Here is a 56,477-nt window from a genome sequence, read left to right as displayed (position 1 = left end):
GTGCAGATGCTCGCGGGCGATCTCACGCGCCTTGCCCGGGTCGGTCTCGAAGAGCACCGCGTGCTCGACGCCGAGGAACGGGCCGTCGCCCAGCACCTCCCGCGCCTGCGCGGTGTGCCCCACCGTCACGTGGTAGGTATGAGCGCCTTCGGACCGATCGCGGGCCAGCTCGAGCATCTTCGGTCCGTACGCGGCCAGCAGGCGTCGCATCGGCGCCTTCGGCAGAGGGTTGGCGCTCGTCGCCGCGTCCATCTCGTCCAGGTAGTCGCTCATCGCCTGAAGCGGCTTGGCCCCGGGCTGCCCGCCCCCGAAGCCGAGTCCGAGCAGGTGGCGATTCGGATAGGCGTCGGCCAGGAGCAGCGCCGCGCCCTGGGTCCATCGTGGCTCGCGGGACCAGATCCGCGCGATGCCGTTGATGACGTTGATGCGCTCGGTGCTGGCCAGCAGGAACCCGGCGTGCGTCATCGCCTCGCGCCCGTCCCGCTCCGGGATCCAGAACGCCGGCCAGCCGAGCTCCTCGAGCTCCTGGATGGACTCTCGCATCATGCTCGCCGGCTGGTCTTCGAAGTCGAACGTCCAGACCCCGAAGCGCCCCACATCCATGCCCTCGATCGCGCCCATGGCTCCTCCTCGCCTCGATCGGTACGAATCGAAGTATCGCAGAAAGTCGATATGAGAACAAATGCGAGGCTCGAAGTACCGCGTAGCGAACGCTAGAGCGAGCGGCCGAGCACGTCGACGAGCTGGGCGATGCGTTCCTCGTCGCGCCGGTAGTGCGTCCACTTCCCCACGCGAGTGGAGCGGACCAGCCCGGCACGCTGCAGCGAGGCCATGTAGGCGGAGACGGTCGACTGCGCGAGCCCGGTCTTGGCCTGAATGTGGCTCACGCACACGCCGACCTCATGCTGGTCCGCGATCGCCTGGTCCGGCGGGAAATGGAGGTCGGGATCGCGCAGCCACTGGAGCACCTGAAGCCGCACGGGATTGGCCAGCGCCTTGAACACGTCAAGTAGCTGCGCGGAGGCGTCCGGTGAGGATTTGGTGTGTGTTGTCATGGGCCGTCGAGACGAGTATAGGTTCATCCCGACGTCTGCCGGGGCTGTGGCAGGTGAAAGGATCGGAGCCTTGACGCCGGATGCCGCCGCTGGCCCGGCGCGGAAAGGTACGTGAGATGGCTCCGAGTGTCGCGACCGCCCGCCGTGTCGAACTGCCCGAACTCCTGGATTTCCTCCGTCCCAGGCATCACGGTCTGCTGTCGACCACCCGTGCCGACGGGCGGCCCCAGCTCTCGCCGGTCTCCTGCGGGGTCGACGAGGGCGGCCGGATCGTGGTGTCCACCTATCCCGATCGGGCCAAGACGCGCAACGCCCGCCGCGACGAGCGGGCGTCGATCTGCGTGCTGTCCGACGACTGGAACGGCCCGTACGTCCAGGTCGACGGACGTGCCGAAGTGCTGGACATGCCCGAGGCGCTCGACTCGCTCGTGGAGTACTACCGGTGCATCTCGGGCGAGCATCCCGATTGGGAGGAATATCGCGCGGCCATGCGGCGGCAGGGGAAGTCCCTCATCCGCCTGCGCATCGACCGCTGGAGCCCGATCGCGACCGGCGGGTTCCCCGCCCGGCTGGCGCAGTAGCGGCACGACCGGTTCGCGGGTAAATGACGTAAGGCCCGTCTGACCTGGGGCTTGTTCTTCGCGGCGCTTGATGGCATTCTGGCCCGACTGAAGGTGACACGTGTAGACCTCAGTCAGAAGGAGCTAGGGGATGAAGTTCTACAGGGTGATCGTCGCGGCAACCCTGGCCGGCGCCCTGGCCGCCTGCGGGTCAGGCGCGTCAGGCGGGTCAGACGGGTCGAGCGGATCAAGCGGCGCGAGCCGGGCCGCCGACGCGGCGGGCCCGATCCAGTTCGTCGGCCCGGAGGATCCCAAGACCTTCGCCCCGGTCATCGCCGGGTTCGAGGCCAAGAACCCGGGGCTCAAGGTGACGTACACCCAGGTCCCCTTCGACCAGCTCAACACCGTGCTCCAGCAGCGCCTCGCGGCCAAGGACGACTCGATCGACGTCTACACGGTGGACCAGCCGCGCGTCGCCGCGCTCGCCACCCGCGGCTTCCTCACCGACCTGACCGCCTTGACGGACAAGGTGAAGAGCGCCGCGCTCCCCGGCCAGTACGAGGTCAACGTCTTCAGGGACAAGCTGTGGGCGCTGCCCATCTGGACCTCCGACCAGTTCCTCTTCTACAACACCGAGCTGCTGGAGAAGGCGGGCGTCCAGCCGCCGTCGAGTGACCCGGCCAAGCGGTGGACGTGGGAGCAGACGGTCGAGGCCGGCAAGAAGGCGCAGGAGAAGGCCGGCGCCCAGTGGGCGGTCATCCCCGAGCAGATCGAGCAGTTCTACCAGTTGCAGAGCCTCGCCGAGTCGCTCGGCGGCGGATCCGGGATCACCGGCCCCGAGATGCTGACGCCCGCCATCACGACCGACGGCTGGCTCAAGGCGATGACCTGGTACCACGGCCTGTTCGCGAACAAGCTGGCCCCGCGCGGCGTCGGCTCCTTCCAGACCTCGCCGCTGTTCAGCGAGGGCAAGGTGGCCTTCTTCGCCGGCGGCCCGTGGGACGTGGGCACGTTCGCCGCGGCCAAGGGGCTGAAGTGGGGCGTCGCGCCGTACCCGTACTTCCAGGGCGGTAAGCCGGTGACCCCGACCGGCTCGTGGTCGTGGGGCGTCAACCCGGCCTCCAAGAAGCAGACGGCGGCGCAGAAGTTCATCGAGTACGCGGCGCTCGACCCCGAAGGCAACCTCCAGACCACGCAGAACACCACGATCATCCCGTCGAGCAAGGCGGCGTTCGAGAAGTACGTACCCCTGCTGGACGCCAAGGCGAAGGGCGTCGGCGAGATCATGACGTACGACGCCGAGCACACGGCGGTGGCGCGGCCCAGGTCGGTCGGCTACATCCAGTTCGAGGACATCATGACCAAGGCGTTCGCCGACATCCGCAACGGCGCCGACCCCAAGGCCCGGCTCGGCCAGGCGACGCAGGAGATCACCACCGCCTGGAAGCAGCTTCGATGAAGGTGGCGCTGGCCTTCCTGGCGCCCGCGCTGGTGGCCCTGCTGGCGCTCCGGCTGATCCCCGCGGCCATCGCCGTCGGCAGCAGCCTGCGGCACACCAGCCTGGTCACCGGCGAGACGTCCTTCGTCGGGCTCGGCAACTACGTGACGCTGTTCGACGATCCGACGTTCCTGCAGAGCGTCAAGGTCACGCTGGTGTTCAGCCTGATCGTGAACCCGCTGCAGATCGCGGTGGCGCTGGCGCTGGCGGTCCTGTACACGCAGAAGTTCGCCGGGGTGCGCTCCCTGCGCTCCCTGGTGATCCTGCCGATCGCGGTGCCGCCCGCGGTGTCGGCGGCCATCTGGAGCGTGGCCTACCGGCCCGACGGGATGCTCAACGCCGTGCTGCACGTGCTCGGCATCCCGCAGCAGCCGTTCCTGACCTCGCCGCAGCAGGCGCTGTGGTGCCTGATCGTGCTGCTGTCGTGGATCGGGGTCGGCTACTGGATGATGTTCCTGATCGCCGGCATGCAGGACATCCCGCGCGAGCTCTATGAGGCGGCGGGCATCGACGGCGCCTCCGCCTGGGCCAAATTCTGGCATGTGACGCTGCCGCTGCTGCGCAGGCCGCTGGCGTTCGTGCTGGTGGCCGACACGGTGTCGAACTTCCTGGTCTTCGCCCCGGTCCAGATGCTGACCAACGGCGGCCCGCAGGGATCCACGAACGTCACCATGTTCGACATCTTCACCCGCGCCTACAGCGTCGGCGACCTCAACCTGGCCCAGGCCGAGGTCATGCTGCTGGTGCTGGTCGTGCTCGCGGTGGTCATCGTCCAGTTCCGCCTGCTGCGCGCCAAGGACTGAGCATGCTCAGAAGGACACTCGCCGCACTCGTCGGCCTCGCTTTCGCGCTGCCCCTGCTCTGGGCGCTCAGCAGCTCGCTGCGCGGTACGGGCAACCTCGGCAACTCGCTGATCCCCGCCGACCCGACGCTCGCCAACTACCTGGCGCTGCTCACGGGCGGCTTCGGCCGGGCCATCGCCAACTCGCTGCTCGTCGCGCTGGCCACGGTCCTGATCGGGCTGGCCATCTCCGCGGCGGCGGCGTTCGGCCTGTCGGCCATCAGGTTCAAGGGCCAGGCCGTGGTCTTCGGCCTCGTCGTGCTGAGCTTCCTCATCCCGTTCGACGCGATCGCGATCCCGCTGGCCACGCTGTTTCGCGACTGGAACCTGCAGAACACCTACGCCGGCCTCATCCTGCCCGGCCTCGGCCACGGCCTGGCCATCTTCCTGCTGCGCCAGTTCTTCCTGGCCATCCCGGCCGAGCTGGTGGAGGCGGCGCGGATCGACGGGCTGGGCTGGTTCGGCGTGTTCGCCCGGCTCTACCTGCCGCTGTCGCGTCCCGCCCTCGTCAGCGCGGGCCTGACGCTGTTCATCTTCCAGTGGCAGGCGTACGTCTGGCCGCTGCTCATCGGCACCGACACCGCCCATCAACTCGGCCCGATCGCCTTGGCCAACATGCGCGGGCAGTTCACCATCGACTATGGGCAGTTGTTCGCCGGCTCGGTCGTGCTGACCGTGATCCCGCTGGCCATCATCCTGCGCTTCCAGCGCCAGTTCACCCAGTCCATCGCGACGACCGGGCTCAAGTAGCCGCATCAGAGAAAGGCCACCATGGCTGACCGTCAGATCATTCTCGACACCGACCTCGGCTCCGACGTGGACGACGCGCTCGCGCTGGCCGTCCTGCTCGGGTCGCCGGAGGTGGACCTGCTGGGCTGCGTCACCGTCTACGGTGACACGGCGCTGCGGGCGCGGCTGGCCAAGCGGCTGGTACGGCTGGCGGGCCGTACCCTGACCGTGGTGCCCGGCGCGGAGAAGACACTCACCGACCGCGAGGTCTGGTGGGCGGGCCACGAGGGCAAGCTCTTCGCCGACCTCGACACCGAGCAGGTCTCCCATGAGCCGGACGCCACCACCTACCTCACCGAGCGGGTGCGCCGGGCGCCGGGCGAGATCGACGTCGTCGCGATCGGCCCGCTGACCAACATCGCGAACGCCATCCAGGCCGACCCGTCGTTCGCGGCGAACGTCCGGCACCTGTGGATCATGGGCGGCCGCTTCGACTCCCCGGAGCCCGAGCACAACCTCAAGTGCGACCCCGAGGCCGCGAAGATCGTGTTCGACTCCGGCGCCCCCATCACCGTGACCGGGCTGGAGATCACCACGACCGTGCGGCTGGGGGCCGGCGACGTGGCCAGGATCGCCGAGGCGGGCGAGTTCGGGAAGGCGCTGAAGGCGGAGATCGAGCAGTGGTGGCGGTTCTGGAACGAGGAGTGGAACAGCCCGCACGACCCGATCACAGTGCTGACGCTGCTGGCGCCCGACCTGTTCGGGTTCACCGGGGAAGGCCACGTGGCGATCGACGCCGAAGGCGGCAGCGTGTTCACCGAGGGCGCGGGCCGTACCAGGATCACGGTGGCGGCCCGTGCGGACGAGGTGGCCGCGCAGATCGTCGCCAGAACCGTCGCGGGACCCCGCTAGGGAGTGCGCGGGTCCTGGCAGCCGCATGAGCCGCGGCGGACGAGCTCGGCGGGGAAGATCCGGGTGACCGGCTCGGTCTCGCCCTGCTCGATGGCGGCGATCAGGGTCTCGGCGGCGAAGCGGGCCATCTCGTCGATCGGCTGCCTGATCGTCGTCAGGCCCGGCACGGTGAACGCGGACTCGCGCGCCCCGTCGAACCCGATGATCGCCAGGTCGGCGGGCACCCGCAGGCCCAGGTCGGCGGCGGCGCGCATGGCGCCGATCGCCTGGTGGTCAGTGGTGGCGAACAGCGCCGTCGGGCGCTCGGCCAGCAGCTCGGTGGCGGCCGAGTAGCCGCCCTCCAGGCTGATCCCGGCGTGCGCGACCAGTGAGCTGTCGAGCCCCTTCTCGGCCAGCCCCTTGCGCCAGCCCGCCAGCCGCAGCTCGACCGCCGTGATGTTCAGCGGCCCGCCGACGAACGCGAGCCGGGTGTGCCCGTGCCCGGCCAGGTGCGCGGCGGCGAGATAACCGCCTTCCTCGTCGTCGACGGCCAGCCTGGAGAAGAACGGCGGCGCCTCGTGGTCGATCGTCACGACCGGGACGCGCCCCTCCAGCTCCTTGACCTGCTGGGCCGACGGGCGTACACGCATCAGCACCAGCCCGTCGACCTGCCGCTCCAGGAACGACCGCACGTAGCCCTCGGCGCGTACGGGCTGCTCGGCCGAGTTGCCGAGCAGGACGGAGTAGCCGCGCTCCCAGGCCACGTCCTCGCACGACCTGGTGAACTCGCCGAAGAACGGGCTCTTGCCACCCGCGCTGTCAGAGGCGATGACACCGATCGTCCACGTCCGCCGCGCACGCAAAGACCTGGCCACGGCGTTGGGACGGTAGCCCAGCTCCTCGACGGCGGCCAGCACCCGGCTCTTGGTCGCCGCGGACACCGGCTTGGGACCGTTGTTCATCACATAACTGACCACGGCGGGCGAGGTCCCGGCCAAGCGCGCCACGTCATTACGGGTTACCACGATCTCACCACTTTACCTGCGAATCAGCACCGTTGGACGGGCGGATACCGGTGCGCCCCCAGGAGGGGTGCCGCCTGCGACGATCGCGTCGCGGCGGCCGGGGGCACGTCCGTCAGGCGCGGTCGGCGGCGATGAGGAGGTACTGGAAGCTGCCGTTCTTGTAGGCGTCGAGGAAGGGTTGCTCGATGCCGGTGGCAAGGGAGCTCTTGGCACGCAGCTCCCAGTAGGGGATCGTCGCGGGCGTGAGGTCCACGACGCCGATGGGGACGAGGCGGTTGGCCGCCATCTCCTTGAAGTACGTGCTGCGCGGATGGATGTCGCAGATGTAGTGCGCGTTGATCTGGCTGATGGCCCGGGACGGCAGGCCGTAGGCGTCGTTGTAGCAGCCGGTGATGCACACGTATCGGCCACCGCGGTTCAGCAGCCGGGCGTGCTCGGCGAACAGCAGCGAGAGCTCGACGTACATCGTGCTCTCGTTGTTCCAGATCGCCTGGAACGATCCAGTTTCGAAGCGGGTGTCGAGCATGTTGCGGAAGTGGAAGCTGACCTTGCCGTCCACGCCGCGCTGCCTGGCCTGCTCGTTGGCGAAGGCGACCTGGGACTCGGAAATGGACACGCCGTCCACCTGACAGCCGAAGCGCAGGTTGGCGACGATGCTGGAGCCGCCTCTGCCCGAGCCCGCGTCCATGACCCTGTGGTGGGGTTCGAGCGGACCGAGCCAGCTCATGAGGAGGTCGGTCTGCGCGGATTCGAGCCGATGGAGCTCCCTGATCACGCGTTCGTCCCGGGTCTCCGCGGCGCCGTCCAGCACGGTCCAGTCGACGGCGCCGATGCCGTAGTGATGGTGGTAGATGCCGTCCACTTCGCCCAGGCGGAGGTTGACCGGGTTCTTCTCGGTGTTCCAGTAGTCGGCGACGGATCGCTGGTAGAGGCTGTTGAGGACGGTGGAGTCCTGCGTAGCGGTCACCTGAGGGATTCCCTTCTTCGCGAACTGGCGGGGAGCGGGGTCAAGACTGGTAGCGGCTGGTGGAGCCGTGCCATTCGAGGCATCCGGCCATCCACCCCTGGGCTCCGCGCAGGAACCGGTGGAGTTCCGCTGACGGGACGGCGGTGAGCTCGCGCCGGCTGGATTCGAAGCCCCTGACGAGATCGTTGTGGAGGGCGACCGCGCGTTCGGTCGCCTCGCGGATCGAACACTTCTCCTCGGCCGCGATGAGCAGGATCACGTTGGAGTCCGGGAGTTCGTCGGCGGCCTCCTTCTCGACGGAATACAGGTCGTTGACCAGGACGCTGGCGGTGCCTGCCTGCATGAGCGCGGTGTGGAAGCGCCGCTCGAAGAAGAGGTCGGCGGGGAGGTGGTAACCGCCCACGATGTCGATCAGCGTCATGGAGGTGTAGAAGCTGTCGTGCTGACGCGCTGCGAGGTAGCGCCAGACCGGCGGTGGCGTCTCCAGGTAGCGCCAAGCCGCGTAGGCGGCCCAGCTCACGTACATCTGGGAGGTGATGTTGCAGACGCGCCCGACCTGTGACGGGGTGGCGTGCCGGGAGATGTGGGTGATGCTCGACCTCAGCGAGACCAGGACGGGGTCGGCCTGGATCGCGTCCTCGAGCTGGCAGGTGTAGTCGCCCGCGGGCGGGGGCGGGTCCATGGCGGAGGTCACCAGGGCCAGCCGCGGCGGCAGTTCGGTCGGTGTCGCGCCCAGCGCGGTCTCGTCGGCGTAGTAGTCGTCGGCCGCCCACCAGGCGGCGTTCATCTGCGCCGCGACCAGCAGCATGTCGGGGTCGTCGGTGTCGGGGTGCGTGAGCATGGCCAGCCGGCCGTAGCCCGTGTCGCCGAACTCCTTCATCCGGCCCTCGTGGATCCCGACCCGCTCCGCCCACGCCACCAGCCGCCGGTTGACCTCGTCGGCCAGGTCCTCGTCGATGCGTACGGTGTCGGGGCAGTACAGCGGCGGATACGACCCGTCGCCCCACTCCCGCTCCTGGTAGGCGAGGGGTGCGAGGCTGTGCTTGCGTACGGCGCCCGGAAGGGTCGGGTGCGGCAGCGGAGGTTCGTGCCCGTCATGCTCACAGGGCCTGGCCGCGGGCCGTAGGTCGGAGAGCGGGACGCGCAGCGCCGAGGTGCCCAGGCCGGTGGGACCTGCCGGCATCCGGGCCAGGGCGTCCGGCTCCTCTGGTACGGCCTGGACCTGGGTGGTGGCGGCTCGGCGGACGGAGGGGCCGGTCGGCAGCGTAATGGCGGCGGGAGGTGCTGGGGTGTCGTCTGCGGACATGACGCCCTCTTCCTACGATGATGATCGGTCAGGATCGAGGGGCGGCGATGTTGACGTTCTCCAGGATCCCGATCGCGTCGGAGACCAGGATCGCCGTCGAGTAGTAGGCGCTGACCAAGTAGGACATCACGGCCTGGCTGCTGGTCTCCATGAAGCGGACGTTCAGGCCGGGCTCGTACTCCTCGGGGATGCCGACCTGGTGGAGGCCGACCACCCCCTGGTCCTCCTCGCCCGTGCGCATGGCCACGATCGAGCTGGTGTGCCCGTCGGTGATCGGGATCTTGCCGCAGGGGAAGATCGGGATGCCGCGCCAGGCCGGGATCTCGTGGCCGTTGACGTTGGCGCTGCCCACGGTCAGGCCGCGCTTGTTGCATTCGCGGAAGAACGCCGCGATCGCCTTGGGATGTGCGAGCAGCAGGCGGGTCTTGCGGCGCATGCTGATCAGGTCATCGAGGTCGTCCGGGGTCGGGGGGCCTGACCAGGTGTTGATCCGCTGTCCGTAATCCGCGTTGTGCAGCAGCCCGAACTCGCGGTTGTTGAGCATCTCCCATTCCTGGCGCTCGCGGATCTCGTGGATCGTCAGGCGGAGCTGCTCCTCGAACTGGTTCATCGGTTCGTTGTAGAGGTCCGCCACGCGGGTGTGGACCCGCAGGATGGTCTGCGAGACGCTCAGTTCGTACTCGCGAGGATGGAGCTCGTAGTCCACGAAGGTGCCGCCGAGGTGTGGCTCGCCGACGTGCCCGGCGGCCACCTCGACCGCCGCCTCGCCGCGTTTGTTGACGGGCTTGCGGGTGCCCTCCAGATAACGCTGGAGGTGCTCCCGCAGGGCGGGCGATCCGTCGATCAGCCGCTGAAGCTCCTGCCGCGGCGACACCATGACCGTCCCGGCGGTGTCGGCCCTGACCGAGTAGGGCCACCGGGGATCGTCCTGCGCGAAGACCTCGTCGCCGAACTGGTCACCGTCCGCGATGACCCCGAGGGTCACCGTGCCGCCGTATTGGCCGGTGGACAGCCGGTTGAGCCGGCCGTGGGCGATGACGAAGGTCTCGACGACCGGCGCCCCGGCCGCGACGATGACCTCCCCGGCCTGGAAGTGCCGGGTCGTGAACGTGGAGGCGATCGCGCTCAGCACGTCCAGGTCGTCGAACCCGCGCAGCGCGGGCAGCTCCGCGAGCGTCTCCGGGATGATCCACACATCGTCGGCTCCGTCCTGCACCACGCCGACCCGGCCGCGTCCCACCGCGTGGGTCAGCCTGCGGTTGACCCGATAGGTGCCCCCGGCCACGTCCACCCAGGGAAGCATGCGCAGCAGCCAGCGGGAGGTGATGGCTTGCATCTGCGGGCGGGTCTTGGTGGTGGTGGCCAGATTGCGCGCGGCCCGGGTGCCCAGGCTCAGCGGCTTTTCCCCTTGCTCGGTGGACATGTTTCCTCGCACTCTCTGATCGTGGAATGAAACCCGTCAGCTCGTACGGGTGGGAAATCGCTTCCGGAGAAATCAGATCGACGAGGATAATTCCTCAGTCCTGGTGGCGCGGAATGTGAGCGGCGTCGTCATCGAATTATCGGTCGCCTCACGCTTGGGGTTCGGTCGCGACGTCTTCGATGCTAAAGGCCGTTCCGCGACCAGGCAATGGCCCGTTGGCCGCCTTGCGCCACCGACAAATCCGGCTTTATTTCCCTATATTCAACAATCCGAGTACGTGCCAATCTATTGGGAAATCAGAGCGTCTCGACCCTGAAAGTGGTCTGGTACGTGCGCGACTCCTGGGGACCGAGCCAGATCATGCTGCCGTCCTCCCGGGCCGCCGCGTCGCCGCCCACGTGGTGGGTGGACGGCTCCAGGCCGACCGCGTAGTTGCCGGAGCGCAGGTTCAGCCATTCGAAGAAGCAGGGGAACTGCGAATCCCGCCACTCCACACTGACCTTCATGCCCAGCCGGTCGTTGACCACCGCGACCCGGTGCAGGCCTTGGGCGTCGGGGTTCAGCGCGTGTTCGTACACCTGCTCCACGAAGCCCGGCACCGGGCCGGGGAAGGTCAGGTGGTCGGCCCCCTGCTCGGCGACGCTGTCGGTCTGCCAGAGGGTCTCGCGGATGTCCGCCTCGAACCGGGCGCCCTCGTCGAGCAGGGGCCAGCCGAGGTTGATGTGGTACAGGAACATGTGCGGCGTCGGCTCGAACCCCGCGTTGGTCACGGTGTCGGTCAGCCGGATCTCGTCGCCGCCCAGGTCGGCCTCGATGCGCCGGGTCAGGCGGAGGTTCTCGGCGAAGATCGCCGTCTGCCGTACCTCTCCCTCGGCCCACAGGACGCAGCGGTCGCCGTCCCAGCGCTCGCCGTAGCCGGTCAGCCGGGCGGGCAGGTTGCCGGCCCGGCCGTGCAGGCCGTGCCGGACGGACGTGCGGGGCGGGTAGCGGTAGGTGTCGGCGGGCACCTCGCCGCCGAACAGGGTGTGGTCGAGTCCGGCCGTGACGATGAGCCCGGAGAAGGAACGCAGCCAGGACAGGCCGTCCTCGTCGGCGTTCTCGTGCAGCCCCGGATGGCGGAACCCGGTGGGGGAGCGCCAGCCGAAGGACCGCCCGGCGTGCTCGGCCGCCCCGATGTCCATGCACCGGTCGACCAGCACGTCGAAGGCCAGTCCTGAACCGGTGCGGAACTCCAGCGTCCGGATGCCGCGCTCGGCGCCGTCGCCGAGCGTCACCAGGCGGACCCCGCCCGCCGCGGCCGGGTCGCCGGTGAGTTCCGCCAGTTGCCTGCGGGTCGGCGTCATGCCATCACCCACCCTCCGTTGACTTCGATGGTCTGGCCGGTGACGAACGACGCGTCCGGTCCGGCGAGAAAGGACACCACGGCGGCCAGTTCCTCCGGGCGGCCGCGCCGCTGGAGCGCCTGCCGTTCCAGGACGAACCGGTTGTACGCCTCGGGATCGGGGTGGATCTCCTCGGCGGCCGTGGGGAAGGCGCCGGGCGAGACGCAGTTGACGCGGATCTCGCGCGGGCCGAGCTCGCGGGCCAGGGCCCTGGTCAGGGCGGTGGCGGCGCCCTTGGTGGCGACGTAGGCGGCCAGGTCGGGCCAGCCGCCGTGCATGGTGATCGACGCGATGTTGATGATCGCGCCTCCGCCCAGCGAGGTCATCTGCCTGGCCGCGTGCTGGGCCGCCAGCCAGTAGGCGCGCTGGTTGACCGCGTGCACGTCGTCGTACTCGGCCAGCGGCACCTCCAGGAAGGGCCTGCTGGGATAGATGGCCGCGTTGTTGACCAGGACGCCGACCGGGCCGAGCCGGTCGGCCGTACGGGCGAAGGCGTCCTCGATGGCGGCCGGGTCGCGCAGGTCGGCGGCCAGGTTGAGGGTGCCGTCGAGTGAGCCGGCGTCGAGGTCGAGCGCCGCCACCTGGTGGCCGTCGGCGGTCAGGCGGCCGACGATGGCCCGGCCGAGTGCGCCGGCCGCGCCGGTTACCAGCGCCGTGGTCATGTCCACTCCTTGTGCAGGTCGTCGAGGATGTCGCGGGACGGCCTGCCGGCGGTCAGTCCGTCGCGGATCAGGGCGGAGGTCCGCTGCTGCTTGGCGATGTACCCGGGGAAGCGCGGCCGGATCCAGGCCGCCTCCACGGTGTCGCGGGTGTCGCGGTAGAAGCCCGCGGTGTCCCAGACCGAGCGGGCGGCGGGCTGGCCTCCGGCGGCGGGGAACAACCCGGCCTGCACCGGCTCCGACAGCAGCCGGCGCAGGTGGGTTTGGATAGCGTTCTTGAGTCCACCGACCCGGCTCTTGGAGACCGCCAGGCCGGTGCCGCCGAGCACGCTTCCTGGTGTCCGGCCGGGCCAGGCGGGGGCGTCGGCGAAGGCCAGCGGATAGGTGGCGTAGCCGTACACCAGCGGGCACAGGTCCGGCCCGCCCGCCGCCATCGCGTCGAGGACGCCGATCGGGTTGCGGAGCGAGACCTCGGGGTCGGCCAGCGCGAGCAGTTCGGCCATGAGCTCCAGCGCCCGCAGCCCCTCTTGGCGGTCGAGGAAGTCGCCCGAGCACACCGCGCAGAACATGAGGAACGCGTGCGGCCCGCCCAGGCACAGCGCCAGCCGCCCACCGCTCCGCGCGAACTCCACCGTCTCGGGCCACGTCTCCGGGACATGCACGCCCGGCCAGGCGGCGGCCACCTGGGCGGCCGCGTCGAGCGGCAGCGCCCACTGGCGCCCGTCCAGGTGGTAGCTGTCATACGAGCGGCCGACCGTTCCCGAACGGAAGCGCGCCAGCTCGGCCGCCGAGAACAGCTCGTCCATCGGCACCAGCGAGTCCAGCGCCGCGCCCAGCCCGGGGTGGTCGATCACCAGCACGTCGTACGACTCGCAGAGCGCGGCGATCGGCTCGGACTCGAACCCTTCGAGCGGCTGGCGGTCCCACTCGATCGGCTCGGGCACGTCCCCGTACGGGTTCGGCCCGGCCAGGTCGAGGCGGGTGAGCTCGTCGAGCGGGGCGTGGCCGCGGGGGTGGTCCCAGGTCAGTCCTCGCACGCCAGCACGCCCTTCTCCACCAGCTCGGCCGTGCGTTCCGCCGGGTAGCCGAGCTCGCCGAGTATCTCCGCGGTGTGCTCGCCCACCAGCGGGGCGCCCCTGCGTACCTTGGGCGGGGTGGCGCTGAAGCCGTACGGGAAGCCGGGCGTGGTGACCGTGCCCTCGGTGCGGTGGTCGTAGGTGACGAACGAACCGTTGTGCCGCACCTGCGGGTCGGCGACCAGCTCCGCGTAGCCGTACACCGGGCCGGCCCACAGGTCGTGGCGGGCGCAGATCTCCAGCCACTCGGCGGTGGTGCGTTCGGGCAGCCGCCGGGCGACCGTCGAGGTGATCTCGTCGCGCTGGGTGTGGCCGTCCATGCCGGCCAGTTCGGGCAGGTCGAGCGCGAGGGCCAGTCCGTCGAGCCGGGGCATGCCGAGCGCGAGGTAACCGTCCTTGGTGGCGAACACCCCGTACGGCGCGCGGATGTAGGTGTGGCCGTGTGGCTCGCGCCCGCGCCGCTGCGGGACCCCGCCGACGGTGAAGACCGACAGCTCCTGCATCTGTACGGCGATGGCCGCGTCAAGCATGTTGACGCTCACCCGCTGGGCCTCGCCGGTGCGCTCGCGGTGCAGCAGCGCGGCCAGCGTGCCCTCGAAGGCGCTGTAGGCGGTGATCGCGTCGATCGCGTAGGTGCCGGCGGGCGCCGGGGGATCGCCGTCGCGGCCGGTGCTGAGCATGGCGCCGCTCATGGCCTGGAGCAGCAGGTCCTGTCCCGGCCTCGACACGTACGGGCCGGTCTCGCCGTACCCGGACATGGAGACGTAGACGACGCGCGGATTGAGCCCGCTGATGGTGTCGTGGTCCATGCCGAGCCGCTCGGCCACGCCGGGCCGGTAGTTCTGCAGGAACACGTCCGCCGTCGCGGCCAGCCGGTGGACGATGTCGCGGCCTTCGTCCGACTTGAGGTTCACGGCCAGGCTGCGCTTGTTGCGGTTGAGCGACAGGAACGAGGCGTTGACTCGATTGCCCGTGGCGCCTCCGGCCGGAGCGTGGCGCTGCCACTCGCCGGTCACCGGCTCCACCTTGATCACGTCCGCGCCCAGGTCGCCCAGACGCATGGCGGCCAGTGGCCCCGCCATGGCGATGGACAGGTCGACCACGCGGTAACCGTCGAGGACGCCCATCAGCGTCCCTTGAAGACGGGCTCGCGGCGCGCGGCGAACGCGGCCCGGCCCTCGGCCGCGTCGGCGGTGGCGAAGCAGACGGTCTGCAGGTCGCGTTCGTACTGGATGGCCTGGTCGAGGGGCATCGTGTACGCCGCCTTGAGGTTGGCCTTGGCCGTCTGGGCCGCGATCGGCGGCCGGGCGGCGATCTTCCCGGCCAGTTCCCGTACGGCCGGCAACAGCTTGTCCGGGGGCAGCACCTCGGTGACGAGCCCCCAGTCCCTGGCCCGCGCGGCGTCGATCGGGTCGCCGGTGAGCAGCATGACGGCCGCGTTGCCGGGGCCGACGGCGTGGGCGAGCAGGGCCGACTGGCCGCTGCCGCCGATCCAGCCGAGCTTGATCTCGGGAGCGGCGAACGTGGCGGTGCTCGCGGCCAGCCGGATGTCGCAGGCCATGGCCAGCTCCAGGCCGCCGCCGTAGGCGTAGCCGTTGACGGCGGCGATGATCGGCTTGCGCAGGGCACGGACCGCGTCGCCGTAGTCGCCGCGATTGCGGAACTCCCACGGCGTGGCGTACGCGTCGAGCTCGCGAATGTCACTGCCCACGCAGAACGAGCGCTCCCCGGCGCCGGTGAGCACGGCCACCCGGATGCCGGGGTCGGTGTCCACGCGGTCGAGGCAGGCGCGCAGCGCGCCGGCCATCTCGGGGGTGATGGCGTTGAGTTTGGCGGGTCTGTTCAGGGTGATGACGGCCACCGGGCCGTCCACGTCGAGAAGGACGTCCATGGATTCCCTCAGCAGTGGAGCGCGTCGGCGCGGGCGACCTCGACCACCTCGCGCATGGCCTCTTCGGCCTTGCGGTGATGGCGACGCCTGATGGCCACGGCCACGCGCTCGTGATTGGGCAGCGTTTCCTTGTTGTGGGCGACCGATCGGGTGTGCACCTGCCGTACCGAGCGCAGGGCGATGCTGATCATGTCGTAGATGTAGAGCAGCAGGTCGTTGTCGGCGGCGCCGAACACCGCCCGGTGAAAGGCCAGGTCGGCGCCGATGAAGGGGTCGGGGTCGTCGGCCGTGGCGTGCAGCGCGGCCAGGGCCTCGTCGATGCGCTGGATGGCCGCCGCGTCCGCCCGCTCGGCCGCCACCCTGGCCGCCCCGGGCTCCAGCGCGACCCGCAGGTCGGCCAGCACCCGGATGTCCGCGGGTGCCGCGTCGGGCACGAACCGCCAGCTCAGCACGTCGGCGTCGAGCAGGTTCCAGGACTCGCGCGGACGGACGCGGGTGCCCGCGCTCCTCCTGGTCTCCAGCAGGCCCTTGCCGGCCAGCACCTTCACGCCTTCCCGTACGGCGGAACGGCCCACGCCGAGCTCGTTGACCAACTGCTCCTCGATCGGGATGGGCGTGCCGGGAACCAGCGAGCCGTCGACGATCCGGGCACCCAGGGCGTGCACGACGTGGGCATGCCGGGCCGTGTCCGGGTAAGGATCGGTTGCCACGGTTTCCTCCGTATTCGGATGTTTGGCACAGTATCGGGACGGTCGGCTTTTTCATAGACTTTCATCAGATGAAGCGCGGACTTCATCTGATGAAGCTAGGAGTGTTCATGCACATCGTACGTTTTGTCAGCCCGCTGACCAGCGCGGATGCCGTAGGCGTCGACGACGGCGACCAGGTGACGCAGTTGGACGGTGTCACCACCGTCGGCGAGCTGCTCCGCCTGTCCGTCGCGGAGCTGCGCGAGCGGTGCGCCGCCGCGGCCGGCCCGCGGCACCCGTCCGCGTCCGTCCGCAGGCTCGCGCCCGTGGACGGGCTGATGGAGGTGTGGGCCGCGGGTGTCACCTACCGGCGTTCGCGCGAGGCGCGGGTGACCGAGAGCGAGCGGGCGGCCGACGTGTACGAGCTCGTCTACGATGCCGAGCGGCCCGAGCTGTTCTTCAAGTCCGTGGCCTGGAAGGTGTCGGGGGACGGCGGCCGGATCGCCGTACGCGCCGACTCGGAGGTCGACGTGCCGGAGCCGGAGCTGGGCCTGGTGCTGAACTCCGCGGGCGAGATCGCGGGCTACACGGTGGTCGACGACGTCAGCTCGCGCACCATCGAGGGGGTCAACCCGCTGTACCTGCCGCAGGCCAAGATCTACCTGGGGGCGTGCGCGGTCGGCCCGGCGATCAGGCCCGTCTGGGAGGTGGCCGACCCGTACGCGCTGGACATCACGCTGACCATCGCCAGGGCGGGGGAGACGGTCTGGGACGGCAAGGCGTCCACCTCGGAGCTGCACCGGCGCCTGGACGACCTGGCCGGGTATCTGTTCCGCGCCGACGCCTTCCCCGACGGGGCGGTGCTCTCCACCGGCACCAGCCTGGTCCCCGACCTGCCGTTCACGCTGCACGACGGCGACACCGTGACCATCGGCATCGCCGAGATCGGCACGCTGACCAGCGGCGTGGTGAAGGGCCTGGCCGCCATGCGCTGATCGGGCAGTGGATTCAACGCACGAAAAGGACCGGGCCGGGCACCACTACTGGTGCCCGGCCCGATCGCATGCCGCCCGGTGTGGTCACGGACCGCAGGGCGGCGTGAAGATGACGAGCCTTCCCTGACGGACGCCCCAGCCTCCGGAAGGCTGGTTGCAGCCCCTCCAGAACTGGCCGATGAGCTTGTCGTTCTCGTCGAAGTAGTCGAAGACGAGCAGGACGTCGCCCCCGGACGGGGGAACCGAGATGTTGACCGTCGGCTCGGCGACGGGCGCCGTGGCCGACGCGGTGCCGGCCGGCAGCAGCACGAGTGCCGCGGCGAGGACCGCGGCCAGGAGGGTGGCCAGTGCGCACGTTACGGCGAAGAAGACACCGCGGAAACGGCGAGGGTTGGTCATCGAAGCGTCCTTTCTGTCGGTTCTCCATAAGTAGGGCGTTCCATCGCGTTCCGTGACGGGACACCGGAAGACAGCAAACGTTTACCGCCCGTCCATCCAAGATCACCTAACCGGCCAATAATGATCTTTACGTTTGCGGCGTTTGTGCATTGCCCCCACCGATAGTGGAAGGACATTCGTGCGCATCCCCACCCGGGCCATCGTCGCCGCCATGGCGGCGCTCCTGGCTCTGAGCACCGTGAACGCCGCCGGAACCCCGGTCATCGCGGACACGGATCCCGCTCTGGCGGCACTCACTCAGGTCGTCCCCGAGATCGTCGAAGAGGCCAAGACCACGCCTCCCACCGAGATCCCCGAAGGCGACGTCCAGCGGCCCTTCGCCATCGCGACGGACCCCGACCGCACCCTGGTCGCGACCGTCAGCGAGACCGACATCGGCATCGGCATGCCGGAGGCCGCGGGCAACGGCAACCAGCCGCTCCCCGGCCTGGTCACCTACGCGGCCAAGCAGCCCAGCGTCGCCTACGCCCACCAGCGCACCGGCCAGATCGCCCGGGCGCTGACCATCATCAAGGACTCCTCGGCGCCGACCGAGTACCGATTCCCGATCTCCGCCCCCGAGGGCAGCATGCTGGAGGTCGAGGACGACGACGGCACCGTTCTGATCTACAACAACGACTTCTACCTCGGCGAGATCGACCTGCCCTGGGCCAAGGACGCCAACGGCAACGCGGTGCCGACCTCCTACCGGGTGGAGGGCATGACGCTCATCCAGACGGTGAACCACACGGGTGCCGCTTACCCCGTGGTCGCCGACCCCGCGCTCAAGCTGCAGTGCGAGTGGTGGAAGGCCATGTGCCGGCTCATCTTCTCGAAGAAGCTCACCAAGAAGATCTACAACGCCTGGTTCGTGGCCGGCGTCGCCGGTGCCATCGAGGCGATGAAGTACGCCTGCGACAAGCTCAAGGGCAAGGCCAAGCTGATCTGCAAGATCGCCTACACGGCGGGCGGCGCCTCGGCCGTCTACAAGGTCCGGGAAGCCGCCAACAAGAACCAGTGCTTCGCGGTCCGGTTCCAGGCGCCAGGCATCGTCTGGTACGAGGTCCGCAAGAAGAGCTGCCAGAGCAAGTAACGCCGCACCATCCCGACGCCCCCGCCGGTCCGGCGGGGGCGTCGCCCTACGCGCACACCTTCTGCGTCGCCCAACGCACACCTCTCGCGTCGCCTCACGCGCACACCTTCTGCGTCGCCCTACGCACACCTCTCGCCTCGCCCCACGCGCACATCTCCCGGAGCACCCATGCCTGCCATCACGCCACGGGCCCTTGCCGGTGGTCTCGCCCTGCTGCTTCTCCCGCTGGCCGCGCTCCCCTCGCCCGCCGCTGCCGAACCGCTCGCCGCCGGGTCGCCGTCCCCGTCCACCGTCGCCACCGCCGGGTCCCCGGCCGCCGCCCCCACCGCCGCCGGGTCGCCATCTCCGGCCGCCCCCACCACCGCGTCGAAGCCGGTGGACGACCCGAGCGCACCCGCCCGTCTCGCGGCCGAGCCGAGCGCGCCCGACGAGGCCTCCGCTCGGCTGTCCGCCCGTCTGAGCGGCCGGCGGGTGGAGGTCGCGGACGGCCGTACCGAGACCACCACCACCTACGCCAACCCGGACGGCACGCTGACGGTCGACTCGTTCGCCGGCCCGGTCAGGTTCCGCCGCGACGGCGCGTGGGCGCCGGTGGACATCTCGCTCACCGAGGCGCCGTCGGGCGAGATCGTGACCCGGGGCCACGGCCGGGCGCTCAGACTCGGCGGCGGACGGCCCGGCGTGGCCCGGCAGGCGTCCGGGGCGACCGACCTGATCACGATCGGCGAGGGCGCCACCAAGGTGACCCTGCAGTGGAAGGGCGCGCTGCCCACCCCACGCCTGTCCGGCGAGACGGCCACGTACCCGGACGTCATGCCGGGCGCCGACCTGGTCGTCACCGCCACCAGGACGGGTGCCGAGCAGTTCCTGCTGGTCAAGGGCCGCCCCGCCACCCCGCTCTCGTACACCCTGCGGCTCGGCGCGCCGGGCGTGCGGCCCCGCCAGGCTCCGGACGGTGGCGTCGAGCTGGTGGACGACAAGGGAAAGACGACCGCCACCATCCCGGCCCCCGTCATGTGGGACGCCACGGTGGACCCGGGCTCGGGCGACCACCTGCGCCGCGCGCCCGTCGCCATGAAGGTGTCCGGTCGGGACCTCGTCCTCACCCCCGACCCCGCCTTCCTCGGCGACCCGGCCACGAAGTACCCCGTCACGGTCGATCCTTCGCTCAACCTCGGCCAGGTCTTCGACACGTTCGTGCAGGAGGGCTACGGCACCGACCAGTCGGGCGCGACCGAGCTCAAGATCGGCAACAACGGCAGCGGCCAGGTCGCCCGGTCGTTCATCACCTGGAAGACCCCCGGCATCGCGGGCAAGAAGATCACCGCGGCGTCGCTGAAGCTCTGGAACTTCCACTCGTGGTCGTGCAACACCAGGTCGTGGGAGGTGTGGTCGGCCAACCGGGCCTCGACGTCCTCGCGCTGGCCCGGCCCGGCGCTGGCCGACAAGTACGCCGCCTCCAGCGAGACCAAGGGCTGGGGCAGCGGCTGCGCCGACGGCTGGGTGAGCGCCAACGTCACCTCGTTGGTCCAGTACTGGGCCAACGAGGGGTGGAAGGAGTCCGGCATGGGCCTGCGGGCCGCCAGCGAGACCGACGAGTACGCCTGGAAGCGTTTCAACTCGGGCAACGCCTCGGCCCACCTCCCGTATATCTCGGTGACGTACAACTCCTACCCGAGTACCCCGGTCTCCACCTGGCTCTCCCCGTACGTCGACTACAACGGCACCCGCTGGACCAACACGCTCACCCCGCAACTACGCAACCACGTGCGCGATCCCGACGGCGGCAACGTGCGCGGGCTGTTCGACGTGTACGCCGGCTCGACGCTGGTCATCGACAACCTCTACGGCGCGTACGTGGCCAGCAACGGCTTCTCCGGCGCGAACGTGCCCGCCGGAAAGCTGGCCAACGGCAAGACGTACACGATCCGGTCGTGGGCCAACGACGGGTCGCTCAGCTCGAAGGCGTACCAGACGGCGACGTTCTCCGTGGACACCGTCAAACCGCCCGCGCCCTCGGTCACCTCGGCCGACTACCCGGCCGACGGCGGCCTGCACGGCGACGCCGGCAAACCGGGCACCTTCACCTTCACGCCCGCGAACACCGACACCGGCTGGATCGCCTACCGGCTCGACGACGCGGCGGTCACGAAGGTGCTCACCACCGGCGCGGCCGTCTCCGCCAAGCTGACCCCGCCCACCGTGGGCGCGCACACCGTCAGCGTGTACACCCTGGACAAGGCCGGGAACGCCTCGCCGACCACCGTGTACGCCTTCAACGTCGGCTCGGGCGCGGCCGTGGCCACGCTCGACGCGCCGAAGGACGGCCTGCGGAGCACCGGCAAGGTCCCGCTCGCGGTGACCGGCATCGGCTTCACCCAGGCGAGGTTCCAGTACCGGCGGGCCGAGACCGACGAGTGGGCCGACCTGCCCGTGGCGAACGTGGTCACCGCCGACGGCAAGCCCCTGACCGCCTGGCCCGTGGCCGCGCCGAACAAGGTGTCCGGCCTGGTCTGGGACGCCGGAACCCAGCTCGGCGACGCCGCGGTGCAGGTGCGCGCGCTCGTCACCGGCACGGCGGGCACACCGGTGGAGTCGTCGTCCGCCGAGATCGTCGTCGACCGCCGCGCCACCAAGGCGGCGACCAGCGAAGTCGGTCCGGGCACGGTGAACCTGCTGACCGGTGACTACCGCCTCCAGACCACCGCGGGCGGCCCGTTCGGCCTGACACTCACCCGGACGGCCACCTCCAGGAACCCCGGCTGGTCGCAGGGGATCGCCTCACTCGTGGAGACCTCGCCGAACTCGGTCCAGGTGACCAGGGCCGATGGCACTCCGGTCCAGTTCACCAGGACCAAGGACGGATGGAAGCCGGAGCGCGGGGCCGAGGACCTGACGCTCACCGGCACGTACACGCTCACCGACTCGCGGGGACAGGCGACCACGTTCGCCAAGCAAGGAGACCGGTACCTGCCCACCGAGTACGCTTACGAACAGGACCGGCCCAAGTCGCTCACCCGCTCCGGCCACACGCTCGACTTCGGCTACGGCACCGACGGCCGCCTGAGCACCGTGTCCCTCCAGGGAGCCGTGATAACCCAGTACACCTACGACAGCGCCGGACGCCTCGCCGAGACCTGGGACCCGAGGATCATCCCCGTGCTGAAGACCGTCTACGGCTATGACAGCGCGGGCCGCGTCTCGACGCTCACCCCGCCGGGCGAGCTGCCGTGGACCTTCGGCTACGACGCCGACGGCCGCCTGAAGACCGTCGCCCGCTCCACGCTCAAGCCGGGCACCGCCGACCAGATCGCGGGCGAGGCCAAGAGCACCATCGTGTACGGGGTGCCGCTCGGCAAGGCGGCCGGCGGCCCGGCCGATCTGACGGCCACGGCCATCGCGGCCTGGGGGCAGGCGGACGCTCCCGTGACGGCCACGGCGGTGCACCCGCCGGGGTCGATGATCCGGCCCACCGTGACGTACCTGGACGAGTCGGGCCGGGCGGTCAACGTGCTGACCCCCGGCGGGCACCTGTCCGCCGTCGGCTACGACCGGTTCGGCCACGCGACGCGCATGCTCACCGCCGCGAACAGGGAGCTGTCGCAGCGGCCGACGACCGACTACCGGCTCGCCGAGCTGGCCATCACCGGCTACGGCGCGGACGAGCGGGCGGAACTGCTGTCCACCCGCTCGGTCTACGACGCCTCGGGCCGCCGAAAGATCGAGGAGCTGAGCCCGGTCCACATCGTGAACCTGGAGTCCGACGTGGACGACCTGCCCGCCGGGTACGGCATCGGCGCCAGGACCCGCACCGTGAGCACGTACGACGAGGGCCGGCCGACCGGCGCGGCGGCCCGCGATCTGCCGACCACCGTCAAGGCCGGCGCCGTGATCGTCGGGCGCGAGTCCAAGCCGGACGCGGACGTCAGGACCACCGCCATCACCTACGACTGGGCCACCGGCCGGCAGCTCAAGACGGTCCGCGACCCCGGCGGCAAGGCCGTCACCACCGACACCGCCCCGCCCGTCCTGTACACGGCGACCGGCGGCGCCCCGTGCGGCGGGCGGCCGGAGTGGGCGGGCCTGGTGTGCCAGGACGGCGGGCGGACGTACACCTACACCGCCGCCGGCCTGCCGAACACGGTGACCGAGGCAGGCACGGTCACCACGATCAAGCGCGACGCGGCCGGCCGGCCCATCACGACCCAGGCCGGCGGGGAAGCCGAGATCGGCATCGGCTACAGCCCGGCCACCGGCCGGCCCACCGAACGGTGGCGCGGCACGGAGAAGATCGTGACGGCCTACGACCGGCTGGGCCGGGTCATCTCCCACGCCGACGCGGACGGCGGCCAGACCCGCACCGAGTACGACGACCTCGACCGCCCGGCCAAGGTCGTGGACTCGGCCTCGTCCACCAGGGTCTACGCCTACGACCACACGGCCGAGCCGCGCGGCCTGCCCACCTCGGTCACCGACTCGGTCGCGGGCACCTTCACCGCCCGCTACGACGACGAGGGCCGCCAGATCGAGGGCGACCTGCCGGGCGGGCTGCACCTGGTCTCCGCCTACGACGAGCGCGGCCAGAACTACGCCCGGATCTACACCCGGGACGGGCTGGAAGGCCCCGTGATGATCGACCAGATCGGCCGGAACGTCCACGGCCAGGAGCTGCTGCGCATGCGCAGCGACACCATGTCCGACCGGCAGCTCGGCTACGACAAGGCGGGGCAGGTCGCCTCGGTGCTGGAGATCGCCTTCCCGCTGTGCACGCTGCGCCGCTACGGCTACGACGGCGTGGGCAACCGGGTCCGGCTGGCGGTGCAGGCGTCGGAGGAGGACTGCCCGGTGGCCGACGACTCCGCCGCGAGCATCACGACGTACGCCTACACCTCCGACGGCAGGCTGACCGGAGACGGCTACGGCTACGACCCGGCGGGCCGCACCACCTCGCTGCCGGGCGGGCGGACTATCGGCTACTTCGCCGACGGCGGGCCGGCCAAGCAGACCTCCGGCCAGCGGAGCCTGACCTGGACGCGCGATCCGGCGGGCCGGATCAGGTCGGAGACCACCGAGGCGGGCGCGGTCACCGTCCACCACTACGCCGCAGGCGGCGACCAGCCCTCCTGGGTCGCCGAGAACGGCGCGGTCGTCCGTCATGTGGCCGGCGTCGGCGGCGAGCTGGCCGCGCTCACGGGCGCGACCGGGTCGGTACGCCTCCAACTGCTCACCGTCGGCGGAGACGTGGGCTCTGAGCTGGATCTCGACAGCGGCCTGGCGACCGTGGTCGGGTACGACGAGTTCGGCGTGGCTTCCGAGCCGCGCCGCTACGGCTGGCTGGGCGGCGCGTTCCACCCGACCACGCTGGACGGGACGGTGCTGGTGTCGGGCCGCCTGTACGACCCGTCGCTCGGCCGCTTCCTCCAACGGCCCTACTGAGCCGTCCCCCGTGCGGTTCCGGTCACCGAGTGGCCGGAACCGCATCCTTCACGCCCACGACCCTGGGCGTGTCACTGGTGGCGGCCTCGGGTGATCGCTCTCGCCAAGGCTCTCACCCACCCCGCCGAGGATCGCCGACGCCTGCCGGCCAGCATCCCCGTGGGCGTCCCCGGCCGTCCCGACAGACCGGCCGCGAGCAGCCAGGGGGGAACGCCGTCTCCGTCTTCACGTCTACCCATGCCAGATCTCCTCCTCATCGGGTGATCTCCACGGTAGGTCGAAGCGGATTGGCTACCCTGGCCAATTGGATGCCGAAGAACCAGACCAATGCCGCGTGGGACACGCTGCTGGATCTCGAGGCGCAGCCGGCCGGGCCGCTGCACGACCGCCTGCGCAGGGCGCTGCGGTCCGCGATCGTCAGCGGCCGGATCGCCGCCGGCAGCGCCCTGCCGCCCAGCCGTACGCTGGCAGCCGACCTGGGCTGCTCGCGCTGGGTGGTCACCGAGGCGTACGCGCAGTTGGCAGCCGAGGGCTACCTCGAAGCACGCGCCGGCTCAGCCACCCGAGTCCGCCCCGGAGTCGCAAGCCCGGCCACGGGGGTGCGACCCGGTTTCGGCGACTCGCCCGTCGGTGGGCGGCGTGGAGTTGTCGGTTCGCCCACGGGCGTGCGGCCTGGTGTTGTCGGCTCGCCCACGGGGGAACGGTCTGGAGTCGCGGGCTCGCCCTCGCCGGGGCCGCCGTCGACCCGTCCGGCTTCGCCGTCCGCGCATCCGCGCTTCGACTTCACGCCCGGCCTGCCCGACCTGCGGGCGTTCCCGCGCAAACGTTGGGCGGACGCCGTACGGGAGGCGGGCAGGCAGTCCCCGTTCACCGACCTCGGCTACCTGGAACACGCCGGTCACCCGCAACTGCGGGAGACCCTCGCCGGATACCTGACGCGTTCGCGCGGTGCCGCCATCTCGGCCGAGGATCTGACGATCTGCGCGGGGACCACCGACGGCCTGGCCCGGATCGCCCGCAGCCTGCGCGAACACGGTCACACCCACCTGGCCGTGGAGGACCCCGGCTGGACCTGGACCCGCGAGGCAGTCACGGACGCCGGCCTGGTCGCCGTCCCCATCAGCGTCGACGGGGACGGGCTCCGCGTCGATCTCTTGCGCGACCAGCCATGGATCAGGGCCGCCATCGTGGCTCCGGCCCACCAGTTCCCCACCGGTACGGTCCTGGCGCCCGCGCGGCGGGCCGAGCTCATCCGGTGGGCGCACGACGTCGACGGCATCCTCCTGGAAGAGGACAAGGACGCCGACTACCGCTACGACCGCCGCCCGGTCGCCGCGATCCAGGGCATGGCGCCCTCGCGGACGGCCCTGCTCGGCTCGGTCAGCAAGACGCTGTCACCGGCCCTGCGCATCGGCTGGTTCGCCACCCCGCCACGCTGGACACCGGACGTCGCCGCGGCCAACCCACTGGCCCTGCCGCCGCCCGTACTCGATCAGCTGGCCTTTGCCTGGTTCCTGGACAACGGCGGCTACGACCGTCACCTGCGGGCCTGCCGGCGGCGCTACCGTGCCCGCCGTGACGCCCTGGTCGGCGAGCTGGCCCGCCGGCTGCCGGGAGCCCGGGTCTCCGGGGCGGCGGCCGGACTTCACCTGCTGCTCCACCTCGACGGCGTCCGGGCCACCGAGGTCGTCGCCGCCGCGGCCTGCGACGGGGTCAGCGTCGACGCCGTCGGCAACTACACCTCGGAGGCGGGGGCCGGGGATTCGACGCTGATCCTCGGATACGGCAACCTCGCCGACAGCGCCGTGGCCGAGGCCGTCTCCCGCCTGGCCGACGCGATCGAGAGAGTGAGCCTCCTCTAGAACCGGCGGTCAGAGACGCGCCCCGGGAGGCGTTCTCACCGCAGCGTGGGAGACGGCGGCCACCGGCCCAGGGGCGTCGCGCGGGTCAGGGGGTGAGCAGGGCCTTGATGGCCCGGCGTTCGTCCATGGCCCGGTATCCCTCGGCGGCCTGCTCCAACGGCAGGGTGAGGTCGAAGACCTTGCCGGGGTCGATCTTCCGGTCCCAGATCAGGCCGATCAGCTCGGGCAGGAACCGGCGCACCGGGGCCGGGCCGCCGAGCAGATTGACCTGGGCGAAGAAGAGTTCCTCCCCGCTGAGGGCGACGTCGTGGTTGACGCCCACGAAGCCGACATTGCCACCGGGGCGGGCGGAGCGGATGGCCTGCTGCATCGACTCCTGGGTGCCGACCGCCTCGACGACCGAGTGGGCGCCCAGCCCGCCGGTCAGTTCCTTGACCTTGGCCACGCCGTCGTCGCCTCGCTCGGTGACGATGTCGGTGGCGCCGAACTCCCGGGCCAGCTTCTGGCGCGTCTCGTGGCGGCTCATGGCGATGATCCGCTCGGCGCCCAGCTGCTTGGCGGCCAGCACCGCCAGCAGGCCGACCGCGCCGTCGCCGACGACCGCGACCGTCCTGCCGGGGCAGGCCTGGGCGGCCACCGCGCCGAACCAGCCGGTGCCCAGCACGTCGGAGGCGGCCAGGAGGCTGGGGATCAGCTCCGCGTCGGGCATGCCGGGGGTGGCCACGAGCGTGCCGTCGGCGTTCGGGATCAGGGCCCGTTCCGCCTGGGTGCCGACCTCGTTCATGAACACGCGGTGGACGCAGGAGGAGGGATAGCCCGAGCGGCAGATCTCGCAGGTGCCGTCAGAGGAGACGAACGAGCCGACGACGAACTGGCCGGGCTTGACGTTCCTGACCTGGCTGCCGACCTCCTCGACGATCCCGACGTACTCGTGTCCCATCGGGGTGGGCTGATCGACGGAGTCCACACCCCGGTAGGGCCACAGGTCCGAGCCGCAGACACAGGCCGCCGACAGCCGGATGATCGCATCCGTCGGGGCGGTGATCTTCGGGTCGTCGATCTCCTCCACCCGGACATCGCCGGGGGCGTGCATCACTACACCACGCATGTCATTCACTCCTTGAGCCTGTTGTCCAGAATCTGTGGTTCTCCGCAGGCCACGCCCGCTCGGCGCCGGCCCGGATCGGCGAAACCCCTATGCGGCCGTCCGTACGGCAGGGCCGGGCACTACCCATGAAAAGCGCTGGTCAGGCGGTGAGGAAGGCAGTGGTGAAAGGTGTACTGACAGGGCACCCCTACGAGGTGGGAGGCCGCATAACCTGAGGAGAATGGACAACCGCCGCGAGATCCGTGAGTTCCTGACCTCTCGCCGGGCCAAGATCAGCCCGCAGCAGGCCGGGCTACCCTCCTACGGAACCCGCCGGGTCCCCGGGCTGCGCCGCACCGAGGTCGCCCAACTGGCCGGAGTGAGCGTGGAGTACTACTCCCGCCTGGAACGCGGTGACCTGTCCGGAGTCTCCGACCAGGTCCTGGACGCCCTGGCTCGCGCACTGCGGCTGAATGACGCCGAACGTACCCACCTGGAGGATCTGGCCCGCGCCACCGGCCCCGGCTCGCGCGGTCGACGCCGCCCCACCCCCGACCAGGTCCGGCCCTCAGTGCAGCGGCTGCTGGACTCCATGACCGACGCGCCGGCCTTCGTCATGAACGGCCGCGGCGACGTCCTGGCCACCAATGCCCTCGGCCGCGCCCTGTACGCGCCCATGTTCGACGCCGCCCGCGGCGCCACCCCCAACCACGCCCGCTTCATCTTCCTCGACGTCCGCTCCCACCTGTTCTGGGGCGATTGGGAACGCGCCGCCGACGACACCGTCGCCCTCCTGCACGCCCAAGCAGGCCGCGACCCCCACGACAAAGACCTCACCGACCTGGTCGGCGAGCTGTCCACCCGCAGCGAGGACTTCCGTACCCGCTGGGCCCGCCACGACGTCCGCCAGCACCACCTCGGAGCCAAACCCTTCCACCACCCCGTCGTCGGCGACCTCCACCTCACTTACGAGTCCCTGGACCTGCCCGCCGACGGCCTCACCCTCGTGGCCTACGGCACCGAGCCCGCAAGCGACTCCGAAGACAAACTCCGCCTCCTGGCCAGCTGGGCCGCCACCCGCGAGCCCCAGAACGCCGACCACCCGCACACCGAGCGCACCTGACATACACAGCCCCACGGACAGCCGATCACGACACGCTCTCTTTATGCCTTTATGTCTTGATTGTGGTGCGCCGTTCGAGCAAGACGTCCATCTCACGCTTGCCGGCCTGGCCGACGCGCTCGTGCAGGTAATCGGTTGGGCGGCGCCTGGTGGCGTAGGGCGGCCAGAACCAGGTCACGTCGGTGCGGCCTACTCGATGTGGGCGAGGAAGAAGTCCCGGACGTCCTCGGCGAGCAGCTCCGGCACCTCCATCGCGGCGAAGTGGCCGCCGCGCTCGAACTCCGACCAGTGCCTGATGTCGTACAGCCGCTCGGCCAGCGGTCGCACCGACTGCGTGATGTCGTGCGGGAACACCGCTACGCCGACCGGTACCGGGCACGGCCCGATCCCCAGCGGGGTGTCGTGGTGCAGCCGCGCCGAGGAGGCCGCTGTGGCGGTCAGCCAGTACAGCGAGATGTCGGTGAGCATCCGGTCGTCACTGATGTGCGAGCGAGGGTCGGTCCACTGCGCGAAGCGCTCGGCGATCCAGACCAGTTGGCCGACCGGCGAGTCGGTCAGCGCGTAGCCGATGGTCTGGGGGGTGAGGGCCTGCAGAGCCTGGTACGGCGGCCGGTTCGCCAACAGCTGCCGTACCTTGTCCAGCCGGGCCTTGTCCGTCGCGGACAGTTCGATGTCGGCGTCCGGGACCGGCCGGGTCGGCAGGAAGTTGACGTGTACCCCGACGACCTGCTCGGGTGCCACCGCGCCGAGCGCCATGGAGATGCCCGAGCCGAAGTCGCCGCCCTGCGCGCCGTAGCGCTCGTACCCGAGACGGCGCATCAGCTCGGCCCAGGCCCGGGCGACCCGGACGATGTCCCAGCCGCGTTCGTGGGTCGGCCCGGAGAAGCCGTACCCCGGGATGGACGGGATCACCAGGTGGAAGTCGCGCGACAGCGGCTCGATCACGTCGAGGAACTCCAGGAACGAACCGGGCCAGCCGTGGGTGAGGACCAGCGCGAGCGCGTCCGGCTTCGAAGACCGGACGTGGACGAAGTGGATGTTCTGGCCCTCGATCTCGGTGGTGAAGTGCGGGAGCTCGTTGAGCTTGGCCTCGTGCTCGCGCCAGTCGTAGCCGGTGCGCCAGTGTTCGGCCAGTTCCTTGAGCCGCGCCAGCGGGAATCCGTAGTCCCATCCGGCGTCGGCGACCTCGTTGGGCCAGCGGGTGCGGGAGAGCCGGTCGGTCAGGTCGTCGAGGTCGGCCTGGGGGATGTCGATGCGGAACGGCTTGATCATGGTCTTGACTCCAGACGGACTCATTCGTCGTTCAAACGTTTGGACAACTAACGTTTACCCCGCAAACGATAGCACGATCATTAGTGCGTCCAACGATTCGTTAGACTTGTCACATGGAGAACCCATCCGAGGAGACGCCCACCCCCTGGGAGGGCCTGCCCAGCTGGCTGCTCGGCCAGACCGCCAACCACGCGCACCGCCTGGTAGGCGACGGGTTCTCGTCCGTCGGCGCCCGCGGCTACCACTACCGCCTGCTGGCGACGCTGGAGGAGTCCGGCCCGGCCAGCCAGGCCGCGCTGGGCCGCCGTAGTGGCATCCACCTCAGCGACATGGTCGCGACGATCAACGAACTCGCCGATCGCGGACTGGTCGAGCGCGCCCCGGACCCCTCCGACCGGCGGCGCAACATCATCTCGCTGACCTCGGCGGGCAAGCGGCAACTGCGGCGACTGGAGAAGCGGCTGGCCGAATGCCAGGACGAACTGCTGGCTCCGCTGTCACCCGAGGAGCGACAGCGGTTGACCGAGCTGCTGTCCAGGCTGCTGGATCACCACAACCAACGAGCCGGCACCTCCGAAGAGCCGTGGCGCTGACTGGGAAAGCACGGGTGATCAAGGCCCGTCCCGCTGCCTGACGCGGGGGTCAGCTCTCGTCGTCGTCCTCGGCGAGGCCGTCGTCACCGACCAGGGCGGCTATTCGGATCTTGTGTACGTCACGCGCGCCCCGGCACGCCGACATCTCCGGCACCGAGCTGTGATGGATCGACACGGCGTACTTCATTTGTGCGAGCCCGGCACGCTGGGTGGAGCTGCTGCAGGCAGGGAGCTGATCACCTGGGCGAGTTGTTCGGCGTAGTGCTCGACCAGCTCGGGGGAGACTGTGTCGGTGCCGAACAGGCCGCGGGCCAGGTGTGGGTAGACCGCGAGGGCGTTGCCGGCGCTCAGGCCGATGAGGATCAGCGCGGCCGGGTCGAAGCGATCGTCGATCTCACCGGCGCGCTGCCGCTCGCGGAGCACTTGCACCTCGTGCTGGAGCTGGGCGTTGCGTTCCTGCGTCTCCTCATCGTCCTCGCCGGTGTCGTAGAGGCCGTCCCAGGCGAGCAGGCGCCCGCCGAGGCGGGGGTCGACGCTCGCCCGCACGCCGTGCTTGATCTGCTCGGCGAAGTCCAGATCGTCGGGGATCGTCTCGGCCTCGTAGGCCCGCCAGCGGCGGCCGATCTCCCGGTACAGGCCCCGCTTGCTGTTGAAGTAGTAGGAGATGAGCTGCTGGTTCACACCAGCGCGTTCGGCGATGTCGGTGACCCGGGCACGGTCGAAGCCCTTTGCGGAGAACACCTCCACGGCGGCATCGAGGATGCGCGCCTTGGTGCGCTCAGCGTCGCGCTGCCGCTCGTGTGGGGCGGGCGATCGCCTGGTCCGCTGCCGCCCGGCCGGTTCCTGGCCCTGGGGCGTGTGCTGTGTGGCCATGGCCATGATTCTGTCATACGTTCGCAAGATTTAATCAAACGGCGATTTGACTATTCTATGCGAGAGATTGACACTGCTCCATGGGCCGCTGATTCGACGGTGTGCCCTTGCCTCCCGAGAGCCGGGCGGTGTCTTCAAAGGGAGTGGTCATGGCCCGTGCGAGTAACCGAGGGTCCGCGGCCGCCGCCTTAGCGCCGGCGGCGCCTCCGAAGCGGTGGGCCGCCGCGATCGTCATGATGATCGCGGCGCTGCTGGATCTGATCGACGCCTCGATAGTGAACACCGCCCTGCCGTCCATCGGCCGTAGCCTGCACGCCTCGCCGGCGGAGCTGGAGTGGACGGTATCCGCCTACATGCTTGGGTTCGCCGCGACGCTGATCATCGCGGGGCATCTGGGCGACCGGTTCGGCCGCAAGAGGCTGTTCCTGACCGGCGTGGCCTGCTTCGCCCTGGCGTCCGCGGGCAGCGCCATCGCCTCCGGCCCGGGCCAGCTGATCGCCGCCCGCGCGGTGCAGGGAGTGGCCGCCGCGGTCCTGCTGCCGCAGGTGCTCGGTTCGCTGCGCACCATGTTCGACGGCGCGGAGCGCGGCAAGGTCTTCGGCCTGTTCGGGGTCACGGCGGGCGTCGCGAACGCCGCGGGCGTGCTGCTCGGCGGGGTGCTGACCGACTGGGACCTGTTCGGCTGGGGTTGGCGCACCATCTTCGCCGTGAACATTCCCATCGCCGCCGGGGCCCTGCTGCTGGGCGCGAAGTGGATCCCCATCTCACGGGAACGCACCGGCGGACGCATCGATGTGGCCGGCAACCTGATCCTCGCGCTGTGCCTGGTGGCGATCGTGCTGCCGCTGGTGGAGGGCCGCTCGAACGGCTGGCCGCTGGGGGGCTGGATCTGCCTGGCCGGCGGTGTCCTGGCCCTTGCCGCCCTGGTGGGCTACGAGTCCTGGCGCCGGATCGAGCACCCGCTGCTGCCCGCCGCGCTCTTCAAGCGGCCGGCTTTCGGCTCGGGTCTGCTGATCCAGCTGCTGTTCGGTGCAGGTATGTCCGGCTTCTTCCTGGTTTTCACCATCTGGCTGCAGGCCGGCCAGGGCTACACACCCAGCCAGGCCGGTGTGCTGATGATCGCCATGAGCGCCGGCGCCTTCATCTCCGCCCCCGTCGTCGTCACCTTGGTCGCCAAGATCGGCCGCAACATCCTGGTCATCGGGAACCTGCTGATGGCCGGCGGGCTGTTCTGGGTCCAGTGCGCCCTGAACGACGCGGCTCCCTGGCACACCGGGGCCTGGCCGCTGGTGCCCGGCCTGCTCGTCGCCGGCATCGGCCTTGGCTTCGTGGTCGTGCCGCTGGTCGACATCGTTCTCACCGCAGTACCCGAGCACCTCGCGGGCGGCGCCTCCGGCATCTTCTCCACCGCCCAGCAGTTCGGCGGTGCCCTGGGCGTCGCCATCATCGGCAACCTCTTCTTCACCCACGCGAGCCGGGGCCTGACCGGTGCGATCACCCACGCGGCCCCCTGGGCGATCGGCACCTTCCTCATCTGTGCCGTGCTCTGCCTGGGCCTGCCCGGCAAGAACCTCACCCGCAGCCTCGCCGACAGCTCGAGCACCCTCGACGCCGCCTGACCCCCACCCGCCCGAGTGCACCTCCACCCTCACTGTCAAGGAGATCCGTCATGGCCCACCTCGCCTTCATGAGCCTCGCCGAGTCCGGTCACCTCAACCCCCTCCTGCCGATCGCCCGGGAACTGGTCAAGCGCGGCCACCGCGTCACCTTTCCCGCCGATGAGTCGATGGCCGAACGCATCGGCCCGATCGGAGCCGAGATCATCTCCTATGAGCCCCGCCCCACCGAGACCATCGTGATCGACGGGATGGACGCCGCCGCACGCGCCACCCTCGCCGTACTCCAGCAACTGGAGCACGTTCTGCCGCAGATCGAGACCGGATACGCCGACGACCGGCCGGATCTGATCGTCAACGACTGGCTCGCCTGGGCCGGCCCGATGCTCGCCGCCAAGTGGCGTCTCCCCAGAATCCAGTCCTGGTCCGCCCACGCCGCCAGCGAGGGCTACGACTTCGGGAAGTTCATCGTCGGCATGTTCGCCGCCAGCCCTGTCAAGGCCGAGTTCGACACCCTGTTCGCCGCCATCCTCAGCCGGCACGGCATTCCCCCACTCCAGCTGCATGATTTCTACAAGCCCGCCGAGTTCAACCTCGTCTACCAGCCCAAGTCCTTCCACGTGCACAACGAGACCTTCGATGACCGCTACGCGTTCGTCGGCCCCACCCGGCTGCCCGCCGCGCAGGACTGGACGCCCCCGGGACGTCCGCTGGTCCTGGTCTCGCTGGGCACGATCATCAGCCGCCCGGACTTCTTCCACACCTGCATCCAGGCGTTCGCCGACGAGCCCTACCACGTCGTGATGTCCGTGGGCCACGGCATCAGCCCCGCCGATCTCGGGCCACTGCCCGCGAACATCGAGGCCCACCAGCACGTCCCACAGCCCGCCGTGCTCGCACACGCCGACGCCTTCGTCACCCACACCGGCATGAACTCCACGATGGAGGCCCTGGCAGCGGCCGTGCCGATCGTGGCCATCCCACACACCCCCGAACAGCAGACCACCGCCGACCGCGTCGCCGCCCTCGGCCTCGGCTCGACCCTCACTCCCACCGACGCCACCGCCGACCACCTGCGCGACGCCGTCCGCGGCCTGCTCGACGAGCCCGCCACCCGGCAGCGGCTACGCGCCATGCAGGACGACCTGCGCGCGGCGGGCGGCGCGCTCCACGCCGCCGACGCGATCGAGGCCCGCCTGCCCAGGTGAGGTCGCGGCCGGGACACATGCCCAACCCCTGCCGCAGTACGCCTCCGTACGCTCCCTGGAGCGCTACGCCAGGCCCGATGCCGAGAGATTGGCACGTCGGGTGCGGCGGGCGGGTCGGGGAAACGGATCAGCCGCGAGGCTGACACCGCGCCCGGCCCGACCCTGTTGCATTGCCCCGTGTCGCGATGAGTTTCGGTCGGGTCGCGGGTCTGTTCTGGTGACCGTCGTAGGGCGTCCTACGACGATGCCCGGTACGAGACACCACGGAGGACACCATGACGACCACACCGAGTGACCCGACCACCGCGCTGCCCGGCCGCCCGCCCATCGTCGACCTGGCCACCTGGCAGGCCGCCCGTGACGAGCTTCTGGTTCGCGAGAAGGCCCACACCCGCGAGGGCGACGCCATCGCCGCGGCCCGCCGTCGGCTGCCTATGGTGGAGTTCGACGGGACGGTCGAGGTCGTCGGGCCTGACGGCCCGGTCCCGTTCCTGGAGCTGTTCCAGGGCCGCGACGAGCTCGTGGTCTACAAGCACATGTGGCACGACGGCGCGCCGCACCAGGGGCAGTGCGAGGGCTGTACCACCGCGGCCTGGCACCTGAAGGACGCCGTCTACCTCAACGCGCGCGGCGTCTCGTTCGCCATCCTGACCACGGGGCGGTGGGACGAGGTGGCCTCCTTCGTCGAGTTCATGGGTTACACCCAGCCCTGGTACTCGGTGCGCGACGTGGAGGCGCCGGTCGGTCGCAGTATGGGTTCCATAACCTGCTTCCTGCGCGACGGCGATCGCGTGTTCCTCACGTACTCCACGACGGGCCGTGGCAACGAGCCGGTCAACGTGTCCATGGGTCTCCTCGACATGACGCCGTACGGTCGCGGCGAGGCGTGGGAGGACAAGCCGGAGGGCTGGCCCGAGGGGCGCGACTCGTGCTGGTCCTGGCGCTCGGACGCGGACGGGAACGCGACCTGGGGCCCGACCAGCCGCCCTGTGCCGCAGTGGACCCGCCCCGGCGCGACCCCCGTGGAGACCCTCGGCCGGAACGGCGACCACCACTGACGCGCCTTCGTCGACGGCGTCGGCAAGGTGTTAGGTGTGCCACCTGGCAGCTCAGCAACCGCCTTACCCGCTGACTCAGTTCACGGACGCTCTCTCGCTGATCAGCGAGTGGCGGCTTGGCGTCGGCCTAGGGGTTCCGGGCCGTCCCATGGAGGCACCGGTCCCACGGGGGTACCGGGCGGATTGGTGTGACGGGCCCATCGGTCCCTTCGGGCGCGACGAGCGGTGAGGGCTGGTGCGCCGGTCGCGCACTGGTGGCGGCAGGGGCGCCAGGCTCACCGGGGCCGCCGGGGCCAGCACCGGGCAATCAGGCTCATCGGGCGCGACGGACGCGACGATGGTGACGGGCGCGACAGTGGTGACGGGCGGTGGTCGGTTGAAGGTGACCGCCTTGGGGCGGTCACCTTCGGGTCAGCTGCTTACCGCGACCGGTTCGGCGTCGGTGCTGGCCGCCTGTGGCTTGACAGCGCTGCGCAGCGGGACCTGGCGGATGAACAGCGCGACCACGATGCCGATGGCGGCCACCACCGCACCCCAGGTGAACAGGGCGGTGACGCCGTTGGTGACGGCCTGCTCGAACAGTTTCTGGGCCGACTCAGGCAGGCTGCGGAGCAACTGCGGGGTCATCGAGGTGGCGGAGACCGCGACGGCGGGGGTTCCGGTGAGGGTGTCGGCCAGGTGGCTGGTGTAGACGGCGCCGAGTAGCGAGACGCCGAGTGAGCTGCCCATGTTGCGGAGGAAGGTCGACACGCCGGTGCCCGCGCCCATGTCGCGCAGGGCGAGGCTGTTCTGCGCGATGAGGGTGCTGGTCTGCATCATCGCGCCCATGCCGGCGCCGAGGAGCACCATGTAGACGCCGGACACCGTAGTGGAGGTGTTGACGTCCATGGTGGCGAAGAGTGCCAGGCCGATGGTGACCAGGATGGAGCCGATGATCGGCAGCGACTTGTAGTGCCCGGTCTTGCTGATCAGCTGACCGGCGCTCAGGCTGACGGCCATCGCGGCGATCATCATCGGCATCAGGAGCAGGCCGCTGTTGGTGGCGGAGGAGCCCTGGACGAACTGCTGGAACTGCGGCAGGAAGCCCATGGCGCCGAACATCGCGAACCCCGAGATGAAGGCGACCCCACCGGACAACGAGAAGTTGAGGCTCTTGAAGACCCGCAGCGGCATGATCGGCTCGGCCACGCGCCGCTCGACGATGATGAAGGCGACGAACCCGACCACCGCCACCGCGATCAGCCCGAGGATCTGCGCCGAACCCCATTCGTACTGGGTGCCGCCCCAGCTCGTGACGAGCACCAGCGCGGTGATCCAGATCGTCAGCAGCCCGGTGCCCCACCAGTCGATCACGGCCTTGCCGGTGCCCTTGGGCAGCTTGGCCAGGGTGATCCAGCACAGGACCAGGGTGACCGCGCCGAGCGGCAGGTTGACGTAGAAGGCCCAGCGCCAGCTCAGGTTGTCGGTGATGAAACCGCCGATGAGCGGGCCGCCGATCATGGCGACCGGCATGACGGCCATCATCACGCCTTGGTACTTGCTGCGGTCGCGCGGCGGGATCATCTCACCGATGATCGACAGCACGCCGACCATCAGCCCGCCCGCGCCCAGGCCCTGGATGGCACGGAAGGCCACCAGCTGCGCCATGTCCTGGGACACTCCGCACAGCGCCGAGCCGAGCAGGAAGATCGCCACGGCGATGGTGAAGATGACGCGGCGGCCGTACAGGTCGCCGAGCTTGCCCCAGATCGGCGTGGCCACGGTGGAGGCCAGCACGTAGCCGGTGGTCACCCATGCCAGGTGTTGGAGGCCGCCCAGCTCGCCTACGATCGTGGGCAGTGCCGGGGCGACGATCATGTTGTCCAGCATCGCCAGCAGCATGGCGACGACCAGGCCGCTCATTGTCACCAGGATCTGGCGGTGACTGAACCCCAGCCCGACCTGCTCCTCCGCCCTCGGGGGGTTATCTGCGCTGTCCTTGGCCATCACGTGCGCTCCTGCCGATCCATAGAACTTACCTGTCGGTCGGCAAGCGTACTTGCTAACCGGCCGGTAAGCAACTTGGTGTAGACTCTGAAGAGCTTGAGCAGAGGAAACGCGATGACGAAGACGGATCAGGTGCCGGGCACGCGGCGTAAGGGCAGCCAGACGCGGGCCGACATCCAGGAGGCCGCGCTGTCCTTGTTCACCGAGCGCGGCTACGACGCCACCTCGATGCGCGAAATCGCCGAACAGCTGGGGATCACCAAGGCCGCGCTCTACTACCATTTCGACAGCAAAGAGGCTGTCATCCGCAGCCTCTTCACCGACCACCTGCGCGCGCTCGACGACCTTCTCGACTGGGCCGCCGAGCAGCCGCGCTCCCCGGCACTCGCCTCCGAACTCCTGGGCCGGTGGCTCGCTCTGAGTGGGCAGCGGGGGTTGAAGACGATGCGGTTCGCCGCCGCCAACCACACCGCGCTGAAGTCGGCCGTACCGCCGGGCCAGGGTGGTGCGCTGGAGCGGATCGACCAGGCCACCCGGATCATCCTGGGCCCTGACGCTCCGCTGCAGGATCAGTTGCGCGTCCGGATGGCCCTGCTCAGCGTGCACAGCACCGTGCTGGCCGCCCAGGGCACCAAGGCGGAGAACGCCGACATCCTCACCGCCTCGATACGAGCGGCGACGCTTCTGGTCAGTGACCTGGTGCCGACTCCGGAAATCCCCATCGTCGAGTGAAGCGACGCCAGGGGATCGGGACGGTTCACGGACTGACGAGGAGCGAGGTCGGTGGGCCGCGACGGCCCGTAGGGTGACCGCACGCGAGGTCAGGGGACTGCGACCGCCCGTAGGGTGACTGGGCCGAGGAGGGGGTTCAGCTCGTCCGCCTGGGGCTGGTCGGTCGGGGTGATCACGTCCACGGCCTTGGGGACGCCGCTCGGGTCGAAGGAGCACAGGGCGCTGGTCCCGCCGGGGGTACACACGCCGAACTGGTACGGCTGGGGAGTGGCGGCGAAGCCCCTGGCCTGGTCGGAGCTGAACCCGTCCTGGCCCGTGAGCACCACCGCGAAGCGCCAGCCGGGGCCCGGTGTGCCGAAGACCGCCTTGGGTACGGCGATCGTGATCGTGCGCGTGGTGCCGGAGCCGCGGACGGCGGCGCCGGGCAGGGCGGTGCCGGCGGCCGTCACCCAGACCGGGGCGCCGAAGCCCTGGGCCTCGATCCGCTGCGACCACGCGTCCTGGTCGGCGATGCGGTAGTTGCGCTGCGGGAACGCCGGATCGGTCGAGCGCGCGGTCACGGTGGGGTTCTGTACGTACACGTCGAGGAGCTGGGCGCCGATCTGGTTGCCGAAGGTGGGGGTGAGGTCACGGATCTCGGCCCGCAGGTAGACGGTGCTCGTGTCCGTGATGACCTGGAACCTGCGCAGGTCGAAGGCGCCCGCGTGGAAGTCGGCGGCCGTCGGATAGGCGTAGGTCCCCGGCCCGTTGTCGTCGCCGTCGGGATCGGTGACGTCGAGCACGGTCGTGGCCCCGGTGATGTCGCCGACGACCGAGCGCCGGGCGTACCCGGTGCGGCCGTCGGAGGTGGTGGCGGTCACGGTGAGCACGACCTCGCCGAACGACACCGGCGCCCGCGCGGTGAAACCGCCGTCGGACCCGGCCCGCACCGAGACGACCTCGGTGGCGGTGCCGATGTCGATGGGCGTGGCCGCGACGTCGACCCGCGCGCCAGGCGCGGTGGTGCCTTCGACCGTGACCGACGTGCCGGCGACCGTGCTGCCCTCTGCGGGGGCGGTGACGGTGAGTGGGGTCGTGCCTGGCATTCCGTGGGCGGTGTAGCGGCGCCGTACGATCTCGGGCTGGTCGAGCGGGCGGCCGGCGGCCAGTGAGAGGATCAGCCGGACCTCCTGGGCCTGCGCCCAGGTCAGAGGGGACGCCGAGCCGGCGGGCTCGCCGGCGTGAAAGCCGATCGAGGCGGTGGCCGGGTCGGTGCCGTACGGCGAGGCGGTCAGGTCCGGGTTCTCCCACGCCTGTTCGGGGACCAGGCCGGTGCCCGAGGACATGGCTCGCATCGCCGTCAGCAGGGCGGCGGCCGTACGGGTGTCGCCGGTCTGCAGCGCCTGCTCGGCGCGTTCACCGGACAGGACCGGCCACAGGTGGCCCGAGCCGGTGTTCGCGGTGGGCCAGGGGCGGCCCGACGGCGCGCAGGAGGTGGGGTCGGGTTCGTGGCAGTCGCCGTAGCCGTCCTCGGTGCCCTCGGTGTCGGAGCCGTAGCGGTACCAGCCCTGGCCGTTCGGCGTCGTACGCCGGATCACCCGGTCCACCACGGGCAGGCTGGCCAGGACGTCGGGGTCGGTGGCGGGCAGGATGCCCAGCCGGGTCAGTTCCAGGAAGCCCGCGTCCACCACCCGGCGCTGGTCCTCTGTCGGGCCGCCGTTGCCGAGGTTGTACGGGGACGCGGCGTCCGGGTCGCCGGTGCGTGACAGGCGCAGGAAGTAGCGGGGGGCGTACGGGCCGGTGGTGGTGACCGTCCAGCCCTTGACCGAGCGGGCGAAGTGGTCGGCGGTGGCGCGGTAGAGCCGGGCCCGGCCCTGGTCGTCCCGCCCGGCGGCGATCTCCCCGGCCGCGACGAGGCCGGCGATCTCAGCCGCGATCGTGGACGGCGAGTAGCCCTGCTGCTCCTCCCAGCGTTCGACGCCGAACGCGGGACCGTGCGCCACCAGGAAGTCCGCGGCCTGGCGCACGTGTTCCCACAGCTCCGCGCCGATTCCGGACTGGTGGGCCATGAGGATCGGATAGGCGGTCTCGTCGAGCTGGTCGCCGCCCGAGTCGGGGGCGAGCCGGCCGTTCAGCAGGGAGTTGCGCGGCAGGCGGCCGTCGGGCAGCTGCTGGCGTTCCAGCAGGAAGCGGGCCGTGGCGCGGGCGGTCGCCAGGTCGCCGTCGGTGAGGAAGCCGGTGAACGCCTCGTACAGGTCGCGGGCGAACACCTCGCGGTAGGACCCGAAGTAGACGGCCTTGCCGCCGACCTTCTCACCCGCGCCGACCGCCTGGCCCCACGGGCTGGCGAGCGAGGCGACGACGGCTCCGGGGAAGGTCTTGTCCTCGCTGGCCTTCAGGACGTTGGCCGAGAGCCGGTAGGCGTCGGCCAGCGCGGCGGGCGGTTTGCGCAGTCCGGCGTCGTAGGCGGCCCAGCCCGCCTCGTACCGGGCCCGGGTGGTCTCGAACGGCCGGACGGCGGCCTCGCCCGCGGTCCGCAACGCGGCGCCCGCCGTACGGCCGAAGCCGAGCGCGAAGGTCACCTCGCCCGAGCCGTCGAGGGGCAGCCGGGCGGTGGCCACCACGTTGCCGTCGGGGGCGGTCGCGGAGGGGGTTAGCGTGTGGTCGGTGTCCAGTTGCGCGGCGCCGTCGCCGGGTGTGCCCGCGTAGCCGACGTTGGCCTGCGGCAGTCGCCGCTCGGCGCGCAGCGCCAGGTGGGTGGGGACGGCGTAGTCGCGGGCGGGCGCGGAGGTTTCGGTGTTCGGGTCGGAGATGACCGGGGCGCCGGTCGGCCCGTCCACCACGCCGCTGTCGGCGCCGCCGTTCGGTGTGCCGCCGCCTCCGTTGCCGTTGACGCTCGCGTCCAGCCGTACGTACAGCCGCAGTCCGGGCGGCTGGAGCCGGGTCCTGACCACCACGGCGTCGCTGCCCGGATCGGTGAGGTAGGTCGTGGTCAGGCGGTAGCGGCCGCTCTTGCTGGATGAGGTGATCGTGCAGGTCATGCCGGAGCGGTCGGTGGCCACTTTGTAGGTGGTGTCCCGGGACTGCAGCTCGGTGAACGTCCTGCCATCGGTGACGGCGAACTGCATCGTCTCCACGTTGGTGTTGTCGATGGTCGGCTCATAGACGTCGGACAGGACGCCGCCCGCGACCGTGTACCAGACCTTGGACGCCCGGCCCGCGGCCGTCCCGACGCAGTCCTTGCGCGCGAGCCCGAAGTGGGACGCCGCGCCGGGCCCGGGCACCCTGGCCTGCGCGGGCGTGGCGGGGAGCCCGGCCAGCGCGGCGGCGACGGCCAGAGCGAGCGCGAACCGTCGAACCGTGGCCATGCCGTGCCCCCTCGGGTCCGCCCTTTTCCTCGCAGAGTTGCAGAGAAGACCAGGCCCGGTCCGCTGTCAACCCCGACCCGCGGTGAGGCGGCGAAGCACATACTCGATCGGGCCGTACCGGTGACCGCGGAGCCACCACCGGCTCAGCCCGAGCAGGACCGCGTAGATCACCGCGGCCACGCCCATGACGGCGAGCGGCGACAGCTTGCCCGCCAGGGCCAGCCCGTAGCCGGTGAAGACCAGGCAGCAGAGCGCCGACTGCCCGATGTAGTTGGACGCCGCCACCCGCCCGGCCGGGGCCAGCGCGCGGCCGGCGGCTGGGAAGCGCTTGATGACCTGGAGCAGGGTGACCACGTAGGCGGCGGTCAGCAGCACCGAGGTCACGTTGTTCAGGGCCAGCGCGACCAGCTCCAGCGCGCCCCCGGAGGAGGGCGCCCAGGCGAAGAACGCCGCGGCGGGCAGGCCGGCACCGAAGCCCACCCACTTGACGCGCGGCACGAAGCGCGCCCAGCGCTCCGGCTCCTCGAACAGCCGTGACCTGCCCGCCGCCAGCCCGAACAGGAACAGCGCCATCGCCATCGGCCCCTGCCCGATCCACACCATCGCGGCCACCGCCGGATACGTCTGCGCCTGGAAGATGAGGAAGCCCAGCGGCCCTCCGGTGACCAGCGCCTCCGCCTGTGCCGCCGCGGCCGGATCCGCCACCGCCGCCGCGCCGCCCGCCGGGTCGAGCAGGGTCAGCCCGGCCAGCAGCAGCCAGATCACCGACATGACGCCGATGACGGCGCAGCCGGTGATCACCGCCTTCCTGGGCGAGATGTTGCGCATGGCCAGCAGGATCAGCCCCAGAGTGGTGTACAGCGTGAGGATGTCGCCGATCCACAGCAGGAACCCGTGCAGGACCCCGATCACGAAGAGACCGAGGCAGCGCCGCAGCATCCTGGCCTTGACGTTCACCCCGTCGCGCGTCTGGAGCGTGAAGGAATAGCCGAACAGGAAGGAGAACAGGATGTAGAACTTCGTCAGCACCAGCGTGCTGACGAGGTACGCGACGGGCCCCTCCGTGATGGGCATCGTGCCGGTCCCGACCGCGTAGCCGGGATCGGCGAAGAACCCGATGTTCGCCAGCAGGATGCCCGCCAGCGCGAACCCGCGTACGGCGTCGATCTCGTGCACGCGCCGTGAGCTCGGCGCCTCAGCCAGTGTCATGATCCTGACGCTAGAGACGCCGAGCTCCCCGGCACATCGACCCTTGGCAGCCCGCGGGCCGACCAAAGTCGCTAGTTCACGGTCACGGTGTGCAGCAGGCTGTTGAAGCCGGTGGCGGCCTCCCAGACGTTCTCGTTGGCCAGCCGGATCGAGTACTCGGGCCGGGCGGACAGCTGCGGGTCGGGCAGGTCGAGCAGCAGCGCGTAGGTGCCCGCCGGCATGCTCGACGGCAGCGTCACGCTCTGGTCGATCGTCGCCGTGCCGCCCGCGAGCCAGAGGCGGGGGTTGGCGTTGAGCGGGAAGCGGTACACGGCCGAGGTGGCGGTGTCGCGCAGGACCAGTGCGACGTTACGCGGGTTGAAGGGCGCGGCCCAGCCGTCGTTCCGGACCGTGACGCGCACCGGCAGCGCGCCGCCGTGGGTCGCCGTGCTCGGGTACGTGCCGCTCTGCAGGGCGAAGCGGTAGCCGAGGCGGCGGGTGATCTCGGTCAGGCAGCCGCCGCTGTTCCAGCCGCTGATGACGTCGGGGTGGTAGTCGGTGTTCAGGTACGACCAGTGGAACATGCCCATCTCGCTCATGGCGGTGGGGCAGCTCGACCTCGGCGGGTTGGCGCCGCAGGTCTCCCCGCCCATCGGCAGGTAGGCGGTCTCGGCCTGGAGGTAGGGGTATTCGACGGCGGTGTTCTCGTAGGTGCCGTAGTCGTCGGGGCTGGCCAGGAAGCAGTCGTTGTGGTGACCGACTCTGGCCTGGGCCGAGCCGTTGTACGCCTGGGCGGGCGTCAGCGCGGTGGTGCCGTACATGGTGCGCTTGATCTTGGGCGTGCGGACCTGGATCATCCGCGACGACGGCAGGACGCTGAGGATCTTGTCGGTCACCGCCTTGCGGTTGGCCCAGTCGGCGGCGGTGATCGTGCCCTCGTTGCCGAAGTTCTGGGTGTAGTACCACTCGCCCCAGGCGCCGATGAACCCGGCCTGGACCACCTCGATCACGTCGCTGTTGGCGCTGAGGTAGGGCGCAAGCTGGTCGAGGTGGGCCAGCATGCGGGCCTTGGTGGTGTCGTCGCCGGTGGTGGACACCGTGTAGGCGAACCGGACGATGGCCTTGAGGCCGGCGGCCCGCACGGTGGCGAGCTGGTTCTGGAAGCGGGTGAGCGCGGCCTGGCTGATCGCGCCGGTCTTGAACTCGGCCAGGTAGAACACGCACATCACCAGCGAGATGTTCTGCGAGGTGCGGTAGCCCTGGAGGGTGGCGAGCGAGAAGTCGTTCTTGTCGCAGTCGCCGGTGTGGTGGTAGAAGCCGCGCTCGGGGTTGGGGAAGGTGGCGCTCGACTGGGTGTAGGTCACCGTGGCGCCGCTGGTGCCGCCGCTGTAGACGTGGGTGTACTTGGCGGAGCTTTCCAAGGGCGCCTCGGCCTGGAAGATCAGGTCGGCGTCGTTGGGGGTGGCGCTCTCGCCGATGTCCGCGCGGGCCACCGTCCAGCGGGCGGTGCCGGACGCGCTGGAGAAGGTGACGCTCTTGACCAGCGTCCAGCTCCAGCCGCCGCCGTTGTGGTGGTACAGGCCGGCGTTCTCCAGCAGGTAGTCGGCGCCGATGCCGCCCTGGGCGAACCCGGTGGCGGCGTTGCGGTCGGTGTCGATGTACGTCCTGAGGTAGGCGGGCGTTCCGGTGTAGCCGAACTGGTAGGTCACGTTGGTGGCGTCGTTGGTGGCCGACGGGCCGGTGATGGCGGCGTACGCGGGCGGTGCGACGAGAATCGCCGCGCACAGGAAGAGCAGGCCTGCTAACAAGCGGGACATGGGGGACTCCTCTCGGCGGGCTCAGCCCTTGATACCGGTGTGGGCGATGCCCTGGATGAACTGGCGTTGCAGGAAGACGAAGACGGCGATGACCGGCAGGGAGGCGAGCAGCGAACCCGCCATGAGCACCGGATAGTTGGTCTGGAACTGCCCCTGCAGCGCGGTCAGCCCGGCCGACAGCGTCATCTGCTCGGGATCGGTGTTGACCACCAGCGGCCAGAACAGGTCGTTCCACGACCACAGCAGCACCAGGACACCCAGGGCGACCAGCCCCGGCCTGGCCAGCGGCAGCATGATCGACCAGTAGATCCGCAGCGGCCCAGCGCCGTCCAGCCGGGCCGCCTCCTCCAGCTCGCGGGGCAGGCCGAGGAAGAACTGGCGCAGCAGGAAGACCCCGAACGCGCTGAACAGGCCGGGGACGATGAGCGCCTGCAGGCTGTTGAGCCAGCCCAGCGACGACATGATCTGGTACTGCGGGATGATGAAAAGCTGCGGCGGCACCATCAGCACCGACAGGAAGAGCCCGAACAGCAGCCTCTTGCCGGGGAAGCGGAGCCGGGCGAAGGCGTAGGCGGCCATGGAGCACAGCAGCACCTGGCCCACGGTCCGCCCGGCGGCCATCAGCACCGTGTTGAGGAACTGGTCGCCGAAGGGCAGCAGCCCGAACACCTCGCCGTAGTTCTCCCAGTGGCCGCTGGGCAGCACCGACGGCGGGACCTTGGTGGCCTCGCTGAGCGTCTTGAGCGAGGTGATGATCTGCCAGGCGAACGGCGCCACCATCGCCAGTGACGCGGCGACCAGCACCGCGTGCAGCCCGAGACGGCGCCCGCCGGTCGTGGGGGCCTCAGCCATAATGCACCCACCTTCGCTGGAGCCTGAACTGGAACGCGGTCAGCGCGATGATCAGCATGAGCAGCGCCATCACGATCGCCGCCGCGTAGCCTCGGTCGTTGGTGACGAAGGCCCGCTCGTAGAAGAGCTGGACCACCGTCTCCAGGCGCGGGAAGGCCGGATTGGACCGGGCCGACGACCCCGAGCCGCTCATCACGTACACCAGGTCGAACAACTGCAGCGAGCCGATCACCGAGACCACCGAGACGAAGAACGCCGTCGGCGACAGCAGCGGGAGCGTGACCTTGAAGAACTGCCGGACCGGGCCCGCGCCGTCGATCGCCGCCGCCTCGTAGTACTCCTTGGGGATCGCCTGCATGCCGGCCAGGAAGATGATCAGGTTGTAGCCGACGCTGCTCCAGATCCCGACCACGACCAGGGCGGGAAGCGCGGTGGCCGGGTCGGCGATCCAGTTGGGGCCGTCGATGCCGACCAGCGACAGCACCTGGTTGATCAGGCCGTAGTCGCCGTTGTACAGCCACCGCCACACCATGGCGATGGCGACCGGCATGGTGACGACCGGCAGGAAGAACATCGTGCGGTAGACGCCCACCCCGCGCAGCCCCTTGGTGTTGAGCAGCGCGGCGAAGACGATGGCCAGCGGGATCGCCAGCAGCCCGAGCACGGTGTAGGTCAGCGTGTTGACCAGCGCCCGGCCCATCTCGGGGTCCACGGCCAGGCGCAGGTAGTTCTCCAGTCCGGTCCAGGTGTGGCCGCCGAAGGCGCCCCACTCGGTGAAGGAGAAGTAGGCGGTCTGCAGGACCGGCCAGAGGTAGAAGACGGCCAGGCCCAGCCCGACCGGGGCGATGAACGCGTACCCCCACAGGGCCTCGACCGCGCGGTCCTTGCGGCGCGGGCGGTGCCGGGCCGGCGCCGCCTTCGTCACGCTTCGGCGGGTGGTGAGCGTCATGTCATTCCTTGGCGAGCAGGGCGTTCATCGCCGTCGCCAGCTCGGCGGCCGCCTTCTCGACCGGCTCCTCGCCGGTCCAGGCCTTGGTGAGGTACGTCAGCTCCGCCTCGTTCCAGGCGGCGGTGTTCTTGGAGACCGGGAACGGCGCCGCGTAGGCCACCGCGTCGAGGAAGGTCTGCAGCTTGAACTCGGGATGGGCGGCCACCCACGCGCTCTGGGTGCCGTTGTACGCCGGGATCGGCCCCTTCTTGCCGAGGATGTCGGCGGCCTGCTTGGAGCCGAGGAACTTGACGAACTCCCAGGCCTGCGCCGGGTGCCCGGTCTTGGCCGACACGACGTTGGCCACCCCGTGGATGATCGTGGCCTGCTTCTGGCCCTTGGGCAGCGGCGCCACGTCCACCTTGTCCTTGGTGTAGTCGTTCTTGGCGAACTCCGAGACGTTCCACGAGCCGCCCCAGTACATGGCGATCTTGCCGGCCTCGAACAGTTGCAGCGGGAACGTGTCGGTCATGGTCTTCAGGTCGGGGGACTGCTTGTTCTTGATCAGGTCGGTCCAGAAACGCAGGCCCTCGATCGTCTGCGGGTTGTCGTAGCCGGACTTCTTGCCGTCCGGGGAGATCACGAACCCGCCCGCCTGATCGATGGTGTTGTACTGGTATTCCTGGAAACTCGTCAGCTGGGCGGCGGTGCCGTAGACGCCCTTGGCCGGGTCGCTCAGCTTGGCCGCCGCCTCGTTGAAGTCGCTCCACGTCCAGTCGTCGGCCGGGTAGGGCACCTTCTTGGCGTCGAAGAGCGACTTGTTGTACCAGACGCCGATCGTGTCCATGTCCTTCGGCAGCCCGAAGTGCTTGCCGTCGAAGGTGTACAGGTCGATCAGCGGTTTGGGATAGACCGACAGGTCCACCTTGTCCTTGGTGATCTCCTCCTCCAGCGGCCGGATCACGCCGTTGGAGGCGTAGAGCTGGAAGTTGGGGCCGTTCATCCAGAAGACGTCGGGCGCCGCGCCGCCCGTGGCCGCCGCCTTGAGCTTGGTCCAGTAGCCCTCCCAGGGGGTGAGCTGGACGTTCACGGTGATGTTCGGGTGGGCCGCGGTGAACGCCTTGCCCAGCTCCTCCATCACCGGTTTCTGGTTGTTGTCCCACATCGCGTACGACAACGTGACCTTCTCCTGGCCGGCGGTGGCAGCCGGTTCGTCACCGCCCGCAGAGCAGGCGGAGACGGCGAGCACCACCCCGAACACAGCCGCGCCGAGCCGCGCCGACTTCCGCATCCTGGACCTCCCTGACGAGCGAGGCGCATCCGGCGCCACGGTCTCGAACTTGTGGATAATCATGGAGCCCATGGAAATTAAGTCAAGCATCGATTCGATTACGGCACGCTCAGCCCCGGGAGAAGCGGTCCGGTGAGGCGAGCTGGCCGCCGCCCCTGAGCGCCTGCTCGACGTGGTCGAGCGCCAGCCGGACGGCGCCGAGCGCCACCCCCTCGTCGGCGAAGGCGGACACCCTGACCTCGGGCGTGCGGATGCACCAGCGGTCCAGCTCGCGGCGGAGCGGCTCCACGATCAGGTCGGCCGACCTGGAGAAACCGCCGCCGATCACGACCAGTTCGGGGTCGAGGGTGAGCACCAGGGCCGAGGCGCCGACCGCCAGGTCCTTGACGTAGCGGCGCACGGCCGAGGCGGCCCGGCGGTCGCCGTTCCTGGCGGCGGAGAACAGGTCGGCGGCGATCGAGTCGGGATCACCGGCCACCTCGGAAGGACGGCCCGGCCACGACTTGAGCTGGTCCTGCGCGCGGATCCAGCCCGCGACCGGCAGCGCGCCGATCTCCCCGGCGGCGTTCCCGAACCCCCGGTGCAGCTTGCCGTCGATGATCAGCCCGGTGCCGGTACGGAGCCCGGCCAGCAGGAACACCACGTCCTTGGCGTACCGCGCCACCCCACGCCAGGACTCCGCGAGCGCGGCCAGCTTGCAGTCGTTCTCGACCAGGATCGGCCCGGCCACGATCCGCCCCAGGTGGGCGGCCAGGTCGACGCCGGTCCACTCGGGCAGCGCGTTCGAGAGCATGACCCGCCCGGTCCCGTCGACCAGCCCGGTGGTGGCCACCCCGGTCGCCCACATCTCGGACGCGGCCACACCCGCCCCGGCCAGGCAGTCGTTGACGGCCTGGTCCACCGCGGCCAGCCGCTCCCGGCGCCCCATCGCCGGGGTGACCGAGACCCTGCTGCTGTGCCGCGGCTCGCCGTCCAGGTCGGCCACGACCGCCAGGATCTTGTGGCCGCCGATGTCGACGCCGAGGACGTGGCCCGCGTCCGCGCGGAAGCGATAGCGCCTGGCCGGACGGCCGACCGTGCCGGTGGTCGGCTCCGTCTCCACCACCCAGCCGCGGTCCTGCAACTCGCGCACCACGTCCTCGGTGGAGGCGCGGGACAGCCCGGTGCGCCGGGAGAGCTCGGTCACGGTGAGCGCCGGCTCGCCGCGCAGCGTCCGGATCGCGGCCAGCGCGTTGAGCTGGCGGAGCCGGGAGAGATCCCCTCCGCCCAGATCTTCGGCCACCACACCCCCTTGAGGTCTGCTCCCTCACCGCTAATAATGAGGGACTCCATGTTAATTTCGGGAAAGGATCCCATGTCTGGGGTGACTCTAGCCCTCGTGGGCGCCGGGCTGCGCGGGCAGTCGTACGCGCGTCACGCGACGGTGGCCGGCCTGGGGCGCGTGACCGCGGTGGCCGAGCCGGACCCGTACCGGCGCGAATCGGCCGCGGCGGAATTCGGGGTCGCGCCGGACATGGTCTACTCCGACTGGACGCAGCTCGCGGCGGCCGGCCGGGTCGCCGACGCGGCGATCATCGCCACCCAGGACCACCTGCACATGAGCCCGGCCGTACGGATGGCCGACCTGGGTTACCACATCCTGCTGGAGAAGCCGATGGCGCCCAGCGAGCAGGAGGCGACCGCCATCGCCGACGCGGCGAAACGCAACAAGATCATGCTGGCCGTGTGCCACGTGCTGCGCTACACCCCGTACACCAGGACGCTGAAGCGACTGCTCGACGGCGGCCGCATCGGCCGGCTCGTCAGCGTCCAGCACCTCGAACCGGTGGGGTGGTGGCACCACGCGCATTCGTTCGTCCGCGGCCACTGGCGCCGCGAGGACACCTCGGCCCCGATGCTGCTGACCAAGTCGTGCCACGACATCGACTGGCTGATCCACCTGTTCGGCCGGATCCCGGCCAAGGTCAGCTCGTTCGGCAACCTGACCCACTTCCGCGCCTCCGAACGCCCGGAGGGCGCGGCGGACCGCTGCACCGACTGCCCGCTGGAGCCGAGCTGCCCCTACTCGGCCAAACGGCTGTATCTCGGCTGCCTCGGCGACCCGGACAGCGAGTTCTGGCCGCTGTCGGCGGTCACGCAGGCCCGCACCGAGGAAGGCGTGCTCCAGGCGCTGCGCACCGGGCCCTACGGCCGTTGCGTGTACGCGTGCGACAACGACGTGGTCGATCACCAGGTGGTCAACATGGAGTTCCCCGACGGGGCGACGTGCTCGTTCACGATGAGCGCGTTCACTCCGATGGGGCACCGGCGTACCCGGCTGCTGGGCACGCACGGCTACATCGACGGCGACGGCCGCACGCTGCGCCTGACCGACTTCCGTACCGGCCTCGAAGAGGTCGTCGACACCCATGAGGGCGCGGGACCGTCGGCGGGGGACGGGCACGCGGGCGGCGACGAGGCGCTCACGGACGCCTTCCTCGCCGCTGTCGCCACGGGCGACCCGGCGCTGCTCTACTCCGACGCCGCCGAGAGCCTCGCGACCCACCGCGTCGTGTGGGCCGCGGAACGCGCCCGAGCCACGGACACGGTCGTCCGCCTGGGGTAGTGCGAGGTCGCGTTGGCCGGGCCGTACGACTGGGGCGAGTGCTGGGCCGGGCTGGTGGTTTTCAGGAGATTTTCAGGAGAAAGGACCGGCTCATCCCCTCGCGGCACGCCGAGCGACTGGCCGTTGCGACGTCCGGCGACAGCGAACTGCTCATGCTGGAGGAGGGCAACCACGGCCGCGCGAACCTCGCGCGCCCTGGCACCGCCCCTGCACCGCCGACTGGCCGGCCAGCGGCTCACGACTGCGAAAGGCGTAGCTTGATGTCCGATTCGATGACGCGGGTGGGCTGGATCGGCGTCGGCCGCATGGGAGCCGCCATGGCCGAACGCCTGGCCAAGGCCGGGGTGGATCTGACCGTCTGGAACCGTACCCCGGCCAAGGCGGAGCCGCTCAGAGAACATGGCGCGACGGTGTCGGAGTCGATCGCCGGGCTGCGCGACAAGGACGTCGTCTTCACCATGGTCTCCACGTCCCACGACCTCGAACAGGTGCTGGACGAGCTGCTCGGCGGCGACGGCCCCGTCCCGGGCGTGGTCGTCGACTGCTCCACCGTCTCGACGGAGTCCTCGGCCGCGGCACGGCAGAAGTGCGCGGACCGGGGCGGCTCCTTCCTGGCCGCGCCGGTCAGCGGCAACCCCAAGGTCGTCCGGGCCGGAGCCCTGAGCCTGGTCGTCTCCGGGCCGCGCGCGACCTTCGACCGGGTGGCCGGGCTGCTCGTCCACCTCGGCCGGTCGGCCACGTACGTCGGCGAAGGTGAGACCGCCCGCCTGGTGAAGATCGCGCACAACCTGATGCTCGGCGTGGTCACCCAGACCCTGGCCGAGATCACCGTGCTGGCCCAGAAGGGTGGCGTCCCCCGGAACGCCTTCCTGGAGTTCCTCAACAACAGCGTCATGGGGTCGGCGTTCACCCGCTACAAGTCGCCCGCGTTCGTGCACCTGGATTACACGCCCACCTTCACGCCCGTCCTGCTGCGCAAGGACTTCGACATCGGCCTGGCCGCCGCCCGCGAACTGGACGTGCCCATGCCGGTCGCCGCCCTCACCGCGCAGCTCGTCCAGGCCGCCATCGGCGCGGGCAGGGTGGACGAGGACTTCGCCGTCCTGCTCGACCTGCAGGCCGCCGCCTCGGGCCTCGAACTCGAACCCGAAGACGTACCTGTGGACGACGGGCTGGGCTCGTGACCGGCCCGCCCCCGCGCGGCTGGCCACTCGACGCGGGCAAGGCGGCCGTGGAGAAGGCGGGCTTCACGGTGAAGGTCGGCTACCACAAGGGCCGCGCCTGGATCGGCAAGGTGGCGGCCCTGAACCCGCCCGCCGGAGCGTCCGCGTGCACCGGCAGAGAGGTGGAGATGTCGATCGGCGTCAGATGACCGGCCGCCGCTGGGCTTGCGGCAGAATGCAGCCATGCGCGTCGAGGAGCTGTCCACGGCCGAACGCCGGGTGTGGGACGCGTTCCCGCAGGGCGAGCTGGTCGACCTCCGTACCGGGAAACCCGACGAGGACGCCCCGGCGGGCGGCGCGAGCTGGGGCCCGGAGCGGACGATCCGCGCGAAGGTGATCGCCGAGCTGCTGCTGCGGGACGAATCACGGCAGTCACAAGCCCTGCGCGTCAAAGGCGCGCGCATCACCGGACCCCTGGACCTGGCCCACTCCACCATCGCCCACCCGGCGCGGTTCCTCTCCTGCGACTTCGAGGAGATGCCGCGCCTGTACTGGGCCCGCTGCCAGCAACTGAGTTTCACCGGGTCCCGCCTGCCGGGGCTGTCGGCCTCCAACGCCCAGATCGGCGGCCATCTGCGGCTGGAGGGCTGCCTGTTCACCGGGCGGGTGGAGCTGCGCGGCGCCCAGATCGCGGGCAGCCTGACGCTCGACCACGCCCACGCGCGCACGCCGGGGGTGGCGATCGACGGCGACCGGCTCCAGGCCGATCGCGGGATCGCCGCCATCGGGCTGCGGTCCGAGGGTCACGTCCGGCTCTCCAACGTCAAGGTCAGCGGTAGGTTGATCATGGACGACGCCCAGCTGACCGCCTCCGGCAAGCACGCCCTGACACTGGACGGGCTCGTCGCCGACGGCAACGTGTTCTGCAGGTGCATGACGGTCACCGGGATGATCAGCCTCCGCAACACCCGCGTGAGCGGGCCCTTCGCCCTGACCGGCACCACCATCGACCACCCCGGCGAGATGGCCTTACGCGGCTCGCGGATCACCGCCGAAGGCGGCCTCTACCTGGGCGGGACCTTCGCCGCGACCGGCACGGTACGCCTGGCGGACTCGCGCGTCGACCGCGAGCTCAACCTGAACGGCGCCTGCCTGGACAATCCCGGCGGCGACGCGCTCCAGGCGGAGGAGATCCAGGTCGAAGGCACGATCGAGGCACGCGGGCTCACCGCGCGCGGCCGGGTCGGCTTGTCCCAGGCCCGCGTCAGCGGATCCCTGCGTCTGGCCGGCGCCGACCTCTCCGCTCCCGGCGAGGTGGCGCTGGACGCCGACGGCGTGTCCATCGGCGGCGCGCTGGCCTGCGTGGACGGGTTCCGGGCCGAGGGCGAGGTACGGCTGACCGACGCCGCCATCGGCACGTTCGCCGACTTCAACGGCGCCCGCCTGAGCAACCCCGGCGGCAAGACGCTGAACGCGGCCGCGGCGACCATCGGCAGCGGCCTGTCCTGCGGGCACGGCTTCACCTCCGACGGCGAGGTCACGCTGATCGGGACCCGGGTCCGCCGGCTCGTGCACCTCAACGGCGCCACGCTCTCCAACCCGGGCGGCCGGGCGCTGGCGGCCTGGCAACTGGAGGCCAGCGAACTGTACCTGCGCCCGAAGTCGGCGCCCGAAGGCACCGTCGACCTGCGGCACGCCCGCATCGGGGTGCTGCGTGACGACCCGGCGACCTGGTGCCCGCGCCGGCAGGACGGTCTGACGTACGAGGCACTGAACCCCACCCTGCCCGCCGCCCAGCGGCTGGCCTGGCTGGAGGAGGGCACGGACGAGTACGTGCCGCAGCCGTACGAGCAACTGGCCGCCATCTACCGGCGGCTCGGGCACGACGAGGAGGCCCGCACGGTCCTGCTGGCCAAGCAGCGGCGGCGGCGCGCCACGCTGCGCAGGCCCGCCCGCGCGTGGGGCGTGCTGCAGGACGTCACGGTCGGATACGGCTTTCGGCCGCTGCGCGCCGCCGCCTGGTTCGTCGCCCTGCTCGTCCTGGGGGCGGCGGTGTTCGCGCTCGACTCCCCGCCGCCCGCCGAGGCGGGCAAGGGGCCCGCGTTCAACGCCGTGGTGTACGCCCTGGACCTGCTGTTCCCGTTGATCGACTTCGGCCAGGAGAAGGCGTTCCAGCCGGCCGGCGGCGGTCAGTGGGTCGCCTACGGCCTGGTGCTCGCGGGCTGGATCCTGGTCACCACCATCGTCACCGGCATCACCCGGGCCCTGTCCCGCCAGTGACCGGTCAGGGGACGATGAGCGCCTGCCACGACGGTGGCATGTTGCGGGCCACCTCGATCCCCGAGAACACCGACGGCTCCTGCGGACCGTGCTTCTTCGCCCAGGCGGCCATCTGCGCCAGCCCGTCGGCCAGCGACACCGAGCCGGTACCGACGCCGAGCAGCTCGCGGGCCTTGTCATGGGAGGAGTAGGCGTGCACCACCTCGTGGCGCGCGGGCAGATGCCGGACGCGGAGCGGCGCGTCCATGGCCGCCGCCACCGCGCCCGCCAGCTCGTTGACCGTGTACGGCCGGTCGCCGCCGATGTTGAACGTCTCCCCGTAGGCCCGCGGGTTGCCGATGGACCGGGCGATCGGCAGCGCGACGTCGTCGATGTGGCTGAAGGCCCTGGTCTGCTCGCCGTCCCCGAAGACGGTGCACTCCTCGCCGCGCAGGATCTGGTTCATGAAGATGCCGATGACGTTGCGGTAGCGGTCGCCGATGTTCTGCCGCTCGCCGTACACGTTGTGCGGGCGGAAGATGATGTACGGCAGGCCGAACATCTCGTGCGTGACCTTCAACTCCTGCTCGACCGCGTATTTGGCGATGCCGTACGGGTCCACGGGCGCGGGCACCAGGTCTTCGGTCATCGGCGGCTCGGCGTGGCCGTACACGGCGATGGAGGAGGTGAAGACGAAGCACCGGACGGTCCCCGTGTTGACCGCCGCGTTGATGAGGTTGACGCTGCCGATCACGTTGTTGGTGTAGTTGTAACGCTTGATGAAGTGGCTCAGTCCCTCGGCGGCGTACGCGGCCAGGTGGAAGACGTAGTCGAACTTCCACTCCGCGAACAACGCGTCCACCACCTCGGGGTCGCAGACACTGCCGTGGTGGAAGAGGGCGCCGTCCGGGACGTTGGCCGGGTCGCCGCCGGACAGGTCGTCGAGCACCACCACACGATGGCCGGCCCGGAGCAGGTCGGCCGCCACATGCGAGCCGATGAAGCCCGCGCCGCCGGTGACCAGCGAGGTATGGGTCATGACAAAGACTCCTTCGCTACAGGGTGAGGGGAGAGCGTGCGCCGCGGCCGGAGCCAGCGCAGAAGGACCGCCGCGTGGACGAGCGCGCCGGTGGCCAGCACGCCCACCGCGCCGAGCGCCCCGGCCCAGGGCACGACGATGGCGGCCAGCGCCACCACCGCCAGCAGCGACACCACCGCACCCACCGCGGTGGCGCGCAGCGCCAGGGGAGTGGCGTTCTCCATCACATAGCTGGCGCTGCCCACCGCGAAGATGACCGGCACGCAGGCCACGTACAGGATGACGACGCCCAGTCCGCCGAGCGGGCGCAGCAGGAGCGGCGCCAGGCAGGAGACGGCCGCCACATAAGGGGTTCCGGCGAGCAGCAGCAGGCGCAGCCAGCGGGACAGCCGGTCGTAGGCCGCGGTCAGGTCACGCTGGTTCAGCGCCTGGGAGACGCCGGGCTGCAGGACGCGCAGCAGGTAGCCGAACGCGTTGAGCAGTGTCCCCGAGGCGATGGAGGCCATGTAGAGCCCGGTGCTCTCCGCCTGCGCGCCGGCCACCGAGAGCGTCACGAACAGCAGGCTCATCGACACCCCCGCGACCACGTCGGGGATCGCCATCAGCAGGGACGTCCCCACCGCGACGCGTACGAGGACCCGGCGCCGCAGCCCGGCGAAGCTCGGCCGCAGCCCGGCCAGCAGCGCCACGTTGAGCACGCTCACGGTCGTCAGCCACAGGGCCAGGAACACCACGGGCGAGGCGTGTCCCGTGGCCGCCGCGCCCGTCGAGCAGGCCAGTCCCGTGGCCAGGATGAGATGGTTGGCCACGTCCCGGCCGGGTTTGCCGATGGCGCGGCTCAGGCCGACCAGCACCTGGTTGCCGCCGACGCTGATCGCGTACAGGCCGGCCAGCCCGGCCAGCGCCCACGGGCCGTTGTGCCCGAAGAGCAGCACGCCCGCCAGGACCGCGACCGCGACCGCCAGCAGCAGCCCGGCCAGCGCCACGAAGACGCCGACCAGCAGGCCGACGGTGTGCCGCGCCCGCGGGATCAGCTTCAGCGCGCATTTCTCGATCCCGATCGACGCCAGAGGCGTGAGGAACGCGGCGCCGCCCATCGCCTGGGCGTAGCCGGCGTAGTCCCCGGAGCTCCAGACCGCCAGCAGCACGACGTTGGCCAGCAGGAGCGTCCCCCGGAAGGCGGCCCGCCCGCCGAGCAGCACCATCAACTGTCTCGGTGCCGCGAGTCTCATGCGGGCGGCGTGCCGTAGTCGGAGGTGACGAATCTCCCCTTGCCGCCGGGGGTGATCTGGACGGACTCGGCGGGCACCACCTCCAGCGGGAACTCCCCGCCGGCCAGGCCGAAGAGCTTGTCCCGCACGGTCGCCAGCACCTCGCCCGCCGCACCGGCGTTGGGCACGACGTGCACCCGCACCAAGCCTGCCGTGTCCTGGTGCACGAAGCACTCGCTGATGCCCGGATGGGTGGCGGCCAGGTGGAGGAAGGCGTCGGGGTAGAGCCGCTCGCCCGACGGGAGCGTGACGTAGTCGTTGCTGCGCCCCGTGGTGAGCCGCAGGGTGCGGAACCGGCGACCGCAACGGCAGCGGCCGGGCTCGATGAGGCCGATGTCGCCCAGGCTGTAGCGCAGCAGCGGCATGGCCCGTTCCATGAAGGCGGTGACGACCACCTGCCCGGCCTCGCCGTCCGGGACCGGATCGCCCGCCGCGTCGACGATCTCGCAGTAGACGCGGTCCTCGCCCAGGTGCGCGCGGCCGTACCGGCAGTCGTAGGAGACGTTGAGCACCTCGAAGGCCGAGTACTCGTCGAAGACCGGAGCGCCGAACCGCTCGGCGAACATCGCCCGGTGCTCGGGCAGCAGCAGCTCCGACTCGGTCAGCACGATGCGCAGCGTCCGCCGCAGCCGCGCGAGCTCGTCCGGGGTGAGCTCGCGCAGCAGGGCCCGCAGGTGCACGGGGTAGCCGATGAGCACCTTGGGCCGGTTGGCCAGCAGGTCCGCCTTGATCTCGCGCATCGGCCGGTGGGAGAGGATCACGTGCCGCCGGAACAGCCCGAACCGCTCGAACGTCCTGGCCGGCGGCGCGAACGGCCGGATGTGGCTGAGCCGGTCGGTCGGCAGGTAGCGGCCCGTCGCCAGGAACCGGCGCACGCAGGCGGCCATGTGGTAGTCGTGGCTGTCGCGGTCGTGCAGGATCCGGACCCGGCGGCCGGTGCTGCCGCTCGTCTGGAAGGACAGGCACCGATCCTGGTCGATGCCCTCGGTGAGCAGCCGCTCCAGCGGCTGCTCACGCAGCACCTGCTTGTCCAGCACCGGCAGCTCGGCCAGCTCGGCGAGGTCGCGGAGGGGGCCGCGGGCGTAGCGCGGGTCGTCGCGGTAGTACGGCACCCGCGTACGGGCCAGCTCCAGCATCCGGTTGACCCCGCGAAGCTGGCGACGGCGCAGCCCCGCGGCGCTGCCGTACTGCCGCGCGATGCTGAGCGGGACGTAGCCCGCCTCGCGGATGATCATCGCTACACGCTCTCCGAGCGGGCCTGGAGCGCCTTCGGCGTGAGCTTGCGGCCCAGCGACTCCCACCAGCGCTGCGGGCTGAGGAAGACGACGAGCGCCAGCAGCACATGAACGGCGA

At 70.5% G+C, this 56,477-nt stretch carries 48 protein-coding genes (2 of these 48 running past the window's edge); 19 read left to right on the top strand and 29 right to left on the bottom strand.

All coding sequences use genetic code 11. The annotated features are described in order from the left end of the window. Positions 1-621, bottom strand: partial view of a TIGR03620 family F420-dependent LLM class oxidoreductase gene (locus KLK06_RS25940; protein ID WP_214638222.1) — the 5' portion only. Its footprint begins 273 nt before the window's first position; only the first 621 of its 894 coding nucleotides appear in the window; it begins with the start codon at positions 619-621; its stop codon lies off the left edge, out of view. Between the two features lie 92 nt (positions 622-713). After that, positions 714-1,055, bottom strand: a complete 342-nt coding sequence (locus tag KLK06_RS25935) for a helix-turn-helix transcriptional regulator (protein WP_214638221.1) — start codon at positions 1,053-1,055, stop codon at positions 714-716. 116 nt (positions 1,056-1,171) lie between these two features. Here KLK06_RS25935 and KLK06_RS25930 point away from each other — a divergent pair, with 116 nt between their 5' ends. The 5 genes from KLK06_RS25930 to KLK06_RS25910 all read left to right on the top strand — a co-directional run bounded on the left by KLK06_RS25930 (position 1,172) and on the right by KLK06_RS25910 (position 5,595). Continuing rightward, positions 1,172-1,636, top strand: a complete 465-nt coding sequence (locus KLK06_RS25930; RefSeq protein ID WP_214638220.1) for a PPOX class F420-dependent oxidoreductase — start codon at positions 1,172-1,174, stop codon at positions 1,634-1,636. A gap of 130 nt (positions 1,637-1,766) precedes the next feature. After that, positions 1,767-3,074: a sugar ABC transporter substrate-binding protein gene (locus tag KLK06_RS25925; protein WP_214638219.1), complete on the top strand. Its 1,308-nt coding sequence runs from the start codon at positions 1,767-1,769 to the stop codon at positions 3,072-3,074. Continuing rightward, entirely contained in the window at positions 3,071-3,916 is an 846-nt protein-coding gene (locus KLK06_RS25920) for a carbohydrate ABC transporter permease (protein ID WP_214638218.1), read from the top strand. The genes KLK06_RS25925 and KLK06_RS25920 overlap by 4 nt, the downstream gene beginning before the upstream one ends. Before the next feature lie 2 nt (positions 3,917-3,918). Beyond that, complete coding sequence (locus tag KLK06_RS25915) at positions 3,919-4,704, top strand: carbohydrate ABC transporter permease (RefSeq protein WP_214638217.1); 786 nt, start codon at positions 3,919-3,921, stop codon at positions 4,702-4,704. A gap of 21 nt (positions 4,705-4,725) precedes the next feature. After that, entirely contained in the window at positions 4,726-5,595 is an 870-nt protein-coding gene (locus KLK06_RS25910) for a nucleoside hydrolase (protein WP_214638216.1), read from the top strand. Here the strand turns inward: KLK06_RS25910 and KLK06_RS25905 are convergent. The 10 genes from KLK06_RS25905 to KLK06_RS62440 all read right to left on the bottom strand — a co-directional run bounded on the left by KLK06_RS25905 (position 5,592) and on the right by KLK06_RS62440 (position 16,013). Then, positions 5,592-6,599, bottom strand: coding sequence for a LacI family DNA-binding transcriptional regulator (locus KLK06_RS25905; RefSeq protein ID WP_214638215.1), 1,008 nt, complete (start codon positions 6,597-6,599; stop codon positions 5,592-5,594). The two genes, KLK06_RS25910 and KLK06_RS25905, sit on opposite strands and share 4 nt — an antisense overlap. A 112-nt stretch (positions 6,600-6,711) precedes the next feature. Then, positions 6,712-7,566, bottom strand: coding sequence for a geranyl diphosphate 2-C-methyltransferase (locus tag KLK06_RS25900; protein ID WP_214638214.1), 855 nt, complete (start codon positions 7,564-7,566; stop codon positions 6,712-6,714). Between the two features lie 40 nt (positions 7,567-7,606). Next, entirely contained in the window at positions 7,607-8,872 is a 1,266-nt protein-coding gene (locus tag KLK06_RS25895) for a family 2 encapsulin nanocompartment cargo protein terpene cyclase (RefSeq protein WP_214638213.1), read from the bottom strand. Positions 8,873-8,900: 28 nt separating this feature from the next. After that, a complete protein-coding gene (locus tag KLK06_RS25890; RefSeq protein WP_214638212.1) occupies positions 8,901-10,295 on the bottom strand; it encodes a family 2B encapsulin nanocompartment shell protein in 1,395 nt (464 codons plus the stop codon). A gap of 296 nt (positions 10,296-10,591) precedes the next feature. Next, positions 10,592-11,638: an aldose 1-epimerase family protein gene (locus tag KLK06_RS25885; protein ID WP_214638211.1), complete on the bottom strand. Its 1,047-nt coding sequence runs from the start codon at positions 11,636-11,638 to the stop codon at positions 10,592-10,594. Then, the gene (locus KLK06_RS25880; protein ID WP_214638210.1) at positions 11,635-12,339 is read right to left on the bottom strand and encodes an SDR family NAD(P)-dependent oxidoreductase; all 705 of its coding nucleotides are present in this window, start codon (positions 12,337-12,339) and stop codon (positions 11,635-11,637) included. Before KLK06_RS25880 ends, KLK06_RS25885 begins: the two co-directional genes overlap by 4 nt. Continuing rightward, on the bottom strand, positions 12,336-13,373 hold the full coding sequence (locus tag KLK06_RS25875) for a hypothetical protein (RefSeq protein ID WP_214638209.1): 1,038 nt from the start codon (positions 13,371-13,373) through the stop codon (positions 12,336-12,338). The genes KLK06_RS25880 and KLK06_RS25875 overlap by 4 nt, the downstream gene beginning before the upstream one ends. Continuing rightward, positions 13,361-14,539 carry a CaiB/BaiF CoA-transferase family protein gene (locus tag KLK06_RS25870; RefSeq protein ID WP_214638208.1) on the bottom strand — a complete coding sequence of 393 codons (1,179 nt, stop codon included), beginning with the start codon at positions 14,537-14,539 and terminating at the stop codon, positions 13,361-13,363. The genes KLK06_RS25875 and KLK06_RS25870 overlap by 13 nt, the downstream gene beginning before the upstream one ends. Beyond that, positions 14,539-15,303 carry an enoyl-CoA hydratase/isomerase family protein gene (locus KLK06_RS25865; protein WP_214638207.1) on the bottom strand — a complete coding sequence of 255 codons (765 nt, stop codon included), beginning with the start codon at positions 15,301-15,303 and terminating at the stop codon, positions 14,539-14,541. Before KLK06_RS25865 ends, KLK06_RS25870 begins: the two co-directional genes overlap by 1 nt. Before the next feature lie 8 nt (positions 15,304-15,311). After that, positions 15,312-16,013, bottom strand: a complete 702-nt coding sequence (locus tag KLK06_RS62440) for a FadR/GntR family transcriptional regulator (RefSeq protein ID WP_214638206.1) — start codon at positions 16,011-16,013, stop codon at positions 15,312-15,314. A 107-nt stretch (positions 16,014-16,120) separates the two neighbouring features. Between KLK06_RS62440 and KLK06_RS25855 the strand changes: the two genes are divergently transcribed. Continuing rightward, complete coding sequence (locus KLK06_RS25855; protein ID WP_214638205.1) at positions 16,121-16,987, top strand: fumarylacetoacetate hydrolase family protein; 867 nt, start codon at positions 16,121-16,123, stop codon at positions 16,985-16,987. 84 nt (positions 16,988-17,071) lie between these two features. Here KLK06_RS25855 and KLK06_RS25850 read toward each other — a convergent pair whose 3' ends face one another. Then, the gene (locus tag KLK06_RS25850) at positions 17,072-17,386 is read right to left on the bottom strand and encodes a DUF6289 family protein (protein ID WP_214638204.1); all 315 of its coding nucleotides are present in this window, start codon (positions 17,384-17,386) and stop codon (positions 17,072-17,074) included. Positions 17,387-17,564: 178 nt separating this feature from the next. Here KLK06_RS25850 and KLK06_RS25845 point away from each other — a divergent pair, with 178 nt between their 5' ends. The 3 genes from KLK06_RS25845 to KLK06_RS25835 all read left to right on the top strand — a co-directional run bounded on the left by KLK06_RS25845 (position 17,565) and on the right by KLK06_RS25835 (position 25,816). Then, positions 17,565-18,518, top strand: a complete 954-nt coding sequence (locus KLK06_RS25845) for a hypothetical protein (protein WP_214638203.1) — start codon at positions 17,565-17,567, stop codon at positions 18,516-18,518. Positions 18,519-18,686: 168 nt separating this feature from the next. Then, a complete protein-coding gene (locus KLK06_RS25840; RefSeq protein ID WP_214638202.1) occupies positions 18,687-23,954 on the top strand; it encodes a DNRLRE domain-containing protein in 5,268 nt (1,755 codons plus the stop codon). Between the two features lie 308 nt (positions 23,955-24,262). Beyond that, positions 24,263-25,816, top strand: a complete 1,554-nt coding sequence (locus tag KLK06_RS25835; protein WP_214638201.1) for a PLP-dependent aminotransferase family protein — start codon at positions 24,263-24,265, stop codon at positions 25,814-25,816. An 85-nt stretch (positions 25,817-25,901) separates the two neighbouring features. Here KLK06_RS25835 and KLK06_RS25830 read toward each other — a convergent pair whose 3' ends face one another. Further along, entirely contained in the window at positions 25,902-26,924 is a 1,023-nt protein-coding gene (locus tag KLK06_RS25830) for a zinc-dependent alcohol dehydrogenase family protein (protein ID WP_214638200.1), read from the bottom strand. Positions 26,925-27,144: 220 nt separating this feature from the next. Here KLK06_RS25830 and KLK06_RS25825 point away from each other — a divergent pair, with 220 nt between their 5' ends. Then, positions 27,145-28,026, top strand: a complete 882-nt coding sequence (locus KLK06_RS25825) for a helix-turn-helix domain-containing protein (protein ID WP_214638199.1) — start codon at positions 27,145-27,147, stop codon at positions 28,024-28,026. Positions 28,027-28,215: 189 nt separating this feature from the next. On the opposite strand, the gene KLK06_RS25820 is transcribed toward KLK06_RS25825, so the two are convergent. Further along, positions 28,216-29,298: an epoxide hydrolase family protein gene (locus KLK06_RS25820; protein ID WP_214638198.1), complete on the bottom strand. Its 1,083-nt coding sequence runs from the start codon at positions 29,296-29,298 to the stop codon at positions 28,216-28,218. 113 nt (positions 29,299-29,411) lie between these two features. On the opposite strand from KLK06_RS25820, the gene KLK06_RS25815 reads away from it, so the two are divergent. Then, positions 29,412-29,891, top strand: a complete 480-nt coding sequence (locus tag KLK06_RS25815) for a MarR family winged helix-turn-helix transcriptional regulator (protein WP_214638197.1) — start codon at positions 29,412-29,414, stop codon at positions 29,889-29,891. 49 nt (positions 29,892-29,940) lie between these two features. Here KLK06_RS25815 and KLK06_RS25810 read toward each other — a convergent pair whose 3' ends face one another. Further along, the gene (locus tag KLK06_RS25810) at positions 29,941-30,078 is read right to left on the bottom strand and encodes a hypothetical protein (protein ID WP_214638196.1); all 138 of its coding nucleotides are present in this window, start codon (positions 30,076-30,078) and stop codon (positions 29,941-29,943) included. Next, positions 30,075-30,764: a TetR/AcrR family transcriptional regulator gene (locus KLK06_RS25805; protein ID WP_214638195.1), complete on the bottom strand. Its 690-nt coding sequence runs from the start codon at positions 30,762-30,764 to the stop codon at positions 30,075-30,077. The genes KLK06_RS25810 and KLK06_RS25805 overlap by 4 nt, the downstream gene beginning before the upstream one ends. A gap of 149 nt (positions 30,765-30,913) precedes the next feature. Between KLK06_RS25805 and KLK06_RS25800 the strand changes: the two genes are divergently transcribed. The 3 genes from KLK06_RS25800 (at position 30,914) to KLK06_RS25790 (ending at position 34,646) form a co-directional block, all read left to right on the top strand. Beyond that, entirely contained in the window at positions 30,914-32,383 is a 1,470-nt protein-coding gene (locus KLK06_RS25800; protein ID WP_214638194.1) for an MFS transporter, read from the top strand. Between the two features lie 50 nt (positions 32,384-32,433). Next, on the top strand, positions 32,434-33,588 hold the full coding sequence (locus KLK06_RS25795) for a macrolide family glycosyltransferase (protein WP_214638193.1): 1,155 nt from the start codon (positions 32,434-32,436) through the stop codon (positions 33,586-33,588). A gap of 275 nt (positions 33,589-33,863) precedes the next feature. Beyond that, positions 33,864-34,646: a DUF899 domain-containing protein gene (locus KLK06_RS25790; RefSeq protein WP_214638192.1), complete on the top strand. Its 783-nt coding sequence runs from the start codon at positions 33,864-33,866 to the stop codon at positions 34,644-34,646. Between the two features lie 411 nt (positions 34,647-35,057). On the opposite strand, the gene KLK06_RS25785 is transcribed toward KLK06_RS25790, so the two are convergent. After that, positions 35,058-36,632, bottom strand: a complete 1,575-nt coding sequence (locus KLK06_RS25785) for an MDR family MFS transporter (protein ID WP_214638191.1) — start codon at positions 36,630-36,632, stop codon at positions 35,058-35,060. A gap of 114 nt (positions 36,633-36,746) precedes the next feature. Between KLK06_RS25785 and KLK06_RS25780 the strand changes: the two genes are divergently transcribed. Then, a complete protein-coding gene (locus tag KLK06_RS25780; protein ID WP_214638190.1) occupies positions 36,747-37,364 on the top strand; it encodes a TetR/AcrR family transcriptional regulator in 618 nt (205 codons plus the stop codon). Between the two features lie 89 nt (positions 37,365-37,453). Here the strand turns inward: KLK06_RS25780 and KLK06_RS25775 are convergent, their stop codons facing one another. The 7 genes from KLK06_RS25775 to KLK06_RS25745 form a co-directional block, all read right to left on the bottom strand. Continuing rightward, positions 37,454-40,711 (bottom strand): glucodextranase DOMON-like domain-containing protein, encoded by a 3,258-nt coding sequence (locus tag KLK06_RS25775; RefSeq protein WP_214638189.1) that lies wholly within the window; start codon positions 40,709-40,711, stop codon positions 37,454-37,456. A 66-nt stretch (positions 40,712-40,777) separates the two neighbouring features. After that, positions 40,778-41,920 carry a DUF418 domain-containing protein gene (locus tag KLK06_RS25770; protein WP_214638188.1) on the bottom strand — a complete coding sequence of 381 codons (1,143 nt, stop codon included), beginning with the start codon at positions 41,918-41,920 and terminating at the stop codon, positions 40,778-40,780. A 71-nt stretch (positions 41,921-41,991) separates the two neighbouring features. Beyond that, positions 41,992-43,716 carry a DUF4832 domain-containing protein gene (locus KLK06_RS25765; RefSeq protein ID WP_214638187.1) on the bottom strand — a complete coding sequence of 575 codons (1,725 nt, stop codon included), beginning with the start codon at positions 43,714-43,716 and terminating at the stop codon, positions 41,992-41,994. Between the two features lie 21 nt (positions 43,717-43,737). Next, positions 43,738-44,568, bottom strand: coding sequence for a carbohydrate ABC transporter permease (locus tag KLK06_RS25760; RefSeq protein WP_214638186.1), 831 nt, complete (start codon positions 44,566-44,568; stop codon positions 43,738-43,740). Then, on the bottom strand, positions 44,561-45,517 hold the full coding sequence (locus KLK06_RS25755) for a carbohydrate ABC transporter permease (RefSeq protein ID WP_214638185.1): 957 nt from the start codon (positions 45,515-45,517) through the stop codon (positions 44,561-44,563). The genes KLK06_RS25760 and KLK06_RS25755 overlap by 8 nt, the downstream gene beginning before the upstream one ends. A 1-nt stretch (position 45,518) precedes the next feature. Beyond that, complete coding sequence (locus KLK06_RS25750; protein WP_214638184.1) at positions 45,519-46,787, bottom strand: sugar ABC transporter substrate-binding protein; 1,269 nt, start codon at positions 46,785-46,787, stop codon at positions 45,519-45,521. A gap of 109 nt (positions 46,788-46,896) precedes the next feature. Beyond that, positions 46,897-48,069 (bottom strand): ROK family transcriptional regulator, encoded by a 1,173-nt coding sequence (locus KLK06_RS25745; RefSeq protein WP_308168445.1) that lies wholly within the window; start codon positions 48,067-48,069, stop codon positions 46,897-46,899. 72 nt (positions 48,070-48,141) lie between these two features. On the opposite strand from KLK06_RS25745, the gene KLK06_RS25740 reads away from it, so the two are divergent. The 4 genes from KLK06_RS25740 to KLK06_RS60120 all read left to right on the top strand — a co-directional run bounded on the left by KLK06_RS25740 (position 48,142) and on the right by KLK06_RS60120 (position 52,835). Then, positions 48,142-49,392, top strand: coding sequence for a Gfo/Idh/MocA family protein (locus tag KLK06_RS25740; protein ID WP_214638183.1), 1,251 nt, complete (start codon positions 48,142-48,144; stop codon positions 49,390-49,392). Positions 49,393-49,652: 260 nt separating this feature from the next. After that, the gene (locus KLK06_RS25735) at positions 49,653-50,576 is read left to right on the top strand and encodes an NAD(P)-dependent oxidoreductase (RefSeq protein ID WP_214638182.1); all 924 of its coding nucleotides are present in this window, start codon (positions 49,653-49,655) and stop codon (positions 50,574-50,576) included. Then, positions 50,573-50,764, top strand: a complete 192-nt coding sequence (locus KLK06_RS25730) for a hypothetical protein (protein WP_214638181.1) — start codon at positions 50,573-50,575, stop codon at positions 50,762-50,764. The genes KLK06_RS25735 and KLK06_RS25730 overlap by 4 nt, the downstream gene beginning before the upstream one ends. 34 nt (positions 50,765-50,798) lie before the next feature. Continuing rightward, positions 50,799-52,835 (top strand): hypothetical protein, encoded by a 2,037-nt coding sequence (locus KLK06_RS60120; RefSeq protein ID WP_250906035.1) that lies wholly within the window; start codon positions 50,799-50,801, stop codon positions 52,833-52,835. A gap of 4 nt (positions 52,836-52,839) precedes the next feature. Here KLK06_RS60120 and KLK06_RS25720 read toward each other — a convergent pair whose 3' ends face one another. The 4 genes in view from KLK06_RS25720 to KLK06_RS25705 are tightly spaced (at most 2 nt apart) and all read right to left on the bottom strand, a layout consistent with a single transcriptional unit that may run on beyond the window. Then, on the bottom strand, positions 52,840-53,853 hold the full coding sequence (locus KLK06_RS25720; RefSeq protein ID WP_214638180.1) for an NAD(P)-dependent oxidoreductase: 1,014 nt from the start codon (positions 53,851-53,853) through the stop codon (positions 52,840-52,842). Beyond that, on the bottom strand, positions 53,850-55,085 hold the full coding sequence (locus KLK06_RS25715; RefSeq protein WP_214638179.1) for a hypothetical protein: 1,236 nt from the start codon (positions 55,083-55,085) through the stop codon (positions 53,850-53,852). The genes KLK06_RS25720 and KLK06_RS25715 overlap by 4 nt, the downstream gene beginning before the upstream one ends. Continuing rightward, the gene (locus tag KLK06_RS25710; RefSeq protein WP_214638178.1) at positions 55,082-56,359 is read right to left on the bottom strand and encodes a phenylacetate--CoA ligase family protein; all 1,278 of its coding nucleotides are present in this window, start codon (positions 56,357-56,359) and stop codon (positions 55,082-55,084) included. The genes KLK06_RS25715 and KLK06_RS25710 overlap by 4 nt, the downstream gene beginning before the upstream one ends. A 2-nt stretch (positions 56,360-56,361) precedes the next feature. Beyond that, positions 56,362-56,477, bottom strand: partial view of a hypothetical protein gene (locus KLK06_RS25705; protein WP_214638177.1) — the 3' portion only. It continues 577 nt past the right edge of the window; 116 of the gene's 693 nt are visible here — the last part of the coding sequence; the start codon falls outside the window, past its right edge; it ends in the stop codon at positions 56,362-56,364.

The organism is Nonomuraea sp. NEAU-A123 (assembly GCF_018603905.1).
In the GTDB taxonomy this organism is placed as follows: domain Bacteria; phylum Actinomycetota; class Actinomycetes; order Streptosporangiales; family Streptosporangiaceae; genus Nonomuraea.
This window is presented reverse-complemented; position numbering and strand designations above follow the sequence as displayed.

What these genes read in the sequence shown, in the direction of transcription:
- KLK06_RS25890 (WP_214638212.1), bottom strand. Translation starts at nt 10,295, where the DNA reads ATGTCCACCGAGCAAGGGGAAAAGCCGCTGAGCCTGGGCACCCGGGCC.
- KLK06_RS25735 (WP_214638182.1), top strand. Translation starts at nt 49,653, where the DNA reads ATGTCCGATTCGATGACGCGGGTGGGCTGGATCGGCGTCGGCCGCATG.
- KLK06_RS25870 (WP_214638208.1), bottom strand. Translation starts at nt 14,539, where the DNA reads ATGGGCGTCCTCGACGGTTACCGCGTGGTCGACCTGTCCATCGCCATG.
- KLK06_RS25865 (WP_214638207.1), bottom strand. Translation starts at nt 15,303, where the DNA reads ATGGACGTCCTTCTCGACGTGGACGGCCCGGTGGCCGTCATCACCCTG.
- KLK06_RS25810 (WP_214638196.1), bottom strand. Translation starts at nt 30,078, where the DNA reads ATGAAGTACGCCGTGTCGATCCATCACAGCTCGGTGCCGGAGATGTCG.
- KLK06_RS60120 (WP_250906035.1), top strand. Translation starts at nt 50,799, where the DNA reads ATGCGCGTCGAGGAGCTGTCCACGGCCGAACGCCGGGTGTGGGACGCG.
- KLK06_RS25855 (WP_214638205.1), top strand. Translation starts at nt 16,121, where the DNA reads ATGCACATCGTACGTTTTGTCAGCCCGCTGACCAGCGCGGATGCCGTA.
- KLK06_RS25915 (WP_214638217.1), top strand. Translation starts at nt 3,919, where the DNA reads ATGCTCAGAAGGACACTCGCCGCACTCGTCGGCCTCGCTTTCGCGCTG.
- KLK06_RS25720 (WP_214638180.1), bottom strand. Translation starts at nt 53,853, where the DNA reads ATGACCCATACCTCGCTGGTCACCGGCGGCGCGGGCTTCATCGGCTCG.
- KLK06_RS25770 (WP_214638188.1), bottom strand. Translation starts at nt 41,920, where the DNA reads ATGACACTGGCTGAGGCGCCGAGCTCACGGCGCGTGCACGAGATCGAC.
- KLK06_RS25775 (WP_214638189.1), bottom strand. Translation starts at nt 40,711, where the DNA reads ATGGCCACGGTTCGACGGTTCGCGCTCGCTCTGGCCGTCGCCGCCGCG.
- KLK06_RS25830 (WP_214638200.1), bottom strand. Translation starts at nt 26,924, where the DNA reads ATGCGTGGTGTAGTGATGCACGCCCCCGGCGATGTCCGGGTGGAGGAG.
- KLK06_RS25785 (WP_214638191.1), bottom strand. Translation starts at nt 36,632, where the DNA reads ATGGCCAAGGACAGCGCAGATAACCCCCCGAGGGCGGAGGAGCAGGTC.
- KLK06_RS25930 (WP_214638220.1), top strand. Translation starts at nt 1,172, where the DNA reads ATGGCTCCGAGTGTCGCGACCGCCCGCCGTGTCGAACTGCCCGAACTC.
- KLK06_RS25715 (WP_214638179.1), bottom strand. Translation starts at nt 55,085, where the DNA reads ATGAGACTCGCGGCACCGAGACAGTTGATGGTGCTGCTCGGCGGGCGG.
- KLK06_RS25850 (WP_214638204.1), bottom strand. Translation starts at nt 17,386, where the DNA reads ATGACCAACCCTCGCCGTTTCCGCGGTGTCTTCTTCGCCGTAACGTGC.
- KLK06_RS25935 (WP_214638221.1), bottom strand. Translation starts at nt 1,055, where the DNA reads ATGACAACACACACCAAATCCTCACCGGACGCCTCCGCGCAGCTACTT.
- KLK06_RS25925 (WP_214638219.1), top strand. Translation starts at nt 1,767, where the DNA reads ATGAAGTTCTACAGGGTGATCGTCGCGGCAACCCTGGCCGGCGCCCTG.
- KLK06_RS25920 (WP_214638218.1), top strand. Translation starts at nt 3,071, where the DNA reads ATGAAGGTGGCGCTGGCCTTCCTGGCGCCCGCGCTGGTGGCCCTGCTG.
- KLK06_RS25895 (WP_214638213.1), bottom strand. Translation starts at nt 8,872, where the DNA reads ATGTCCGCAGACGACACCCCAGCACCTCCCGCCGCCATTACGCTGCCG.
- KLK06_RS25790 (WP_214638192.1), top strand. Translation starts at nt 33,864, where the DNA reads ATGACGACCACACCGAGTGACCCGACCACCGCGCTGCCCGGCCGCCCG.
- KLK06_RS25815 (WP_214638197.1), top strand. Translation starts at nt 29,412, where the DNA reads ATGGAGAACCCATCCGAGGAGACGCCCACCCCCTGGGAGGGCCTGCCC.
- KLK06_RS25885 (WP_214638211.1), bottom strand. Translation starts at nt 11,638, where the DNA reads ATGACGCCGACCCGCAGGCAACTGGCGGAACTCACCGGCGACCCGGCC.
- KLK06_RS25760 (WP_214638186.1), bottom strand. Translation starts at nt 44,568, where the DNA reads ATGGCTGAGGCCCCCACGACCGGCGGGCGCCGTCTCGGGCTGCACGCG.
- KLK06_RS25910 (WP_214638216.1), top strand. Translation starts at nt 4,726, where the DNA reads ATGGCTGACCGTCAGATCATTCTCGACACCGACCTCGGCTCCGACGTG.
- KLK06_RS25825 (WP_214638199.1), top strand. Translation starts at nt 27,145, where the DNA reads ATGGACAACCGCCGCGAGATCCGTGAGTTCCTGACCTCTCGCCGGGCC.
- KLK06_RS25800 (WP_214638194.1), top strand. Translation starts at nt 30,914, where the DNA reads ATGGCCCGTGCGAGTAACCGAGGGTCCGCGGCCGCCGCCTTAGCGCCG.
- KLK06_RS25710 (WP_214638178.1), bottom strand. Translation starts at nt 56,359, where the DNA reads ATGATCATCCGCGAGGCGGGCTACGTCCCGCTCAGCATCGCGCGGCAG.
- KLK06_RS25835 (WP_214638201.1), top strand. Translation starts at nt 24,263, where the DNA reads ATGCCGAAGAACCAGACCAATGCCGCGTGGGACACGCTGCTGGATCTC.
- KLK06_RS25740 (WP_214638183.1), top strand. Translation starts at nt 48,142, where the DNA reads ATGTCTGGGGTGACTCTAGCCCTCGTGGGCGCCGGGCTGCGCGGGCAG.
- KLK06_RS25765 (WP_214638187.1), bottom strand. Translation starts at nt 43,716, where the DNA reads ATGTCCCGCTTGTTAGCAGGCCTGCTCTTCCTGTGCGCGGCGATTCTC.
- KLK06_RS25840 (WP_214638202.1), top strand. Translation starts at nt 18,687, where the DNA reads ATGCCTGCCATCACGCCACGGGCCCTTGCCGGTGGTCTCGCCCTGCTG.
- KLK06_RS25880 (WP_214638210.1), bottom strand. Translation starts at nt 12,339, where the DNA reads ATGACCACGGCGCTGGTAACCGGCGCGGCCGGCGCACTCGGCCGGGCC.
- KLK06_RS25795 (WP_214638193.1), top strand. Translation starts at nt 32,434, where the DNA reads ATGGCCCACCTCGCCTTCATGAGCCTCGCCGAGTCCGGTCACCTCAAC.
- KLK06_RS25755 (WP_214638185.1), bottom strand. Translation starts at nt 45,517, where the DNA reads ATGACGCTCACCACCCGCCGAAGCGTGACGAAGGCGGCGCCGGCCCGG.
- KLK06_RS25780 (WP_214638190.1), top strand. Translation starts at nt 36,747, where the DNA reads ATGACGAAGACGGATCAGGTGCCGGGCACGCGGCGTAAGGGCAGCCAG.
- KLK06_RS25805 (WP_214638195.1), bottom strand. Translation starts at nt 30,764, where the DNA reads ATGGCCACACAGCACACGCCCCAGGGCCAGGAACCGGCCGGGCGGCAG.
- KLK06_RS25750 (WP_214638184.1), bottom strand. Translation starts at nt 46,787, where the DNA reads ATGCGGAAGTCGGCGCGGCTCGGCGCGGCTGTGTTCGGGGTGGTGCTC.
- KLK06_RS25820 (WP_214638198.1), bottom strand. Translation starts at nt 29,298, where the DNA reads ATGATCAAGCCGTTCCGCATCGACATCCCCCAGGCCGACCTCGACGAC.